The organism is Tenacibaculum retecalamus (assembly GCF_027941755.1).
GTDB classification, from domain to species: domain Bacteria; phylum Bacteroidota; class Bacteroidia; order Flavobacteriales; family Flavobacteriaceae; genus Polaribacter; species Polaribacter haliotis_B.
On sequence record NZ_CP115916.1, the window covers coordinates 382,672 to 439,931 of the forward strand.

A 57,260-nucleotide genomic window follows, 5' to 3' on the forward strand; every position below is an offset into this window, starting at 1 on the left:
ATTTTTACAACAGCTTATAGAGATTATGCAATTGAAAGTTACGATTTAGAGGTTGTAGATTATTTGTTAAAACCAATAACTTTTGAGCGTTTTTTTAAATCAATTGATCGTTTTTTAAGAGATAAAAAAGAGGTGACTGTATCTACTTCTGTCTCAGAAAAAAATAACCTAGAAGATTTTTTATTTGTTAAATCTGGAAACAAACATCACAAAATAAAAATAGAGGAAATAATTTTTATTGAGAGTTTAAAAGATTATATAAAAATACACACAGTAAACAACAAACGAATTGTAGCTAAATATAAAATTGGAGAAATTGAAGAAGAATTAAAAGATAAAAAATTCTTAAGAATTCACAGGTCTTATATAGTTAATACAAACAAAATATCAGCATTTACAATGAATGATATTGAAGTAGATTCGGTAGAAATACCAATAGGTGCAAGTTATAAAGAAAAGGTAATTTCTTTTTTAAATAAATGGAAGTAGGATTTGTATTTTTGATCTATGGATAAAAAAGTTTTTACTGTTGATGAGGTTAAGCGAAAAATGGAGCATTATTGTGCTTACCAAGATCGTTGCCATAAAGAGGTAGAAAATAAGTTAAGAGAGTATAGTATAATTCCTGAAGCTCGAGAAATAATTCTTTTAAGTTTACTAAAAGATAATTTTTTAAATGAAGAGCGATTTTCTAAAAGTTTTGCAAGAGGAAAATTCAGAATAAAAAAATGGGGAAAACAACGAATAGTTAGAGAGTTAAGATTCAGAAACATCTCTGAATACAATATAAAAACGGCTTTAAAAGAAATTAATAAAGAAGATTATATAGCTACTCTATATAGTTTAGTAAATAAAAAAAACAAGTTAGTAACAGAAACAAATTTATTTAAAAGAAAAAAGAAAATAGCTGATTACTTATTGTATCGAGGTTTTGAAAGTAGCTTGGTATACGAGGCGTTAAAATCTATTTAAAATTAAAAAGGCTATCTAGTGCAATTTCTTTATCAAATCTTTTTTTAGCGTAAACGGTATTTATTTTATGATTCATACTTCCAAAAAGGGCAAGTACTTTTTTTACTTGAGCGTTTATTTCTTTGGAAGTAATTGCCGGGATATAAGTCATATCAACCAACCTTAAAACTTCATTTTCAAAAACATTAGCACGTGCTTTAAATGCAGGTGTTTTTAGCGTTTTTATAGTTAAGCTATCCTTTAGTTGTTTTGTTAATGTTTTTAGTTCTAATGCGCTATTTAAAGCTTCAGTAGGTGAAACGTTTTCTAATTGCTGAATAAACTCTTCCGCAGTAAAATATGTTTTCCATTCCTTTATTTCTTTACTAGAGGTTTCGTCTAAACGTGTGTATTTCGAGTGTTTAACAATGGCATCCATTCCAGTTTTTTGAACCGGAGCATTTTTTTCAATGCCCTTTTTTTTACAAGAAGAAACAATCAATATAAAAGAAAATAAAACGAATAAAATGTATCTCATTATTAGAAAATTAAAGGGATAAAAGTACATATTTTACTTGGTTTATGAATAAGAAGAAAATTATAAGTTTGTAATCAGTTATTTATGTTGTTATTTTGTTGATAATTAAAAAAGTAGAAATATTTTTTACGAATTATGAAATTTAATAACTTTGCAATCCTATATTTTTGAATTTTTAAAAATGAACGATACTATATTAATTTTAGGTGCCTGCGGGCAAATTGGAACAGCATTAACAGAAAAGCTACGTTCTTTATACGGAAACGAGAATGTAATAGCTTCTGATATTAGAGAAGGAAACGAAGAAATGATGACTTCAGGACCTTTCGAAATTATTGATGCTACTAGTAAAGAGCGAATTTTCGAAGTAGTTGAGAAATATAAAGTAACGCAAGTATATTTAATGGCAGCAATGCTATCTGCAACAGCAGAAAAATATCCATTAAAAGGGTGGGATTTAAATATGTCTTCTTTATTAGCTGTTTTAGAAATAGCGCGAGAAAAACACATTCAAAAAGTATATTGGCCAAGCTCTATGGCTTCATTTGGACCAACGTCACCAAAAATAAATACGCCTCAACAAACAATTATGGAGCCGTCAACAGTATACGGAATAAGTAAGGTTGCTGGTGAACATTGGTGTAATTACTATCATGAAAAATATGGAGTAGATGTGCGTAGTATTCGTTACCCTGGTATTATTAGCTGGGAAACATTACCTGGAGGAGGAACTACAGATTATGCAGTTGATATTTATTTTGATGCTTTAAAAAAAGGAACTTATGAGTGTTTTTTATCAGAAAACACCCGTTTGCCAATGATGTATATGGATGATGCTATAAATGCAACTATTCAGATTATGCAAGCTGATACAGAAAAAATAAAAACAAGAACTTCTTATAATTTAGCGGCTATTAGTTTTACACCGAAAGAAATTACAGCAGAAATTAAAAAATATATTCCTGAGTTTGAAATTAGTTATAAGCCAGATTTTAGACAAGCTATTGCTGATAGTTGGCCTCAAATTATTGACGATTCTCACGCAAGAAAAGATTGGGAATGGAATCATAAATTCGATTTAGCATCTATGACAAAAGATATTGTTACGAATTTACAAGCATTAGAAAAACAGAAATTAGAAGAAGTGTAAGTTTTTTAATTTAACTACGTCTATAAAAGCTCTTTTTAAGTACTGTAACTTAAGTTGCTTTGTATTTTAAAGAGAAGAAATACATTTGTATCATAAGAGATTAGTAAGATGAAAAAAATTATAGAAAATAGTTTAGAAAAAGCCATTTCATATTCGGAATATAGGGTTTTAGTAAAAAGCCTATTAGATGAAGGTAAATCAACAGGACCAAACCAGTCTGACGATTTATTAAATTATAGTTTGTTAAACGATAAACGAATGAAACGTTTAGATAAAACTATAAAAATTTCAGAAGAAACGATAGCAAAATTAAAAGACATAAAAGAGCCACAAACTTGGTTGGTTTTAACAGAAGGTTGGTGCGGCGATGCGGCTCAAAACTTACCTGTTATCAATAAAATAGCTGAAGAAAATTCAAACATTCAATTAAAAGTTGTTTTAAGAGATGAAAATCTTGAGCTAATGGATGAGTTTTTAACCAACGGCGGTAGGTCTATTCCTAAATTAATAGCTTTAAGTAAAAATAATCAGGTGATTGATACTTGGGAGCCAAGACCAACTATTGCAACTAAAATGGTAGCTGATTATAAAGCAGAACATGGTAGTTTAGATGCCAATTTTAAAAAAGACTTACAGATTTGGTATAATAAAAACAAAGGTGAAGATGTTCAAGAAAATCTTGTTTCATTTTTAAAATAAGAATCATTTTTATAAATAATAAATCTCCTTTTTGATTCTCAAGAAGGAGGTTTTGTTTTCTGTATATTTGCGGTTTAGAAAGAATAATTATGTTAGTAGAATTTAGTACTTTATCAGAAGATGCAAAAGTTTGGATTTATCCATGTAACAGAAAATTTTATCCGCAGGAAATAGATGGATTAAATGAACAGTTAAAAACTTTTACTGAAAATTGGAAAGCAGATGATGAAGGTTTTAAAGCTTCATTTGATGTAAAATATAATCGTTTTATTATTTTTTCTGCGGAAGAAAATGCGGAGTTGTCTAATGCTGATATTGATACACAAGTTGGTTTTATTTTACAATTACAACAACAATACGATGTTGAATTGTTAGATAGAATGAATGTGTGTTTTAAGCAAGGTGAATATACACAGTATAAAGAGTTGAAAGACTTTAAAAAGTTGATTAAAAATAAAGCCGTGACAGAAAAAACGATTGTTTTTGATAACTTAATTCAAACAAAACAAGAATTAGAAAATCACTGGGAAGTATCAATTTTAGAAAGTTGGTATAATCGTTTTTTAAAGAAGAAGAAGTCATAATATACTTTTATCTATCTTAATTAATTAAAAAAAGACTGGAATATCAATATTTATTAAATTGATATTCCAGTCTTTTTTTTATGATGTTAATTTGGTGTGAAATCTATTCTGTTTCTAAAGATTTTATAAAAGCATCTACGCTTACTGCATTATCAACATGAAAATCACCAATTTTAGTTCGTCTTAATTTTGATAAATGAGCACCAGAATTTAAAGCAATTCCAAAATCATAAGCCAAAGAACGAATGTATGTTCCTTTACTACAAATAACTCTAAAATCAAGATTGTTACCTGTAATGTTTGTTATTTCAAATAAAGGAATGGTAACTTCTCTTGTTTTTATTTCGGTAGTTTCACCTTTTCTAGCTAGTTCATATAAACGCACACCTTCTTTTTTTATGGCTGAAAAAATAGGTGGTTTTTGCTGAATGACTCCCGTAAATTGTTTGGTCGTTTCATGAATAAATTCTTCAGTAATATGTTCTGTAGAAAAAGTTTCGTTTACCGCTGTTTCTAAATCGTAACTAGGTGTTGTTCCTCCTAAAGTAATAGTACCTGTGTATTCTTTTATTTGACCTTGATACGTATCAATTATTTTAGTTTTTTTACCTGTACAAAGTATCAATAAACCTGTTGCCAATGGATCTAAAGTTCCAGCATGCCCAACTTTTATTTTTTTGATATTGAAACGTTGTCTTATTTCCCAACGCAGTTTATTAACCACCTGAAAAGAAGTCCATTCTAAAGGTTTATCAATCAATAAAACTTGTCCGTTTTTGTAATCTTCTTCCGTTTTCATATTAATTTAATAAAGAGTATCCGATAGCAATTAATCCTACAATTGCGCAGTAAATTGAAAAGTATGATAATTTGCTTTTTTTAACGAGTGCAATCATCCAATTACAAGCAACTAAACCTGCTAAAAAAGCAGCTATAAATCCTGCTGATATTGGAGCAATTTCGGAAGATTGAAAATTAATATCTCCGCTAAGCAGGTCTTTTGCTATTTTACCAAAGATAAGTGGCACTACCATTAAAAACGAAAATCGAGCAGCTTCATTACGATCAATGCCGAGTAAAACAGACGTAGAAATAGTTGCCCCTGAACGAGAAATACCAGGTAACATTGCAATTGCTTGCGAAATACCTATAAGTAATGAGTTATTAAAAGAAACTTCCTTGTTGGTGTTTTTAGCCTTATCAGCAAATAATAATAACACAGCTGTAACTAATAACATAATACCTACAAATAGTATTTTTCCGCCAAAAAAAGACTCTAATTGTTCTTCAAATAATAATCCGATAATTACTGCCGGAATCATAGAAATAATAATTTTTAAAGAAAATTTCATTTCTTCATTCCATTTAAATTGGAACAATCCTTTAAAAATTTCAGCAACTTCTTTCTTAAAAACAACCAAAGTACTTAAAGCGGTTGCAAAATGCAATACAACAGTAAAAGTTAAGCTTTCTTCGGGTACTGAGGTGTCGCCTAAAATAGCTTTTGCTAGTTCTAAATGACCACTTGATGATACTGGTAAAAATTCGGTAAGCCCTTGAATAATTCCAAGAATAATAGCTTCTAATAAATCCATGCTTATTTTTTTAGGGTTGGCGAAAATAGCATAAATTTCAATACCTAAACCAATAAGAACTAAAGTTGGTGCTAAACGAATTCTGCGCCAGCTATAAATTTCTTTGTTAAATACATTAGGATCGTCGCTACCGCCACCTGCCATCAAAATAAAACCTAAAGAGATAACAGCTAAACCAATTAGCATAATAATATAATTTCGTTTGCCGAATAAAAATTCTTGTTTCGGAGTGTTTTCTTTTTTCATATAATCTTAGTAATACAAGTCGTTCGTTTGTAAGTTTAAAAAACGTTGAGTAGCAAAAAAGGTGCTTATCCATGTAATAAAAAAGGCGGTGAATAAAACTCCGCCAACTACATACGCTAATGAAACGTAATCGGTTAATAACTCTAAAGAAGGAATGTATTTATTTGTATAATAAATTACAAAAGCCAAGCCAATTAAAGAGATGAAAGCGCCTAAGACACCTAGTTTAATACTTTGCCAAATAAAAGGTTTACGAATAAAACTTTTGGTAGCACCAACCATTTGCATGGTTTTAATATTAAATCTTTTAGAGTAAATAGATAATCGAATAGAACTGTTGATTAAGATTATAGCTACTAAACCAAAGAAACCACTTAAAACTAATAACCAGAAGCTTATTTTTTGAATGTTTTTTGTTAGTAATTGAACTAAAGGTTTGTCGTAATTTACTTCTGCAACAAATTTGTTTTTATCAAAAGACTTTTTAATTGCATCCATTTTTTCAGGAGTAACAAAAGCTGCTTTTAAGTAAATGTCAATTCCGTTTTTAAGCGGATTGTCTCCTAAAAATTTTAAAAAATCTTCACCTAAATCTTTTTTGTAAGTTTTAGCAGCTTCACTTTTTGTTATATATATAACTTTATTGGTGTAGCTTTCTTTTTGAATGGTTTCCTTAAATTTTTTTAATTGTTTGTCGGTTACATCATCTTTTAAAAATAGTGTCATCACTACTTTTTCTTTAAAGTGATTGGCTACTTTAGTAGATTTTAGTAAAATTAAACCTAAAACACCCATCATAAAAAGCACCAATGCAATACTTACGACTACAGAAACATAGGATGATTGTAAACGGCGTTTTTGAAAAGAATCAAAAGAGGTTGTCATTGTTTAATATGCGTTTTAGACTTTGCAAGATACAAATATTTAAGAAATTTTAAATGAATGTGTTATTCGATTTCTTGACATAACTCAATTAAAACTCCGTTTGTTGTTTTAGGGTGTAAAAAAGCAACGAGTTTATTGTCTGCTCCTTTTTTAGGGGTTTCATTTAATACCGTAAAACCTTCTTTTTGTAATCGTTTTATTTCTGCTTTAATATCGTTAACAGCAAAGGCAATATGATGAACGCCTTCTCCTTTTTTTTCTATAAATTTAGCAATGGGACTTTCGGGTTTTGTGGCCTCTAATAACTCTATTTTATTTACTCCTGATTTAAAAAAAGAAGTTTTTACGCCCTCACTTGCTACTTCTTCAGTTTTATAATGAGGTTTCCCAAAAAGTGAAGCAAATAATTCATTTGATTTTTCTAAATCTTTTACGGCAATACCAATGTGTTCTATATTATTCATTTTGTAAAAATAATAAAATCTATTAGGAATTAACGTAGTAAATACAAGAGTGTATGCTATGATAAAAATCAGTAAAACCATTGCGGTCTTTAAAGTGTTTTTCCTGTTTTTATAGATGGCTTTATTTGTTAGTTGTTTGTTTTGGTGTGCTTTAGTATCCGTTTTTGTAAATATTGTTTGTCTTATTAAATAATAAGAAGCTATCTTTAAGCATGTTAAAAAATAAAATTACGATGAAAAAAACTGTTTTATTAAAGCTATTAGTTGTTGTTTATGCGATAGCTTTTATACTTTTTATGACTTCTTGTGAGAAACATGAGTGCAAGCGTAGCCACGAAAAAAGTGAGCATAAAGTGATTGAAGGTACTTTTAATTATGCTGATAAAGGAAGGCCAACAAACATGATTAAATACAATGAAATTGTAAATATGTTAGAAGCTTATGATTCTACTAGAAAATTTGTGTTAGAAAAATCTTTAGGTTTTGAAGATACAAGAGTAAATACGTATCCGATAGAGGAATTAAAAAACTATTTAGGATATATTGAAAACTTATGTGTGCAAAAAAACATACCATTAACAGGTATTAATATTATTTCGGCAGCATATCCTAATAAGAAATCAAATTCCAAAGAAGCTGGATATCAAACTTTAATATTTATGCCAACGACCACCATTGATGGAGAAAATTTTGTGACATTTGATCCGTTAAAATCTGTAAAAGGGAATCCAATAACCTTTAAGTCAATACTCGCTAAAAAAGGATATAAATGGTTATATGATAATAGTAAGGTTTCGAAAAATAAAAATGGAATGTTTTTGAAAAATTTATCAGGAGATGATGATAGTTCTGGTTCAAATAAATTAGGATCAATTCCCCCAATGTAATACTAGTAAAATGAAGCTTTTAAACATCGCATATATTTTAACGTTTATCTCTCCTGTTTTATATCTTATAAAATACAGGAAATCGTTTCGTTATGAAAAAATAAGATATTTCTTGTGCTACGTATGCTTAATAGCTTTAATAGAGTTTTTTATTTTGTTCTATAGAAATTTTATTAATGAACCAGGAACATTTACCAATTTCATTTATAATGTTTTAGTCTTTTTTGAATACAATCTTATCTTTTTATTTTATAAAGACATTTCTAAAGAAAAACTAACACAGGCGTATATTAAATGTGCTTTAATTATTTTTAATATAATTTATTGTGTTTTAGGATTTTATTATGGGCAAGAAGTCATGTCAAAATATATCGTTTCTATACTTGTTATTGGGACTATATTAGTTAGTATAAATTTTGTTTTATATTTAAGAGAATTTTTATTGTCTGATAAAATATTAAATTATCAAAAAGATATTACTTTTTGGATTACGGTTGGGTTTCTGTTGTACTATTTAGGTACACTGCCATTAACAGCAGTTTCTGAGTTTGTATACACAGAAAATAACATTGATGTATTTGCAATACAAATAGTACTTACAATTATTATGCATAGTTGTTTTATTTATGGAATTATAACATGTTGGAAGAAAAACATATAGCACTTATAGGAGTAACTGTTTTAACGGTACTTGGAGTCGTTTTTTTAATTATTCTTTTTACCGTTTTTCAACGTCGTAAAAACAAATTATTATTAGAAAGGGAAGAGAACAAGAAACGTTATGAAAAAGAAATTGCAGAAACTCAAATAGAGATACGTGAAGAAACTTTGCGAAATATTAGTTGGGAATTACATGATAATATCGGGCAACTTTTAACTTTAGCAAAGATACAGATGCAGCATGCGTCACCCGAAAACATGGAGGAGATTTCTCAAACAATAACGAGGAGTTTAACAGAAATAAGAGCGCTGTCTAAATCAATAAACCCAGATTTTATAAATAATATAAGATTAAAAGAAGCTTTAGTATTAGAGGTTGAACGTTTTAATAGACTAAATTATATTGAATCAACTTTAGTGATTACGGGAGAAGAAAAAATAATTAACCAAAAACATGGAATTATTATTTTTAGAATGTTACAAGAATTTTTTTCAAATACAATAAAACATTCAAAAGGAACAAAGTTAGATGTTTATGTTTCTTATAATGAATCTGTTATAGAGATTGTAGTTAAAGATAATGGCGTTGGTTTTGAAATGAATAAAAAAAACACAAAAGGTATCGGACTACAAAATATAAAAGCAAGAGCAAAGCTTATAAATGCAGTGGTTAAAATGAAGTCAAAACCACAAAAAGGAACAAGTTTAATAATAAATTACTATATTTAGAAACCAAATTTATTTTCCCCTTTCAACAAAACTAATTAAACCTACAAAATTATGAAGTATTCGGTTGTTGTTGTGGATGATCATACGTTATTGTCTCAAGCCATTGAAGGGATGGTTAATACTTTTGATAAATTTAAAGTATTATATACCTGTAAAAACGGAAAAGAAGTCTCCGATAAATTTTCTGCATCACCTAAAAATATTCCAGATATAGTACTGGTAGACGTTAATATGCCGGTAATGAACGGTATTGAAACAACTGCATGGATTGTTGAGCATCATCCACATGTGCATGTAATGGCGTTATCAGTTGAGGATGCAGATAATACCATTTTAAAAATGTTAAAAGCAGGTGCTGTTGGCTATTTATTGAAAGATACTCAAAAGGAAGTGTTAGAAAAAGCACTGATAGAAATGATGGATAATGGCTTTTATCATACAAAGAATGTTACCACATTATTATTAGATTCAGTTTCAGGAAAAAATGGAAATAACAACGTGTCTTTTAAAGGTAATGAAATGAAATTCATGAAGTTAGCTTGTTCTGAGTTAACCTATAAAGAAATAGCCGAAAAGATGTTTTTAAGCCCTAAAACTATTGATGGTTACCGTGATAGTTTGTTTACAAAACTTAATGTAAGAAATAGAGTAGGGATGGTAATGTATGCAATAAAAAATAAAATTTACACTCCGTAATTTTATCCTTAAATTTGCAGCATGGAAGAAACGAATAGGCAACGAAAAATTGCAGGAGTATTACAAGAAGATTTGGTAGATGTTTTACAACGTGCTGCACAAGATGGAATGAAAGGAGTGATTATATCGGTATCTAAAGTTTCGGTTACTGCAGATTTAGGTGTTGCGAAAGTATATTTAAGCGTATTTCCTTCTGATAAAAGAGATGAGATTGTTGACGGTGTAAAGTCGAACACACCATTGATTCGTCATGAAATGGCGAAAAGAACAAGACATCAATTAAGAAGAATGCCAGAATTATTGTTTTTTGGTGATGATAGTTTAGATTATATCGAAGATATTGATAAATCTTTAAAAGGTGATGATGTAGATCCTATTAAAAATCCAGATGTTTTACCACGTCGCCAAAAACGTTAATAAATTTTATTTAAAATAATATTTAAGATTTATTAAAATTGAAATTTTCTTTATACATAGCTAAAAGATACCTGTTTTCTAAAACAAGTACAAACGCAATAAATATTATTACATTTATTGCTGTTTTTGGCGTTGTAATAGGTGCTTTAGCATTGTTTGTAATTTTATCTGGTTTTTCAGGGTTAAGAACATTTAGTGATTCACTACTTGACGCATCTGACCCAGATATAAAAATAACCACTGTAAAAGGGAAATCTTTTGAGTATTCTAATGCTGTTCATCAGCAATTAATTCAGAATACCGAAATAAAGACCATTTCAAAAATTATAGAAGAACGTGTCTTTTTAAAGTACAAAGACAAGAGCCAGATAGCTTACATAAAAGGAGTTGATGAAAATTATGTAGGTATTATTCCTGTTGATTCTCTGTTAGCTGTAGGAACTTGGGTAGATCCTGAGTTTAAAAATACAGCAGTTATTGGTTACGGAATTTCGTATAAACTCTCGTTAAGTATTTTAAATTTTGGAGAGCCTTTGCAAATTATGGTGCCAAAGCCAGGTAAAGGGTTTGTAAATGTAAATAATGCTTTTCGATCTGTATCTACACAAATTATCGGAGCGTATTCGGGTTCAGAAGAGTTTCAAAATAAATATGTTTTTACTGAGTTATCTTTAGCGCAGGAATTATTGAATTATGATGAGAATCAAATTTCGGGAATAGAGTTAAAACTAAAAGAAAATATTGATTTAGATGATTTTCAAGAAGAATTGCAAAATAATTTAGGGGTTGCTTTTAACGTAAAAACAAGAGCGCAATTAAATGCCTTGTATTATAAGGTTATTAATACCGAAAATTTCATTTCGTATTTAATTTTCACACTAATAATTGCTATCGCTTTGTTTAATGTAATAGGGTCGATAATTATGATGATTATTGATAAGCGTCAAAACCTTAAAACTTTATACAACTTAGGTGCAAGTATTGATGAAATTAAAAAAATATTCATCCTTCAAGGTTTTTTATTAACCATTATGGGTATGATTGTAGGTGTCGTTATTGGTATTTTATTAGTGTTAGTACAACAACGTTACGAACTATTTATGATTACCGAAAGCCTAGCTTATCCAGTTGAATTTAGATGGGTGAATTTACTAGTGGTAATTCTTACCATTTCAATACTGGGATTTATAGCGTCTAAGGTAGCAAGTTCAAGAATTTCTAAAGATTTTATTGAGAAATAAACTTAACCTATTTCAGGAATAATCATATTTCCGAATTTAGCTTCTACTTCATCAAAAGCAGCAAAAACATCTTTTGCATCATCCGAAGTAACCATTTTCATACGGTATTCTTTAAAATGCGGAATCCCTTTAAAGTAATTTGTGTAGTGTCTTCTTGTTTCGAAAACTCCTAAAACAGGTCCTTTCCAATCAATAGCCATTTGTAAATGTCTACGAGCCATTTCTACTCGCTGCGCAATTGTTGGTTTTGCTAAATATTCACCTGTTTTAAAATAATGCTTTACTTCGTTAAAAAACCAGGGATAACCAATAGCGGCTCTACCAATCATACAGCCATCTAATCCGTATTTATCGCGCATTTCCATTGCTTTTTCTGGCGAAGTAACATCACCGTTTCCAAACACAGGAATGTGCATTCTTTGATTATTTTTAACTTGAGCAATTGGTGCCCAATCAGCATCACCTTTATACATTTGTGCACGTGTACGACCGTGAATAGAAATTGCAGCACAACCAACATCTTGTAGGCGTTCGGCAACTTCTATAATCTTAATAGAATCATGATCCCAGCCTAAACGTGTTTTTACGGTAACAGGTAAATTGGTGTGTTTTACCATGGCTTCAGTAAGAGAAACCATTAAATCGATGTCTTTTAAAATACCCGCGCCAGCACCTTTAGAAACTACTTTTTTAACAGGGCATCCGAAGTTAATATCAATAATATCAGGCTTCGATTTTTCTACAATCTCTACCGTTTTTAACATCGATTCTAGGTTTGCACCAAAAATCTGAATTCCAACAGGGCGTTCTTTTTCGTAAATATCTAACTTCATTACGCTTTTTGCAGCGTCGCGAATCAGTCCTTCCGAAGAAATAAATTCAGTATAAACAACATCAGCACCGTTCTCTTTACACAATGCTCTAAACGGTGGATCACTCACATCTTCCATCGGCGCTAATAATAGCGGAAAATCAGGAAGTTCTATATTACCAATTTTTACCATGGTGCAAAGTTACTTTTTATTTTTTATTGAATAAATATTTAATTGTACAACGTTTTTCAATAAAGTATCTTTGTCGGTCATAAGAGGTTAGGAATACGACGAATGAAACCCATAATGGGTATTTAGTAAAATAAGATGTCTTTTAAAATTGTTTTCTAGATTTTTTAAGGGATTGAGAAATTTTATATTGATGAAAAAAATAAGAAATTTTTGCATTATTGCACATATTGATCACGGTAAAAGTACACTTGCCGATAGATTACTAGATTATACAGGAGCAGTAACTGAGAGAGAAAAAAAATCGCAGTTATTAGATAGTATGGATTTAGAGCGTGAACGTGGTATTACCATTAAGTCGCACGCAATTCAAATGGAATATACGTTTGAAGGTGAAGATTATATTTTAAATTTAATTGATACACCTGGGCACGTAGATTTTTCTTACGAAGTATCTCGTTCAATAGCAGCTTGTGAAGGTGCTTTGTTAATTGTTGATGCAGCTCAAAGTATTCAGGCGCAAACAATTTCTAATTTATATTTAGCTTTAGATAACGACTTGGAAATTATTCCAGTTTTAAATAAAGTTGATTTACCATCTGCAAATCCTGAAGAGGTTACAGATGATATTGTTGATTTATTAGGTTGTGAACCCGAAGATGTAATTCACGCAAGTGGAAAAACAGGTTTTGGTGTAGATAATATTTTAGCTGCAATTATAGCAAAAGTTCCGCCACCGCAAGGAAACCCAGATGCGCCATTAAAAGCATTAATTTTTGATTCGGTTTATAATTCATATAGAGGAATTGAAACTTACTTTAGAGTAATTGATGGTTCTATTAAAAAGAATCAACGTATTAAATTCATGTCAACAGGTACCGAATATAAAGCAGATGAGGTTGGTACTTTAAAGTTAGAACAAGAAGTAAAACAAGAAGTAAAAACAGGAGATGTAGGGTATTTAATTACAGGAATTAAAGTTGCAAAAGAAGTAAAAGTTGGAGATACTATTACTGACTTTGAGAACCCAACAGAGACTCTTATTGATGGGTTTGAAGATGTAAAACCAATGGTTTTTGCAGGTATTTATCCAGTTGATACTGAAGATTACGAAGAATTACGTAATTCGATGGAAAAGTTGCAGTTAAATGATGCTTCTTTGGTGTTTCAGCCAGAAAGTTCGGCGGCATTAGGTTTTGGTTTTCGATGTGGATTCTTAGGGATGTTACATATGGAAATTATTCAAGAACGTTTAGAGCGTGAATTTAACATGACCGTAATTACAACGGTTCCTAACGTTTCTTATCATGCGTATACAAAGAAAAATCCGACGGAAATAGTATTGTTAAATAATCCAACAGATTTACCAGATCCGTCTAGATTAGAAAAAGTTGAAGAGCCTTTTATTAAAGCATCAATAATTACAAAATCTGACTTTGTAGGACAAGTAATGTCGCTTTGTATAGAAAAAAGAGGAGAGATCGTAAATCAAACTTACTTAACAACAGAGAGAGTTGAGTTAACGTTTGATATGCCTTTGGCAGAAATTGTTTTCGATTTCTATGATCGATTAAAAACAGTTTCTAAAGGATATGCTTCATTTGATTACTCTCCGATAGGAATGCGTACTTCTAAACTAGTTCGTGTAGATATTTTATTAAACGGCGATCCTGTTGATGCACTTTCAGCATTATTACATGCCGATAATGCTTATACAATTGGTAAGAAAATTGTAGAAAAATTAAAACAGTTAATACCAAGACAACAGTTTGATATTCCTATTCAGGCGGCAATCGGAGCTAAAATTATAGCACGTGAAACAACAAAAGCTTTACGTAAAGATGTAACAGCAAAATGTTATGGTGGAGATATTTCACGTAAACGTAAGTTATTAGAAAAGCAAAAGAAAGGTAAAAAGAGAATGCGTCAGGTTGGTAATGTAGAAATTCCACAAGAAGCATTTATGGCAGTTTTAAAACTAAATGATTAAGTCTTAAGACTAAGATATATAAATATAAAAAATGCTCTCGGTTTTCCGAGAACATTTTTTATTTAGAAAGAAATGTAAACGTATCTAGAATGCCTAATCTCTACTTCCTAAAATACGTAACGCCCAGTATAAAAGCATTGCTAAAGAACCTAATGCGGCAACTAAGTATGTTCTTGCAGCCCATTTTAAAGCATCTTTAGAGCCCGCTAATTCTTCACGAGTTACAATATGTTTATTTTCTAACCAAGCTAACGCTCTATTACTTGCGTCATATTCTACCGGAAGTGTAATAAAACTAAACAAAGTTCCCATTGCCATAAAAACAAGTCCGCCAATAGCAACCATTTGTCCAATTCCTGGCTGACCAGCACCGGCACCTAAAATAAGACCACCAATAATCATCCATTGAGAAAAACGAGAAGAAATACTAACGATAGGCACTAATTTAGATCGCATCGTTAACCATTGATATGCTTTTGCATGTTGTACAGCATGACCAACCTCGTGAGCAGCAACTGCAGCAGCAGATGCGTTACGTTGATTATAAACACCTTCACTTAAATTAACGGTTTTATTTTGTGGATTGTAATGATCTGTTAACATACCTGGTGTAGAAATTACTTTTACGTCATTAATACCATGGTCGTTTAGCATTTTTTGAGCTATTTCTGCTCCGCTCATACCATTACGTAAATGAACTTGCGAATATTTCTTAAACTTTCTTTTAAGTGTATTACTTACTATCCAGCTGAATAAAGAGATAATACCTATTAGAATATAAAATCCTATCATATTTATTTAGATTTAAATTTTTGTGTCAATTTTGTTTGATAAATTTACAACATAAATTATTCCAATATTAAATTACCTATAATAAAAGTGTCATAATGTCAAATAAGCCTAAAATTTTAATAGTATATACAGGAGGAACCATAGGTATGGTTAAAGATTATAAAACCGGAGCATTAAAGGCGTTTGATTTTAGTCAGATATCTAGTAAAATTCCTGAATTGCAACAATTACATTGTGATATTGATACGATTTCTTTTGATGAACCTATTGATTCATCAAACATGAGTGTGAACTATTATATTGATATTGCTCAAATTATTTCTGATAATTACAATAAATTTGATGGTTTTGTAGTACTTACAGGTTCTGATACGATGTCGTATACATCATCAGCAATTAGTTTTATGTTTGAAAACTTAGAGAAACCTGTAATTTTTACAGGTTCTCAATTACCAATTGGAGATTTACGAACAGATGCAAAAGAAAATTTAATTACCTCAATACAAGTAGCCTCAACTTATGAGAACGGAAAGCCAGTAATTCAGGAAGTTGGCTTGTATTTTGAGTATAAATTATACCGAGCAAATAGAACAACAAAAATAAATGCCGAGCAATTTGAAGCTTTTGCTTCGATGAATTATCCACCTTTAGTGGTAAGTGGTGTTCATTTAAATTTTAATTATCCAATGTTGTTTACGCCAAAAAGTGAAGGTAAAAAACTTGTTTTTAGAAAGAATTTAGATAATAACGTAGCTATTTTAAAATTATTCCCAGGCATAACGGCATCTGTAGTAAAAAGTTTTATAAGTATTCCTAATTTAAAAGGGGTGGTTTTAGAAACTTACGGAGCAGGAAATGCCCCTACAGAAAAATGGTTTATTGATTTATTAGAAAAAGCCGTAGCTGAAGGTACTTATATTGTGAATGTAACCCAATGTGCAGGAGGAAGTGTCATTTTAGGACATTACGAAACAAGTTCAGATTTAAAACGAATCGGAATTGTTGATGGAAAAGATATCACAACCGAAACCGCAGTTGCAAAAATGATGTATTTATTGGGAGAGAAGCTGTCAAAAGAACAATTTAAGCATTATTTTGAAACTTCATTAAGAGGAGAAATTAGTTAAAACATGTTTTTTAATTCATTTTTAACGTGTGTAACTACTTGAAATAGTAGAGGAAACAATAAAAAACCTATAAATAACACAGTTTTTTTTAATGTACCAAGATTTTTTTGTTACTTGCCACATAGAAAATTAAAAGTGTAATAAGTACAAGCAAAGAACTACTTTTTGATAAAAAAAAGAGTTTTTTATAACAAAATTTGTATTTTTAACCCGTTAACTATTAAAATTAATTATAACAAAATGAAGAAAGTAGTAAATTTCCTAACTGTTGCAGGATTTATGTTTTTAGGGGCTATTCAGTCTGCTAATGCTCAAGATGCAGAGAAAACTTTTCACCAAGAGTTAAAACAACGTTTTATTGAAGGAGATCCTCAGTTTATGGGTATCGTATTGGTCGCTTTAATTTTAGGTTTAGCAATTGCAATTGAAAGAATCATTTATTTAAACATGGCAACAACGAATACTAAGAAATTAGTAGCTAGTGTTGATGATGCCTTAAGTTCTGGTGGTGTTGAAGCTGCTAAAGAGGTTTGTAGAAATACAAAAGGACCTGTTGCTTCTATTTTTTACCAAGGTTTAGAAAGAGCTGATGAAGGTTTAGAAGCTGCTGAAAAAGCAGTAGTAGGTTATGGTGGTGTACAAATGGGATTATTAGAGAAAAATGTTTCTTGGTTATCTTTATTTATTGCATTAGCACCGATGTTAGGTTTTATGGGTACTGTAATTGGTATGATTGAAGCTTTTGATAAAATCGCAGTAGCAAATGATATTTCTCCAGCAGTAGTAGCAGGTGGTATTAAAATTGCACTTTTAACAACTGTATTTGGTCTTGTAGCAGCAATTATTTTACAGATTTTTTATAATTACATCGTTTCTAAAATCGATAGTATTGTAAACAACATGGAAGATGCTTCTATTTCTTTAATCGACTTATTAGCTAAGTATAAAAAATAATCAATCGTATGAATAATAAAGTATTAACATTACTTGTAGCTGCAATATCATTAATTGGTATCGCGTTATTTGTAAACGTTGTAATAATAGATCCTGATAATAAAGAAGCTGTTTCAGATGCTGTTTCTCCTTTAGTAAGTTATTCATATTATTTACTAATCGGAATCGTAATCGTTGCTATAGTGATTTCACTATTAAGCATGTTTAAAAACCCTGCCGCTTTAAAGAAAACGGCATTAGGTATTGCAGCTTTAGCGGTGCTTTTTGTAGTGTCTTATATGTTGTCTTCAAACGGACAAGTAATAGGTGCTGATGGCGGAGAGCTAGTTGCAGAAGGAAGTATTTCTAAATGGGTAGGAACAGGAATTAGTTTTACCATGATTTTAGGTGCTATTGCAGGAGCATTCTTTGTAGTAGATTTATTAAAAGGAATCGTTAAATCGTAATTTATTATGGCAAGAAGAGAAAATCCAGAAATTAATGCAGGTTCGATGGCAGATATTGCATTCTTGCTACTTATATTTTTCCTTGTAACAACAACAATGGATGTTGATTCAGGTATCCCTAAAAAGTTAGCTGAAAAAACAGATGTTAAGCCACCTATTGTAAAAGAAAAGAACATTTTTCAAGTTAGTATTAACAGAAACAATCAGTTATTCGTAGAGAATGAAGGAATGGAGTTAAAAGACTTAAAAGATGCAGCTATTAAATTTATAGATAACGGTGGTGGTATTGGTAATCCAATGCCAGGGAAAGATGCAGGAGCATCTTGTACCTATTGTAAAGGAGCAAAAGATCCTAGTTCGTCAGATCATCCAAACAAAGCAATTATCGCTGTTGAAAGTGATAGAGGTACTGAATTTGGCATGTATGTATCTGTTCAAAATGAACTTTTAAAAGCATATGCAGAATTACGTAATAAATTATGCCAAGAAAAATACGGTATGAGTTTTACGGAATTAGATAAAGCTTTTAAAGCAAGTGCAAGAAAAGATGATGCATTAAGAAAAAAAGTAGAAGATATTAAGAGTAGTTATCCTCAAATTATATCTGATACAGAATCAACTAATGTACAATAGTATTAAAACAATTTAAGTATGTCTAAATTTAATAAGAAGAAAAAAGAGATGCCAGCAGTGAATACTTCTTCACTACCTGATATTGTTTTTATGTTATTATTCTTCTTCATGGTAACAACAGTAATGAGAGAGAGCGATTTAGCAATCGAAGCTCCACGTTTACCTAGTGCAAGTGAAGTAAAGAAACTAGAACGTAAAAGTTTAGTGAGTACAATTTATGTTGGTAAGGCAAAAGATGCTAAATATGGTACAGGTTTTAATAGAATTCAGTTAAACGATAAGATTGCTACACCAGATGATGTACCTTCTTTTATTTTCTTAGAAAGAGGAAATGTATCAGAAGCTGAAGTTCCATTTATGACCACATCTATTAAGATGGATAAAGAATCGAGTGTTGGTACATTAGCCGATATTCGTGAGAAATTAAGAGATGTAAATGCTCTTAAATTAAGTTTATCTACTCACAAAGCAAGTGATATTAAAAAGTAATTACTTTTTAGCTAAATAAAAAAAAGAGCAATCGGAAGATTGCTCTTTTTTTATACAATTAATCTTATATTTAACGTTAGTTAAGTAATATGAAAAACATTATACCTTTTTTTTATTTTTTTTATCAATAAATAGCTATGCTCAAAAGGATTCTTTAGAGATAGGGCAGCGCTATTGGGAAGATCAATTGTATATTAATGTTTCCTATAACGGATTGAATAATCAGCCAAAAGAAGTCGGTAAAAGTGGTTTTTCATTCGGGTTTTCAGGTGGTTATATAAAAGATATTCCGCTAATTAAAAGCGGAAAAATAGCATTGGGTATTGGAGTGGGGTATGGTTTCGATTCATTTAATCATGGTTTAAAAGTCGTTGAAGGAAGTTTAAATAATTTTCAAGTAGATAATACAATTAGTTATAATAAGCTAAAGCTACATAATATTGAAATGCCTTTACAATTTCGTTGGAGATCATCAACAGTAAATACTTACTCTTTCTGGCGATTTTATACAGGTGTTAAGTTAAGTTACAACATAAGTAATAATTTCAATTACACTGATGCTGGGGTGAAAATTGATATCTCTAACTTAAATAAATATAATAAGTTTCAAACTGGTGTAATTCTTTCTGTAGGATATGGAACTTTTAATTTTCATGCATATTACGGATTAACTCCCATTTTTAAAAATGCTTATTTAAACGGAAATAAAATTAATACTAAGATTGCACGATTCGGATTAAGCTTTTATTTACTATAATAAGTAATAAGCGATAAATGGGCTTATTAAACCAATAAAAAAACCAAGATACACTTCTTTTGCAGAATGAGACTTTAAGTAAAGTCTAGAGCTTGCTAGGAGTCCAGAAAGTAATATAAACACAATAATAATTGGCAAAATAAAAGTATTGTGTATTTGCTGAAAGAGTAAAAAATATCCTGTTGCTGCTCCAATAGACAATAAATGTAAGCTTGTTTTTATTTTTGTGATAAAAAGAATGTAAATGCAACCCAATCCAAATACAACTCCAAAGAAGAGGTAACTTAAATCTCTAATAATGGTTGTTTCTAGAAAAAACTTACCTAAAAAAAATAGTAAAGTCATCATAAAAAATATCGGAATTTTACGTTCTTTAATTCCGTGTACTTGATATGATTTTATATAGCCGATAGCTTTTAAAAGGATTAATAAAAGTATAGGTATAACATAAGTAACAACAAATACAACACCTAATATTGTGTATTGTTGATGTCGACTTAAATTAATAGGCGTTATGATGAAATACAGAATAATACCAATTGTAGGTATTACAATTGGATGTAAAATAGTAGATATGAATTTATGCCAACGCATTATATTTCTTTTCGTAATCGTGCAACAGATATATCCAACTGTTCACGATATTTAGCAACTGTTCGCCTAGCAATTGGGTATCCTTTTTCTTTTAAAAGTTTAGCCAATTTTTCATCAGTAAGTGGTTTTCGTTTGTCTTCTTCTTGAATTACTGTTTCAAGTATTTTTTTGATTTCTCGTGTTGAGACATCTTCTCCTTGATCGTTCTTCATCGATTCAGAGAAGAATGCTTTTATTAGTTTTGTTCCGTAAGGAGTAGAAACATATTTACTGTTAGCAACCCTAGAAACCGTTGAAACATCCATGTGAATTTCGTCAGCAATATCCTTTAAAATCATAGGTTTTAACTTACGTTCATCACCAGTTAAAAAATAAGCTTCTTGACGATGCATAATAGCATTCATGGTAACTAATAATGTTTGTTGGCGTTGCTTTATAGCATCAATAAACCATTTTGCAGAATCTAATTTTTGCTTAATAAATAATACTGCATCTTTTTGGCTTTTACTTTTGGTTTTAGCATCACTATAACCTTTTAACATGTTGTTATATTCACGTGAAACATGTAATTCAGGCGCGTTACGAGAATTTAAAGTAAGTTCTAAAACACCATCAATAATTTGAATAGAAAAGTCTGGTACGATTTGTTCTGCTATCTTGTTGTTTCCAGCATAAGAACTACCAGGTTTTGGGTTTAATTTACCTATTTCGGTAATTATTTCTTTTAGTTGCTCTTCATCAATAGTAAACTTTTCTAGAAGTTTTTTGTAATGTTTTTTTACAAAGTGATCAAACGCATTTTCAAGAATATCAATAGCTAAAGCTCTAGTTTCTTTTTCTGATTTTGTTTTTAATTGAATAATCAAACATTCTTTTAAATCACGTGCGCCAACACCAACCGGATCTAATTTTTGGACTACGTTAAGTAAAATTTTTTCTACTTCATCTTCAGTCGTAAATACGTTTTGAGTGAAAGCTAAATCATCTACTAAATCGATAATTTCTCTACGAATATATCCGCTATCATCTATACTACCAACTAAAAAATCAGCAATAGCACGTTCCTCTTCATTAATTCTAAAAGTATTTAATTGGCTATTTAATGATTGATGAAAACTTGTTCCTGCTGCATAAGGAACTTGTTTGTCTTCATCATCTGCCGAATAATTGTTAGCTTGTGTTTTATAACTCGGGTATTCATCGTCACTTAAATACTCATCAATATTTATATCGTCAGTGTCAATTTTTTCACTTCCTTCATCATAATCATCAGCATTTGTTAAAGTGTCTTCGAAGTTTTCTGGTTCTTCTTTACCAGTATCTAAAGCAGGATTTTCTTCAATCTCTTGTTCTAATCTTTCTTCAAAAGCTTGTGTAGGTAATTGAATTAACTTCATCAACTGAATTTGTTGTGGAGATAATTTTTGAAGTAACTTATAATGTAAACCTTGTTTTAACATACTTACAAATATATGAAATAGGTTAAAAAGAAATCGTCATTCTGTGAGGAATGACGATTGTAGTATATAATTTTATGATTTCTTTAAAACTCTGCGTTTTGTGGCGTTCTAGGAAAAGGAATAACATCACGTATATTACTCATACCTGTTGTGAATAAAACTAAACGCTCAAAGCCTAAACCAAAACCAGAATGCACTGCTGTTCCGAATTTACGAGTGTCTAAATACCACCATAATTCTTCTTCGTCTATATTTAAATCAGCCATTTTAGATTTTAAAACATCTAAACGCTCTTCTCTTTGCGATCCACCAACCATTTCTCCGATTCCAGGAAATAAAACATCCATTGCACGTACTGTTTTACCATCGTCGTTTAAACGCATGTAAAAAGCTTTAATCGTAGCTGGGTAATCAAATAAAATTACCGGACATTTAAAGTGTTTTTCAACTAAATAACGCTCGTGTTCTGATTGTAAATCAACTCCCCATTCTGTAATAGGAAACTGAAATTTCTTCTTTTTATTTGGTTTACAGTTACGTAAAATATCAAAAGCTTCTGTATAACTTACTCTTTTAAAGTTATTTTCTGCAACAAAGTTTAATTTTTCAATTAATCCCATGTCGCTACGTTCTGCTTGTGGTTTTGATTTTTCTTCTTGAGTTAAACGATTGTCTAAAAATTCTAAATCGTCTTTGCAGTTTTCTAAAACGTAACCTAAAACCGATTTAATGAAATCTTCGGATAAATCCATATTTGCATCTAAATCATTAAATGCAACCTCAGGTTCAATCATCCAAAATTCTGCTAAATGACGTGTTGTATTAGAATTTTCAGCTCTAAAAGTATAGCCAAAAGTATACACTTTTCCTAAAGCCATTGCGTAAGTTTCAGCTTCTAACTGACCAGAAACTGTTAAGTTGGTTTCTTTACCGAAAAAATCTTTGGTATAATCTATGTCTCCCTCTTCGTTTAAAGGTGCTTTATTTGTTTCGAAATTTGATACATGAAACATTTCTCCTGCACCTTCAGCATCCGACCCTGTAATTATTGGTGTGTTAACGTAGTTAAATCCGTTTTCTTGAAAGTATTTGTGAACTCCAAAAGATAAGGCAGAACGAACTCTCATAACCGCACTAAATGTATTGGTTCTAATACGTAAATGTGCATTTTCTCTTAAAAACTCTAAACTGTGTTTTTTAGGTTGAATAGGATATTCATCTGGATTAGAATCTCCTAATATTTCTAATTTAGTAACCTTAACCTCTACACTTTGTCCTTTACCTTCACTTTCAACTAAAGTACCAGTAATACTTACCGCAGCACTTGTTGTAATTCTTTTTAAAAGTTCTTCTTCTGTGTTTTCAAAATCTACAACACATTGAATGTTATTAATGGTAGAGCCATCATTTAAAGCAATAAAACGATTGCTTCTAAAGGTTCTAACCCATCCTTTTACATGTACTTCTTGTAAAAATTTATCAGAATGTAATAATTCTTTAACGCTACTTCTTTTCATCTTCTAAAAAATTGAGAAGCAAAGATACTTTTTTGAAATAAAACAATCAATGTAGATTATAATTGATTTTCATAAGATAATTTTAAAAGTAGTGTATTTTTACAACTGTATTTATAAAGATGGATAAAATTAAAAGAAAAACTGTTTTAAATCAGTTTAAAAAAGATTTAATAGGTAAAGATTCTCATAGGGGTGTAACATTAACATATTCCTGGTTAGCAAATCAATTTGGTCATATGGCGTTAGGCTTTGTGCCTTCTTTTATCTTATATGATAATATTAAAGATATAAAAGGATACGAAAATCCTATTTACGCGTGTCTTATGGTAACTTTATTTTGGTTTTTATTTGAAACGTATAATTTTTTAGGATCATTGCTAACTAAAAAAACATCTTCAAACAAGATGTTTTTCATCCCTAAAAAAGAAAAATATATATTTAATCCAAAATGGTTAAACATAGCGTATGATACAATTACAGATGTTGCCTTTTTCGGGTTTGGTGCAGTGCTATACAGTTTATATATAAACGGATTACAAGATAAACTTACAATAATCATTGTCGTTGGTCTTTTTATTTATTTATTAAGAGCTTCAAGTTATTGGTATCTGACTAAAATGTACCAACATTATGCTAATTATCCGTTTCAATTTCGATTAAGTCAATGGAATTTTAAAATTAAAGAAGTAGAAAAAAAGGATGTTTTTAATTTTATTGAAGCAAATGATTTTGGAAATCATTTGCTAGTTTTCGGTTCACAATTCTGTGGAAAAACTAGTTTGGGAGTAGGAGTTTTAAATGAATTATCAATAAAGCATAAAATTTGTTTGTATACGAGTGCTATGAAGTTATTTAGTTTTTTCTTTATTGAAGAAAATACAAAATTAAATATCCATAGAATTTGGTCGTGGAAAGAAAGTGATTATTTGGTAATTGATGACGTGAATCCGGGTAAGCCAATAGAAGAAGAGTTAATTACACCAAAAAAGATTCTACAATTTTTAGACCCCACTAATACAGGTGAAATTAATAAAGAAAATTGCGACATTATTGCAAATAAAAATATTATTTGGATTTTAGGCAACGAAAACACCTTAAGTCAGGAGGATAAATGGACGGAAATGCTACTTGAAATAGGGGTAAATGCAGCTAAAATCAAAAAGATAAATCTAATCCATTAAATGCTAAAGAATGTGATTTGTGTGAGCAAAACTAATTAAATGGGGTAAGCTTTTTACTTTAAAACGTTTGTATAATGGTATAATTCGTTTTTCAATTGCCGATTGACTTACCTTTAATTCGTTGGCGATTTCTTTAAACGCAAGGCCTTTGGCAGCCATACTTAGTGCTTCTTTTTCTTTTCTAGAAATAGCAAAATGTTTAAATAATTCTTTGTTTAAGATTTCTTCAAAATCTGAGGTGTCTGGACCATATGCAGCATATTGCATTACATTACTATGCTTAAGCGATTTTATGATTTGAGAAACACCAATTATTTCTTCAACCTTTCCTTCTGAAGATTTAAAAATACCAACCCTAGAAAATAACGGAACAATAGCACCATTTTTATCAATTTTTTCAAGTTCTAGTGTAAAACTATATTTTTCTAGTTCTGTTGTTTTTGTTTTTAAAAACTGAAGCGCTTTATCATTAAGTTCATTAGAAAAATTAAAATGTCGGGGAGAGGTACAGCTTACTATTTTAAGCATTGTTATTTCTTCATTTTTGTACCCTAATAACTCTTCCCAACCATGAGCATATAACATTTTCTCTTCTTTAAAAGAATAGATATATATGGCCTCTCCTATGAATTTAGGTATTGTTTTTTTATAGAAGTTATATGCTTCTGAATTCTTATCTATAGGAGTATCTGATACTCTTTTTTTAGTGTATTCTCCAATACTATTTGGTGCTATATCCATAAATCTATACAACCTGTGTAAAGACGCAGTTGCTTAAACATTAAATTGATTGTATATTTGTACTGTACTTTAAGGGGATTAAAAGCAAAAAATATACTACAATAGTAAGTATATTTTGGAAATTAAAAAAAAATAGTTATGAAAAAGACTATATTAAGGTATTGTGAAAAAGAATGTAAAAAGGGTTAGCAATTGCTAACCCTTTTTTATGGTTGTAAAAATTAATTTAAAAGGATTAAAAGAACCTTATTTACTTTTATTTATATCCTCTTTTGGAGGTAGTATTTTAAATTTGGTATCTTTTAAAACTCTTTTATTTGCTATTTTCTTTTCGAAAGATAAAAGGAGAGAAGGTAATAACAATAAGTTAGATACCATTGCTAATAGTAAGGTAACTGAAACTAAGCCTCCCAAAGCAATTGTACCTCCGAAACTAGAAAGTGTAAAAACTAAGAAGCCAAAGAACAATACGATTGATGTATAAAACATACTCACTCCAGTTTCTTGTAATGCTGAATAAACAGCTGGTTTTACTTTCCAATTATTAGCTAGTAATTCTTGTCGGTATTTTGCTAAAAAGTGAATAGTATCATCCACAGAAATTCCAAAAGCAATACTAAAAACTAAAATTGTAGATGGTTTTATAGGGATACTAAAGAAACCCATTAGGCCAGCCGTAATTAATAACGGAAGCATATTGGGGATTAATGATATAAAAATCATTTTATAAGATCGGAACATCCACGCCATAAAAATTGAAATCAATAGTATTGCAAGCGATAAAGAAATTACTAAGTTCTTAATTAAATAGTTAGTTCCTTTCAAGAAAACCAATGCTTTTCCTGTCATAGAAACAGTAAACTTTTCTTCAGGAAATTGCTTCTTTATAACCGCATTTAGGCGATCTTGAATAATATCCATCTTATCGGTACCAACATCTTTCATAAAAGTTGTGATACGTGCGTAACGACCTGTACTATCAACAAAGTTTTTCAGCATGCCCGAATTGCTATCAGAATTCTTTGTGTAAGCAAAAATGTGTGCTTTTTCCTGACTGGTTGGCAATTGATAATATTTTGGGTTTCCTTTATAGTAAGCTTGTTTAGAATATTTAACTAAGTTGGTGATAGAAATAGGTTTTGATAACTCAGGAAAAGTTTCAATAGTTTCATTTAACTTTTCCATCTTTTTTAGCGTAGAAAGTTTCATCACACCCTTTTCTCTTTTGGTGTCAATCAAAATTTCTAGAGGCATAATTCCGCCAAACTCAGTTTCAAAAAACTTAATGTCTTTATAAAACTGCATTCCTTTAGGCATGTCTTCAATTAAACTACCAGAAACACGAATTTGAAACAAACCGACCATACTTAGCATGATAACGATTACTGTAGTAATATAAATAGTAATACGTCGTTGTTTTACCATTCGTTCCATCCAAAAAACAACATTTCCCATCCACTTTTTTTCTAAGTGATTTAAATGTTTTTTTTCAGGGCGAGGCATGAAACTGTATATAATCGGAACGATTAATAAAGCTAAAATAAAAATACTAATGATATTTACTGAAGCTAAAATTCCGAATTCTCTAAGTAGCTGGCTTTTTACAAAAACAAAGGTTGCAAAACCTGATGCTGTTGTAATATTTGTCATTAATGTAGCATTACCAATTTTAGAAATTACACGTTGTAATGACTTTGCTTGGTTACCGTGTTTTTTTATTTCTTGCTGATATTTATTGATAAGGAAAACAGCGTTTGGTACTCCGATTACAATAATTAATGGCGGAATTAAAGCGGATAATACAGTGATTTCATATCTAAATAAACCAATAAACCCGAAAGCCCAAACAACACCAATACCTACAACTAATAATGTGATAAATGTTGCTCTAAAAGAACGAAAAAAGAAAAAGAAAATAACAGCTGTAATACCTAAAGCTCCTAATACAAAGAGCTGCATTTCATCAATTATATTCTGAGAGTTTATGGTGCGTATGTATGGCATTCCAGACATGCGGACATCTATTTGATGCTCTTTCTCAAATTTTTCAACAGTAGGTATTAAAATTTCAGCAATAAAATCTCTTCTAGCTGGGGTGTTTACAATGTCTTTATTTATGTAAATGGCAGTTTGTAAAGTACCTTGTTCATTGTAAAGTAAGTTGTCGTAAAAAGGAAGTTTTTCGAAGAGTTGTTTTTTTATTTTATTTACCTCTTCGTTGGTAGTAGGTGCTTTATCAAATAGTGGTTCGAGAACAAATTTTCGTTGTTTTCTATCAGCTTTCAATTGCTTAACATCTGCAATAGATAGTGTGAAATCTACTTGTTTTACACTATCTAAAGTTTTTACAAGATTATTCCAAGCATTAAACTTAGCAGGTGTAAAAATAGTTGAATCTTTAACTCCTAAAATAACTAAGTTACCTTCTTCTCCAAAAATATCTAAAAACTGATCGTATTGTATGTTTGCTTCGTGATCTTTAGGAAGTAAATTTGCCTCAGTATATGAGAAGCGCATGTACTTCATTTGAGAAACTAAAAGTGCTGTGATAATAGCAACAGCAATTAAAACCAAGTATCGGTTTCGTAATATAAATCCAGCGATTTTAGTCCAAAAAGTCATTCAAATATTTTTTGCAAAGTTATGGTAAATGAACCAATTAAACGAAAAAAAAGAGTGTCATAAAGACACTCTTTTTAAAGTTTGTTAGAAATAATTAAACTGTCATTATCTCTTTTTCTTTTACAGATACTTTAGCATCAATATCTTTAATAAAAACATCTGTTATTTTTTGAACTTCAGCTTCTGCATCTTTTTTTGAATCATCAGAAATATCAGTTTTTTTAATGTCGTTGTTTGCATCTTTACGTGCATTACGAACTCCTACTTTTGCATGTTCAGATTCTGCTTTAGCTTGTTTAGCTAATTCTTTACGACGCTCTTCAGTTAACGCAGGTACATTAATAATAATATTATCACCATTATTCATTGGGTTAAAACCTAAGTTTGCAAGCATAATAGCTTTTTCTATTTCTTGTAACATGTTTTTTTCCCAAGGCTGAACTGTAATGGTTCTTGCATCTGCAGTACTTACATTAGCTACTTGTCCTAAAGGTGTTGCAGAGCCATAATAATCTACTTGTACATTTGCAAGCATTGCAGGCGAAGCTTTACCAGCTCTAATAGTACGTAATTCTTTTTCTAAGTGCGCTATAGCGTTGTTCATTGCCTCTTTGGCCGAATCTAAAATAAAATCTATCTCTTCGTTCATTTTGTTCGTTTTATTGCCTTCTTAAAAAAAAGAAGAAGGTTCTTTGAGTTTATTCGTTATTAACTATCGTTCCAATTTTTTCTCCGGTAACTAATTTTAATAAATTACCTTTTTTATTCATATCAAAAACAATAATTGGTAATTTATTTTCTTCACTTAAAGTAAATGCGGTCATGTCCATTACTTTTAAGTCTTTTTTAATAACATCTTTAAATGTTATTTTGTCATATTTTACAGCGTTTTCATCCTTTTCTGGATCTGCGTTGTAAATACCATCAACACGTGTACCTTTTAATATTGCATCTGCATTTACTTCAATTGCTCTTAATACAGCTGCGGTATCAGTTGTAAAATAAGGATTTCCTGTTCCTCCACCAAAAATAACCACGCGTCCTTTTTCTAAATGACGATTTGCACGACGTTTAATATAAGGTTCTGCTATTTCTTTAATTTCAATAGCTGTTTGTAAGCGCGTATGAATTCCTTCGTCTTCTAAGGCACTTTGTAAAGCTAAACCATTAATACAGGTTGCTAACATTCCCATATGGTCACCTTGTACGCGATCCATACCTTGACTAGCACCAGCCACTCCTCTAAAAATATTTCCACCACCAATAACGATAGCAATTTCAACATTTTTTTCTAGTACTTGTTTAATTTCTTGTGCGTATTCTTTAAGTCTCTTTGGGTCGATACCGTATTGACGGTCTCCCATTAATGATTCGCCACTTAATTTTAAAAGGATTCTCTTGTATTGCATAGTTTTGTTGAAAGTTATGCAAAACTACGTTTTTTTTTTGAGTTTAAATTTTGATAAAATAAAAAAAACCATCCAAAAAATTGGATGGTTTTAATTATAAAGATATTGGTAAGAATTATCCTAAAGTGATTCTTACGAAGTTTTTAACTTCTACGTCACCAAAAGAAGAAACATATTCTGCAACAGTTTTCTTTTCGTCTTTAATAAACTTTTGATCTAATAAACATTGTTCTTGATCTAAAGTTGTATTATCAGAAATAAATCTTTCCATTTTTCCTGGTAAAATTTTATCCCAAATTTTCTCTGGTTTACCTTCTGATTTTAATTGTTCTTTAGCTTCTTCTTCAGCTTTAGCTAAAGCAGCATCAGTTAATTGTAATCTAGATACATATTGAGGAACGTTCTTTAAAGTTTTACCTAAACGAACTAATTCTTCATTGTCTTTTACGATAGCAGCAATTCTTGCTTCAGTTTCAGATTCTACATAAGCAGGATCAAAACCTTTGTAAGATAAAGAAGTTGCTCCCATAGAAGCAGCTTGCATAGCTAAGTCTTTTGATAACTCAGCAGCTTTATCTATAGATTCAGATAAACCAACCATAGCAGCAATTTTACCGATATGAGTATAAGCTCCTACATAAGGTGCTTCAAGTCTTTCGAAAGAAGTAATATCGATTTTTTCACCGATAACTCCTGTTTGCTCGATTAACTTCTCAGCAACAGTTACTCCACCAAAATCAGCAGCTAAAAATTCTTCTTTACTTTTAGTATTAAAAGCAATAGCAACAAATTGAGAAGCTAAATCTTTAAATGAATCATTTTTAGATACGAAATCTGTTTCACATGCTAATACAATAGCAACACCGTAAGTATTGTCATCACTAATTTTAGTGATTGCAACACCTTCAGTAGACTCTCTATCTGCTCTTTTAGCAGCTATTTTTTGTCCTTTTTTACGTAAAACATCAATTGCTTTATCAAAGTTCCCTTCAGCTTCTACTAATGCATTTTTACAATCCATCATACCAGCTCCGGTAGTTTCTCTTAATTTTTTTACGTCTGCAGCGCTAATTTTTACTGACATTTCTGTAGTTATTTTTAGTTGTAAATATATTGTTGTAAAAAATTTAAAGGTTTCAATTTAATGAAACCTTTAAATTGAAATTATTTAGTTTCTTCCTTAGCAGGTGCTGCTTCGGTAGCTACTTTTTCTTCTTTAGCTTCTGTTTTAGCAGGCGCTTTTTCTACTTTTGTCTTTTCTTTGTCAGCTTTTCTTTCAGTTAAGCCTTCATTGATAGCATCAGTAATATAAGATAATACTTTATCAATAGATTTTGAAGCATCATCGTTTGCAGGAATTACAAAATCAACTGGTCTTGGATCAGAGTTTGTATCAACTAATGCAAAGATTGGAATGTTTAATTTTTGTGCTTCAGCAACAGCAATGTGCTCTTTTTTTACATCAATTACAAAAACAGCTGCAGGTAAACGAGTCATATCAGAAATAGAACCTAAATTCTTCTCTAATTTAGCTCTCTGACGATTGATTTGTAATTTTTCTCTTTTTGATAATGCATCAAAAGAACCATCTTGCTTCATTCTATCAATAGTAGCCATTTTCTTAACAGCTTTACGAATAGTTACGAAGTTTGTTAACATACCACCTGGCCAACGCTCAGTAATAAAAGGCATGTTAATGTTTGTTGCTCTTTCAGCTACGATATCTTTCGCTTGCTTTTTAGTTGCAACGAATAAGATCTTACGACCAGAGCTTGCTATTTTTTGTAAAGCTAATGCAGCTTCATCAATTTTAGCAGATGTTTTATACAAATCGATGATGTGAACACCATTACGCTCAGTATAAATATAAGGAGCCATGTTAGGGTTCCATTTTCTAGTTAAGTGACCGAAGTGCACTCCACTTTCTAATAATTCTTGAATATTTGCCATTTTAATAAAATGTGTTTACGTTCTGTTTTCACAATATTTCAGTAGTTATATTAAGTCTGAAATATTTAGATACTAAACTGTTAAAAATTAATTTATAACAGTCTCTTTTTGAAAATACAAAACCAAAGCTTTTTGCAAAGCAGTGATAAATATTAACGCTTAGAGAACTGAAATTTCTTACGTGCTTTCTTCTGACCGAATTTCTTACGTTCAACCATTCTAGGGTCACGAGTTAATAAACCTTCTGGCTTTAACACAGCTCTGTGCTCTTCGTTAATAGCTACTAATGCTCTAGTAATTGCTAAACGAATTGCTTCTGCTTGACCTGTAATACCACCACCATATACATTTACTTTAATGTCATAAGATTCTAAGTTCTCAGTTAACATTAAAGGTTGTTGGATCTTGTATTGTAAAGTTCCTGTTGTAAAGTAGTTTTTGTACTCTTTTTTATTTACAGTAATGTTTCCTTTACCTTCTGAAAGATAAATACGAGCAACAGCTGTTTTTCTTCTACCTATTTTGTGTACAGTTTCCATTATTTAAGATCGTTAAGGTTAATAGCTTTTGGGTTTTGAGCAGTTTGTTGGTGCTCAGTACCTGCATAAGCATACAAGTTTTTGTATAATGCACTACCTAATTTGTTTTTAGGTAACATTCCTTTTACTGCTTTTTCGATTAATCTTGTAGGATCTTTTTCGAACATTTCTGTAGCAGTTAATGATCTTTGTCCACCTGGATATCCTGTGTGACGGATGTAAGACTTGTCAGTCCACTTTTTACCAGTTAAAACAATTTTTTCTGCGTTGATAACAACCACGTTGTCTCCACAATCTACGTGAGGAGTATAATTTGGCTTGTACTTACCTCTAATTAGCATTGCTATTTTAGAAGCTAGACGACCCAACGTTTGCCCGTCCGCATCAACTAAAACCCACTCTTTATTAACAGTGTTTTTGTTTGCTGATACCGTTTTGTAACTTAATGTGTTCATAATTACACGATTAGTTTTTGTTTATTAATATATTTATTTATCCTTAAAAAAGGTCTGCAAATGTACGGTTAATTATTTGATTGACAAATAGCGTGTTAGTTTAATTTTTAACTTTTAATTTTCCGTTTTTAAATAGGTCAAAAGCGGCTTGATAATAGGAGATTGTTTCGTTTAAGAATAAAGAATCTGTTTTTGTTGGTGTGATTTCATTTTTATCTTTATTCCAACGGTACGATTTATGTTTTTTGTTGGTTTCTAATAGTAATAACTTCTCTTTTTTTAATAAACCTACCTTACGATGATTTCCTATAAATGCGCGTTCATCTTCTGGCTGCATTTTATTGATGTCTGTTCCGAATAACTTCGTGTTGTAAGACCAATTTAAATACCCGAATAGGGTTGGAAATATATCTATTTGAGAACTTAATTTATCTATTTTAATTGGGGTTTGGTTTTTTAGATTGGTAATGAAAGCAGGAATATGATGATTTCTTACGTTTATTTCAGTTCTACCAGCACTAAAACCACAGTGATCAGACATAATAACAAATACTGTGTTTTTATACCAAGCTTTTGTTTTAGCTTTTGTTAAGAATTCATTTAAACTTTTGTCTAAATATTTTATGGCTCCTTCTACGTTTTTCCCTGAAGGAACATCAACAACATTATCAGGATATGTATAGGGTTTGTGATTTGAGCTTGTCATGATAAAACTAAAAAAAGGCTGCTTACTTTTTGCTTTTTCGTCAGTAACTTTTAATACTTTATTAAAAAGATCTTGATCACAAACTGCCCAAGCATTTTCAAAAGTCATTTCATCATCTTCAATACGTGTTCTATTAGTAGGTAGTTCTTCTTTTAAACGATGTGATTTTCTTCTGTCAACAATATCAAATCCGTTGTAGCTAAAATAATTTGTCATATTATCAAAATGACCATCACCTCCATAAAAGAAAGTTCTGCTATACCCTTTTTGTTTAAAAACATCACCAATAGTAGCTAAATTATCATTGTTTTCGCGTTTAACAATACTTCGGCCAGGTGTTGGAGGAATAGCTAAGCTGATAGCTTCAATACCTCTAATAGTTCTTGTTCCTGTAGCATATAAACTTGTGAAGAATACTGAATTATTAGCTAGTGAATCTAAGGTTGGAGTCCAGTTTTTTGTACTTGTAAAGCTTTGCATAAAACGAGCATTGATACTTTCTAAGCCTATGAAAATTACATTAGGTTTTAGTTCTGTGCTGTCGTTTTTTGTATATCGGTATATGTTATCTTTTGCTAGTAAGCTGTCGTTAGATGCTTTTATGTTTTCTGAAAGTAATTTGTACGTTTTTTTCTTCGGAAGTGTTGCGTAAAACTCGTTATAGTCCAGTTCATTACTCTCATAAGCAGCGAAAAATGAATACATGCCAGATTTAGCGAGTTCGTTTTCATTGATGCTTGTAAATACTTCTGCATTATTATTTGTAATGTAGTTATGGCAAAAACCTAAACTAATTAATATGATTAATGTAGGAATAAGCTTCGATTTAAAAGTGTCGGAATTATTAAAAGTGTTTTTGTAAGCGTTTCTCTTTGATGCGAAACGAATACTAAAAACCAATACTAAAACAATAATCCCAATCAATAAGGGTAAAGGGAACGATTGATGAATATTTTCAATAACCTCATAGGTGTATAAAAGGTAATCAACGGCAATAAAATTATAACGTCTTTGGTATTCGTCCCAAAAAGGAATTTCAGCTAAAAAAGAAAAAATAAAAACAAATAAGAAAAGTCCGTAAGAGAATTTGGTAATGATTTTGTCGAGTAAACTCCCGTGAAATTTTGAAGGAATAATTAGTAGGTATATTGCATAGATACTAATTAAATAAAGTAGATTATTGATGTCGAAAAATAAACCAACAATAAATATTTTTATTAGTTTTATTAACGAAAAATCGATGTGTTTAAAAGCTAAAATGTATAAAACAAATCGAACTATAAATGCAAAAAATAAAATAGTTAAACTAAATGTTTTTAATAGTTGAAATCTCTTCGGTAAAATAATATTTAGCATGGTAAATTTGGTTCTAGAACACAAAGAACGTTACTTTTTTTGAATAAAAAAAGACTACCCGTTAGAGTAGTCTTTTTAATATTATGAGAGTTTGTGATTACTCAGCTTTTTGCTCTAACAATTCAAAAAATTGATTTAAACGAGGAAGAATAATGATTTTTGTTCTTCTGTTTTTTGCTTTATTTTCAGGAGTGTCGTTTGTGGTTAAAGGTACATAACTACCTCTACCTGCTGCGATTAATCTGCTAGGTGCTACGCTGTATTTGTTTTGTAATTCACGAACAATAGAAGTTGCACGTAAAACACTTAAACCCCAATTATCTTTGATGCTAGATCCTTTTGATACTGGTGTGTTATCTGTGTGCCCTTCAATCATTACATCCATTTCTGGCTGACCGTTTACAACTGTAGCTACTTTTTCTAAAACTTTTGAAGCTTTCTCTGAAATAGTATAGCTTCCGCTTTTGAATAATAATTTATCAGAAATAGAGATGAAAACCACTGTTTTCTCAACATTAACTTGAATATCTTCATCATCAATACCCTGTTGTAATTCCTTCTTTAAGTGAAAAGCAACAACTAAGTTTAATGAATCTTTTTTAGAGGCAGCAGCTCTAATTCTATTAATGTATTTATCTTTTTTACTTAATTGAGTTAATGTTTCTTTAATATTATCATTAGCTCCTTTTGTTAAAACAGTCAAGTTTTCTACTTGTTGAAGTGTGTTTTGTTTATCCGCTTTTAAATCACCTACAGATGATTTTAATGTAGAAACTTTGTCTTCGCAGCTTTCTTTTTCAACCAAACACTTTGTTAAGTTCGCTTTTACAGCTACCAACTCTTCTTTTGTTTGTTCATGTTTTGCTTTTATAGCTTCTAATTCTTTGGTAGAAGCACAAGATGTTATTAAAAATGCGGTTGTAAGAAATAAAAATATTTTTTTCATTTTTATATTGTTTTTAGTGTGAGGGTTATTTGTGTAATAGTAAGACAAATTTATAAAAATGAAGTTACAAAAAAGAGAATTAACAATCTTTTATGAAGTAATAATCGATTATTTTTGTCAACAAATTTAAAAAGATGATTAAAAAAATATTTTCCGCCGCTGCAGTAATAATCGTTTTATTAACAGCTTGTAAACAAGAAAATAAGGTTAGTGAAGTTAAGTTAGAAGGTTTCGTTTTCGGAACAACTTATCATATTACTTATTTAGACGGTGTTGATTATCAAAAATCGATTGACAGCTTATTTTATTTGGTGAATAAATCATTATCAACATATGTGCCTACTTCTGATATTTCTAAAATTAACAAAGGAGATACAACTATTGTTGTTGATGCTATGTTTATAGATGTTTTTGATAAAGCGAAAAGAATATATAAAGAGACGGATGGTTATTTTGACCCAACAATAGGCAAATTAATCAATGCCTATGGTTTTGGTTCGGGTAATGAAATTAAAAATTTATCATCCGAAGAAATCAATAATCTGATGATTGGTGTTGGTTTTGATAAGGTAATGCTTAAAAATAGTAAAGTATATCGTGATTCAAATCATATTGAATTTAATGTGAATGCTTTTGCTAAAGGATATGGTGTTGATGTTATTGGTTGGTTTTTAGAAAGTAAAAAAGTGACTAATTATTTGATAGAAATAGGAGGTGAGATAAGAGCAAGAGGAAAAAAGAATTCAAAATTATGGAAAGTTGCTATTGAGAAACCAAATGTTGATGGTACACGATCACTTCAAAAAGTAATTGAATTAGATGGGGAGTCTATGGCTACTTCAGGAAATTATAGGAAGTATAAAATGAATGAAAAGGGAGAGAGAATTGTGCATACGGTAAATCCAAAAACTGGATTAGCTTTTGAAAGTAATCTTTTAAGTGTGTCTGTGCGTTTAAAAGGAGACTGTGCTGATGTTGATGCTTATGCAACTGCCTTTTTAGCTATGGGGTTAGATAAAACAAAAGAATTTTTAGTAAAGCATCCTGAGCTAAAAGTAGTTCTATTGTACAATGATAAAGATAATAATTTACAAGAATTTGTAAACTAATTTTTAAAACACACCGGTAAAATTTCGCCTTTCATTAAAGCAAATCGTTCTAGTTTTTCTGGAGCGATTTTTTTTGTGAAGTCAACTTCATCAACTTTAAAGCCTATAGAACGAAGTTTATTGAAGTAATCACGTCCGTACACGCGTACATGATCGTATTGACCGAATATTTGGGCACGTTCTTTACGATCGGTAATAGTGTCATCTTCAAAAGTAATTTCTCTATTTAAGTCTTGCGGAATTTGAAATATTCCAAAACCACCAGTATTTAAAACGCGATAGAGTTCTTGCATTGCTTTGGTATCATCAGGAATATGTTCTAGAACATGATTGCAAAAAACAACATCAAACTCATTGTCTTTAAAAGGTAAATCACAAATATCAGCCTTTACATCAGCAATTGGAGATTCTAAATCTGAAGTAATATACTCTAAGTTTTTTTGTTTCCTAAAAATGTCTAGAAAGCATTGCTCGGGAGCAATATGTAAAACTTTTAATTTTTTATCCGAAGAAAAAAAATCGGTTTCATTTTGTAAGTATAACCAAAGTAAACGATGCCTTTCTAATGATAGTGTAGAAGGAGAAAGTGCATTTTCTCGTTGTACACCGTAGCCATAAGGTAAAAATTTACGGAATGATTTACTATCAATAGGATCGGTAAAATTATTGCCTTTTAACCACCATGCAATTATTGGACGAGCCAAATAACTAGCTTTAATTAAAAAGAGCCTAGGAATCGTGTTTAATATGGATTTGAAAATCTTCAATTATTTATTTAAAATGTCTTTAAATTTTTTACTTGTAAATAGTTTTATGATAAATAAAATAAAAGAAATTATTAAAAGTAAAGTTCCTATTGCAAGTAATTCAGGAGCAAGCATCCAATGAAGTACTTTAAACACAATTGCTAGAATTATAAAAATTATTCCGACAATAAAAACAGTAATAATTTGCTTTGATTTCATAATTTAAGCTCTAAACTCGTCTTCCTCATTAGTTTCAATACCTAAAGCTTCGTGTACGTATTTAAAAGTTGAAAGTAACTCAGGTTTACCATTAACAATCGCAACATCGTGTTCAAAGTGAGCCGAAGGTTTATTATCTAAAGTAGTAATTGTCCAACCGTCGTTATGTTGTAATATTTTATGAGTTCCCATATTTGTCATAGGTTCGATAGCTACAACCATACCTTCAATAAATTTTTTACCACGACCTCTACGTCCATAATTTGGCATTTCAGGATCTTCATGCATAACACGTCCTAAACCATGACCAACCAATTCACGAACAACTCCATAACCATGTTTTTCAGTGAAATTTTGAATAGCAAAACCAACATCACCAACGCGGTTACCAACCTTTAATTCACGAATACCAACGTATAAACTTTCTCTAGTAACATCTAAAAGTTTTTTTGTTTCTGTAGCAATTTCACCTACAGCAAAAGTGTAAGCATGGTCTCCATAAAAATCATTTTTAATAGCACCACAGTCAATAGAAATGATATCACCTTCTTGTAAAGGAGTATTGTTAGGAATTCCATGAACAATTTGTGAGTTTGGACTCATGCAAAGTGTATTTGGAAAATCATATAATCCTAAAAAACCAGGAATAGCTCCTTGCTCACGAATAAAATCTTCTGCAAGTTTATCAAGGTGTAAAGTAGTGACTCCAGGTTTTACTTCTTTGGCAAGCATACCTAATGTTCTTGATACTACTAATGCACTTTCGCGCATAATTTCTATTTCTTCTCTAGTTTTAGCTTTAATCATCTTAAAAATATTGAGGCGCAAATTTACGGTTATTTTTGATACGGATGTGTGTATGGTTTACCAGAAATTATTTTAAAAATATCCTCTTCAATTGTACTACCATCAACAGGGTGTTCTACAAAGCGACCAATCTCTTTTCCGTTTTTATAAAATATAAAAGTAGGAACACGAATTATATCGTATCCTTTTTCTAAACCGTTCGCAGTTTTTTTGCGATTTACAGTTACTAACTCTAAGTTTTTGTAGTCGAATTCAGCTTGATCTAGCGTTTTGTAAAAGTTAGGAATTTCACGCTGGCTATCACCACACCAAGTTCCCATAAAACCTTTAATAGTTATATTTTTTAAATGAGGCTTTAATCTGTCTGTAGCACTTTTGTCTATTTCATAGTAGCTGTAAAAGTCATTAAACCATTCTGAAGCGTATGGTTCTTGTTGAAAATCTTTTTTTGTAGCAATACCAATTAAGTCTCCGTCTTTATCCTTTTTTACAGGGCTTTTTGGTACAGCTGCACAAGAGACGATTAATAAAATAATCAGTGTGTATATTGTTTTTTTTATCATAATGTTTTAAATAAGTGAATGTTGTGTCATTTCTTTAGGTTGCGCTACATTCATTAGTCGTAAAATAGTTGGAGCAATATCACCTAAAGCACCATTTTTTATCGATTTTAATTCTTTGTCAATTAAAATCATTGGTACTGGGTTTGTGGTATGTGCTGTGTGAGGAGTTCCATCAGGATTCATCATTGTTTCACAGTTACCATGATCGGCAATTAAAATAGTTGTGTAATCATTTTCTAAAGCAGTTGTAATAACACTTTCTACACAATTATCTACAGTTTCACAGGCTTTTACAGCTGCCTCAAAAACACCAGTATGACCAACCATGTCTCCATTAGCAAAGTTTAAGCATACAAAATCTACCGTTCCTTTCTTTAATTCAGGAACAATAGCATCGCGAATTTCATAAGCACTCATTTCAGGTTTTAAATCGTACGTGGCTACTTTTGGTGATGGGCATAATAAACGCTTTTCACCTTTAAACTCCTGTTCTCTTCCGCCAGAAAAGAAAAATGTTACATGTGGGTATTTTTCGGTTTCAGCAATCCTAATTTGTTTTTTATTTGCAGCTTCTAAAACTTCACCTAAGGTATTTTTAATATTATCGCTATTGTAAATTACATGAACGTTTTTAAATGTTTCATCGTAATTTGTCATGGTAACAAAATGTAACGGTAGTTTTTTAGTATTAAGGTCAGGAAAATCTTTTTGATTTAGTATTTCTGTTAATTCGCGACCTCTGTCAGTTCTAAAATTAAAAAAGATAACTACATCACCCTCTTTAATAGTTGTTTTGGGTTGTTTGTTTTCGTTTACCATAATAATAGGTTTCACGAATTCATCAGTAATTTTTTCAGTATAGTTTTCTTGAATACTTTCGGTGGCGTTTGTAGAGAAATCACCTTTTCCGTTTACTAAAGCATCATATGCTAGTTTAACTCTTTCCCAGCGATTGTCACGATCCATTGCATAATAACGACCTGTAATTGTTGCCAATTCACCAGTGGTTTTTTGCATGTGCTGCTCAATATCATTAATAAAATATTTTCCTGATTTTGGATCACAATCACGACCATCAGTAAAAGCATGAAGAAATACGTTCTTTAAGTTGTGTTCGTTTGCCGTTGTTAATAATCCTTTTAAATGATCTATATGAGAATGAATTCCTCCGTTAGAAACCAATCCTAAAAAATGAACATTTTTATCATTCTTTTTAGCGTATTCAAAAGCGTTTAATAATTCAGTCTCTTGCGCTAAAGTACCATCTTTAACAGCTTTGTTAATTTTAGCAAGATTTTGATATACAATTCTACCTGCACCTAAATTCATGTGTCCAACTTCCGAATTTCCCATTTGTCCTTCAGGTAAACCAACGTGTTCACCGTCTGTACGTAATTCAGCATGTGGAAATTTATCGTATAGCGAATTTATAAAAGGAGTTTTTGCATTATATATGGCAGATACTTTGGGGTCTTGGGTAATTCCCCAACCATCTAATATCATTAAAATTACTTTCTTGTTCATTTGTTGTGTGTTGAAAAACAAAAGTAAGAAAGATTTTTAGCTCTTTTTTAAAAAATAACGAAACCGATTGTTTGTTATAAATTAGGTGAAGCTGTTTCCCGCTTTCCGCACTCGCTTTTTTTAAGAAAAATAAAAAAGAGCTCAAACAGATGCTTCAATCAGGGCTAGACTTATTTACAGTTTTATAGATGTTATACAAGATAGTTCGTATCCTGTTTGTTGCGTTTTAAAAAATAACAAAACCAACTAGAAAGTATAAGAATAGAAAGGCGATAATTAAGAACACGATATTTTTAATTAAGGAGCTTCTTTTTTCTTTTCTTACTCGAAATTTAATCTCTTCTAATTCACTTTCAGTAACATTTTTAGTAAAATGTAAGGAGTCGTTGTCATCTTTTTGATAGCTCTCTAGTTTCTCAAAAGTACTTTTTCGATTTCTTTTATTATTTTTTATGCTGGTAACCATACTAGAAACTGCACCTCCAAAACTCATAGCTAAATATTTTGAATATTATATTTATAAGTAGCTTTTTTATTAGAAATGTTACAGAATTATTTTCTAATATGTCATTGTGAGATACGAAGCAATCTGTAAATATCAAATAGCTACAAACGTCATTACGAACAAAGTGAAGTAATGACGTTTGTAGTTATTTTCTGTACTTACGAATGGCCTCTTTTATTTTTTCAATTCTATTTTCAGGGTCTGGGTGTGTGCTTTGAAATTCAGGAGTTCTATTAGAGCCAGCTGCTTGTTTTAAAATTTCCATTACACCAATTAAGCTTTCAGGATTGTAACCAGCATCTATCATTAATTTAACACCTAAATCATCACTTTCTAGTTCGTCACCTCTACCATATTTCATATTAATTACATTGGCAATAGATGCCATTCCTTGAGCTGTACTAGGGTCAAAACCAACAGAAGCACCAGAAAGTAAACCTTGAGTTAAATCTTGTTTAGCCATACGAGCAGCAGAATGACGACCGATAACATGACCAATTTCATGTCCCAACACACCTGCTAATTGATCCTCATTTTTTAGTTTAGAAAACAAAGCAAAAGTGATAAATACTTGCCCGCCTGGTAAGGCAAAAGCGTTAATGGCTCTCTCATCTTTTAATAAATGGAAATCAAAAGGATAACCAGATTCTCTGGCAATGCTATTATCTACTAGTTTTTTGCCAATATTATCTACTAAATCTTGATATTTTTGGCTAGGGTATAATCCCCCATGTTGTTGAGCCATTTGTGGAGCACTACTTAAACCAATTGCAATTTCTTGCTTTGGTGAAATAGAAATATGTTGTTTTTTACCAGTGTAGGGGTTTACTTCTGCGCTAGAACAATACTTTACTAAAGCGAATAATGCAATTGCTGCACCAATTAAAAACCTAATTTTTAAATTTCCGCGATTTCTCATGTCTTTGAATTGTTTGTTTTCGTGATAAAGGTAAAAGTACAAAATATATAATTTAACGAATATGGATTTTTTGTGAACTATAAAAAACTTAAATTTACCCAGCAAAACAAACAACTATATGGAGTCTCATTTTGAATTAAATGAAATCACGAAAAAATTACCTAAGCATTTACACAAATTTGTAGTAAAACAACCTTATAACGAGTATACAGCACAAAACCAGGCGGTTTGGCGTTATGTAATGCGTATGAATGTTGATTATTTAGGTAAAGTAGCACACGCTTCTTACTTAAAAGGATTAGAACAAACAGGTGTTTCTGTTGAGAATATTCCATATATGGCAGGTATGAATCGTATTTTAAAAGATATTGGTTGGGCTGCGGTTTCGGTAGATGGTTTTATTCCCCCAAATGCATTTATGGAGTTTCAAGCCTATAATGTTTTGGTGATTGCTTCAGATATGCGTACTATAAATCATATAGAATATACACCTGCACCAGATATTATTCATGAAGCTGCTGGTCATGCGCCAATTATAGCAAACCCTGAGTATTCTGAATATTTACGTCGATTTGGAGAAATAGGGTCTAAAGCAATTTCATCATCGAAAGATTATGAAATGTATGAGGCAATTAGATTATTATCTATTTTAAAAGAGAATCCAAATTCAACAGAAAAAGAAATTAATGAAGCTCAAGAAAAAGTAGAGTGGCTGCAAGATAATATGGGCGAATTGTCAGAAATGGCACAAATAAGAAACTTACACTGGTGGACAGTTGAGTATGGTTTAATAGGTGAACTGGATGATCCGAAGATATACGGAGCAGGCTTATTGTCATCAATAGGAGAAAGTATGTGGTGTATGAAAGAAGAGGTTAAAAAAGTAGCCTATTCTGTTGATGCTGCAAATATGAGTTTTGATATAACAAAACCACAACCACAATTATTTGTAACGCCTAATTTTGCACATTTAAGCATGGTTTTAAATGAATTTGCAAATACAATGGCGCTTAGAACAGGTGGTTTAAAAGGGGTTCAAAAATTAATTGATTCTAACAATTTAGGAACCATAGAACTAAGCACAGGAATTCAAGTGTCAGGAATATTTACAAATGTAATTGAAGATGCAAAAGGGAAAGTGGCGTATATGCAAACTACAGGTCCAACAGCTTTAGCAAATAGAGATAAAGAATTGATAGGGCATGGAATTACATACCACGCCGAAGGTTTTGGATGTCCAGTAGGGAAATTAAAAGGGATCAATTTACATATTGAAGACATGAGTCCGCGTGATTTAAAAGCATACGGAATTTATGAAGGCGAAGATTTAATGCTAGAGTTTGAAAGTGGTGTAGTTGTAAAAGGAAAAGTAATTACAGGTACTCGTGATTTAAGAGGTAAAATTCTAATAGTTTCCTTAAAAAATTGCACAGTTACTTATAAAGAGCAAGTCTTATTTCAACCAGCATGGGGAATTTACGATATGGCAATTGGTAAAGAAGTAGTTTCGGCATATTCAGGATCTGCGGATGTAGCTTCTTTCGAGAACTTAGGGAAAGTATCAGAAACAAAAACACATAAAATAGCATATACTTCTTCGCAAAAAGAATTATATAGGTTATATGATGAAGTGAGAAAAATGAGAAATGCTGCTGAGGTTTCAGAAAAAGAAATATCAGTAGTTTTTACAAAACTAAAAAACGATTTTAAAGAGGATTGGTTGTTGTCTTTAGAATTGTATGAATTGGCTTTTAAGCAAAATTTTAAAGTGAAAACAGAACTTAAAGAATATTTAACAAGTTTAAAAAGCAACAAGAGTTACAGAACTTTAATTGAAAACGGATTACATTTGTTGTCTTAATAATAGCAAACGGATGGGATTATTTAATTTATTTAGAAAGAAAAACATGGCAAACGAAATACAAGAATATTTAGATAAAGATGCAGTAGTTTTAGATGTACGTACTTTAGCTGAGTGGAACGAAGGGCATTCTGAAGGAGCAAAACATATTGTTTTAACTGTAATACCCGTAAATGTAGAGGAGATTAAATCTTGGAATAAACCAGTAATTGCAGTTTGTAAAAGTGGCGGAAGAAGCGGACAAGCAATGCAGTTTTTAGCAAATCAAGGAATTGATGTGATTAACGGTGAGCCTTGGCAAAATGTAGATCAGTATTTGGTTAAATAACTAAAAAACATATTGAATTTCCGTTTTAAGTAAAAATTATAATTTCAACGTCATTCCGAATTTATTTCGGAATCTCATTATAATACATAGCGATTTTTGATGAGAGGCTGAAACGAGCTCAGGTTTACGATTACATTTTAGTACGGATAATCATAAAAATTTCATAAAAGGAAATGCTTTTTCAAGTGTTTCCTTTTTTTGTTGAAGGTTTTTTAAAAATTTTAAATGCGCTTCAGAAGTAGGATTGAAAGAACGATGTGTTAATCCTTTTTGAATAGTTGCTACATCTTTCATGGTTTGTTGAGTCTCTTCAGAAAGCCAAACTTCAGAAAAACGTTCCCAAATATAATCAATAGCTGTTTTATTCGGGTGAATCATATCTTCTGCATAAAAACGATAATCTCGTAATTCATCCATCATAATTTCATATGAAGGAAAATAATGCGTGTTATTTTGAGGTTCAATAATTTGATGAATCGCCGAAAGTAAATGCGCCTTACTACGTTGATTTTCTATAAAACCATCTTTTAAATGACGAACTGGCGAAACGGTAAAAATGATAGAAACCTTGTTGTTTGTTGTTTTAATTAAGGCGATAATCGCTTCTAAGCTTTCTGTAATTTCTTCGACAGATAAAATTTCTTTTAAAAATTTTTTTTGCGGAATTTTATGACAATTGGCAACAATAGTATCCGTTTCAATATGGCGATATACCCAAGAAGTCCCCAATGTTATTACAATATGAGTCGAGTTTTTTAAATAGTTAAGTGTTGCTGTATTGGCAGTATTTAAATTGTTTGTTATTTCGTTTTTATCCGTAGAACTTAACGAAGAATGTGCTTCAAAATTATGCCAGCGTTCGTTATGAAAAAAAATGTCTTCATCACTATATTTTTTCTGATTGATAGCATTTGTAATTAGTGTTTCAATCGCTTTAGGTTGAAATAAAATACCAAACGGATTTACTGCGGATTGAAATTTGTAATACGCTAATTTATTTCCAATATTTTCTGAAAAACAAGAACCCAATAACAATAGTTTCGAGTTGTAGTTAATTTGATGTAATTGTTGTTTTTTTAAAGGAATTTGAGTGTGAAGAATCATTGATGCAAGATAAAATTCAGTTCAAAAATAAAGATAAAATCGTTAGCAATAATTAGTAAATTTTTTTTGAGATAAAAAAGATATCTTTGTTTAATTAAAAGAGATATAAATTGAACAACATTAAAAATTCTTTTACAATTAAAGATCTTGAAAATGTTTCAGGGGTAAAAGCGCATACTATTCGTATTTGGGAGAAACGGTATGGGTTATTATCGCCAGAAAGAACAGATACTAATATTCGATATTATTCATCAGATAATTTACAGAAATTGTTAAATGTTGTTTTGTTAAATACAAATAACCATAAAATTTCTAAAATAGCTGAAATGTCTAATGAAACGATTATTGTTAAAGCAAGAGAGTTGGCATTTAAAGTGGCTGTTGATGATGAGGCGATTAATTCGTTTAAGCTCTCTATGTTTCAGTTTGATAAAGTTTTGTTTAATAATACTTATAATAAATTGTTAAATAAAAAAACATTTAGAGAGATTTTTAAAGATGTTTTTATTCCTTTTTTAGGACATATAGGTTTATTGTGGCAAACAGATACATTGTTGCCAGCGCACGAGCATTTCATATCTAATTTAATAGCTCAGAAAATTCAAATTAGCACAGAGAGATTAGAGTATTCTGTAATTAATTCAGAAACTACTTATGTTTTATTTTTGCCAGAAAATGAGGTACATGAGCTTGGGTTGATGTATTTAAACTATGAACTTGTTTTAAGGGGGAATTCAACAATCTATCTAGGGCAAAGCTTGCCATTAAGTAATCTTGATTATTTTTTTGAAAGTGATACTAAAATTTGCTTTATAACATCATTAACTGTTCAGCCTTATGATGATAAGATTGTAAGTTATTTTCAGGAAATTAATGATATTATTAAGGGGACAGAACATCAATTAATCGCTGTTGGTAGTAAAACTTTAAAAGTAAAAGAAATTGATTTTGAAGCTGATATTTCTCTATATCCATCAGTAGTATCATTGTTAAAAACATTGTAGTTTTTTTGGTTAATTTTATTTTGTTTACTCTTTTTTTGTTTTTGTTAAACAAAAAATGTAAATTTGATTGACTCAATAGATTTCTTATCTTAATAGAAAATTAATTGAGCAACTAATATTAATTAATAAGGTATCGCATTGAAAAAAAAATATTAATAATAGGTTCAGGTTTTTCTTCTCTTGCGGCAGCGTGTTATTTAGCGAAAGCAGGTAATGAAGTTGTTGTTTTAGAGAAAAATGAAACCGTAGGGGGTAGAGCTAGGCAATTAATAAAAGATGGATTTACTTTTGATATTGGATCTACTTGGTATTGGATGCCAGATGTTTTTGAGAAATTTTTTGCTGATTTTGGAAAAAAACCTTCAGATTATTATGAGTTAGAAAAGTTAACTCCAGCATACCAGGTGTATTTCGATGTTAAAGACTCAATTACAATACCTGGAAGTTTAGAGGAGATATATGAAGTTTTTGAAAGGGAGGAAAAAGGGAGTGCAGCACACTTAAAAACTTTTTTAAAATCAGCAGCATATAATTATGATGTTTCTATAAACGATTTGGTTTATAAACCAGGGGTTTCTCCATTAGAATTAGTAACACCTGTTACTATTGGAAAAATAACACAGTTTTTCTCTACTATAAGAACACAAGTTAGAAAAAAAATAAAAAGTAAGAAATTAATTCAAATTTTAGAGTTTCCTGTTTTATTTTTAGGAGCTAAACCAAGTAATACTCCTGCATTTTACAATTTTATGAACTATGCTGATTTTGGTTTAGGTACATGGCATCCAAAGGGTGGAATGTATAAAGTAATTGAAGCAATGATAACGCTAGCTACTGATTTAGGAGTTGATTTTAAGGTGAACTCAAATGTAGAGGAGGTTGTTGTAAATGAAGTTGGTGAAGCAACAGGAATGGTTGTAAATAAAGAATTTGTTTCTTCAGATATTGTTTTAAGTGGTGCGGATTATCATCATACAGAAACACTATTGCCAAAGAAATATAGGCAGTATTCTGAAAAGTATTGGGATAAAAAAGTATTCGCACCATCATCACTATTATTTTATGTAGGTTTTGATAAAAAATTAGAAAATGTTTGTCATCATACATTATTTTTCGATACTGATTTTGATGTACATGCAAAAACTATTTATGATACCCCTAGTTGGCCTAAAGAACCGTTATTTTATGCAAGCTTCCCCTCTATAACAGATGGTTCTTTTTCGCCAGCGGGTAAAGAAGCTGCAACTTTCTTAATACCATTAGCTCCAGGTATAAATGATACTCCAGAGATTAGGGAAGAATATTTTAATATTATTTTAAACCGACTAGAGAAGTTAACAGGGCAATCTGTTAAAGAACATATCTTATTTAAAGAAAGTTTTTGTGTTAATGATTTTAAGAAAGATTATAACTCATATAAAGGTAATGCGTATGGGTTGGCCAATATTTTAACACAAACTGCCTTTTTAAGACCAAAGATAAAAAGTAAAAAAGTGAAAAAATTATTTTTTACAGGGCAATTAACAGTTCCATATCCAGGGGTTCCACCAGCTTTAATATCTGGTAAAATTGCTTCTGATTTAATTATGAAAAACCACCATTAATATGAAAAAACAACTGTTCGATGAAGTTTCTTACGCTAGTAGTAAGCTTGTAACTAAAAAATATAGTACATCTTTTTCGTTGGCTACAAGAATGCTGGCGCCAAGTATTAGAGGGGCAATTTATAATATTTATGGCTTTGTTCGATTTGCAGATGAAATTGTAGACTCTTTTCACGATTATGATAAAGAAAGTCTTCTAATTGGTTTTGAAAAAGAATATTTTTCAGCAAAAAAGACAGGTATTAGTTTAAACCCTATTATAAATTCATTCATACACACTGTTTTGAAATATGATATTTCAGACGAGATGGTAAAAGCTTTTTTAAAAAGCATGAAAGCTGATTTGTATAAAACTACTTATGAAACAGAAGCGGAGTATAAAGAGTATATTTATGGTTCGGCAGATGTTGTTGGGTTGATGTGTTTAAAGGTTTTTGTTAATGGAAATCAAGAAAAATATGACGAGCTTAAAAATGCAGCGCAACGGTTAGGTTCTGCGTTTCAAAAAGTAAATTTTTTACGCGATTTGAAAGATGATTTTGAAGATTTAAATAGATCGTATTTCCCTAATGTGAATTTTAAAAATTTTGATAAACAATCAAAATTAGCAATTATTAAAGATATTGAGTCAGATTTTGAGTATGCTTTTCAGAATGGAGTTTTAAAATTACCAGTTGAGGCTAAGTTTGGTGTATATATGGCTTACCGATATTATAATAGATTGTTAAAAAAATTAAAAGCCGTACATCATACCGAAATTATGGAAAAAAGAGTGCGTATTTCAAATTCAATGAAGCTAAATTTACTAGCCAGAAGTTATGTAAAGTATAAACTAAATTTAATTTAATGAATTTAAATTTTTTATTACTGTTATGTTTTTTTTTAGTTAATTATCAAGATGTCACCCCAGATTATGTTGTTAAATATCACAGTGTCTTATCTAAAAAAGATGAGTTGAGGTATATTGAAACATATCAAGAAAATAAAAACATAAATATACAAGCATATGTAATTTCACTACAAATGAAACAAGCAAAGTTTAAAACTTTTCCTTGGAGTAAATTAAGTATTTTTAACAAAGAAAAGAAGAGGTTAGATGAGTTGATTAAAACTCATTCTAACAATATTCATTTAAGATATGTTAGATTAGTTATACAAGAAAAAACTCCTAAAATTTTAGGATACAATAAAAAAATACAAGAAGATAAATCATTCTTAAAAATAATGCTTAAAAAGAAAGATAGCTCTGATTATTTAGATAAGTTTATCATTAAAAATACTTCACTATGATTTTGTTTTACTACATGTTAATTACATTAGCTGTGTTTATAATAATGGAAGGAGTTACTTGGTGTACCCATAAATACATAATGCATGGCTTCGGCTGGTTTTTACACGAAGATCATCATCAGCCAGGATATCCACATGTTTTTGAAAAAAATGACGCCTTTTTTGTAGTATTTGCGACGCCCAGTATTATGCTTTTTTATTTTGGAATTAGACCGGAACTAAATTACATGTTCTTCATAGGGTTGGGTATCTTATTATATGGATTAGCCTATTTTTTAGTACATGATGTTTTAATTCATAGACGATTTAAATGGTTTAAAAACACCAATAATCAATACTTAAAAGGATTAAGAAAAGCACACAAAATTCACCATAAACATTTAGGTAAACCAGATGGTGAATGTTTCGGAATGTTATTAGTACCTTTTAAATATTTTAAGAAAAAGCAATGAGTCATTATCTGTACCTCATATTAACTTTAGGTAGTTTAAGTATTCCGTTATTGTATAGTATAATTGAAAAAAAATTCCATTTTATTCAATACTTTAAACAAGCCTTTATAAGTATATTATTGGTTGCAATTCCTTTTTTAATTTGGGACGGATTGTTTACAAAATACGGAGTTTGGGGATTTAATTCAAATTATCATTTATCAATAGAAATTTTTAAAATGCCTATTGAAGAATGGTTGTTTTTCTTTTGTATTCCCTACGCTTGTTTGTTTACTCATGAAGTATTAAAATATTTAGTACCCAAATTCAAATTATCTAAAGGGGCGGCAATAATTATCAGTTTTTTATTGATTCTTACAGCATTAGTTTTATTGATTTTTAATTTTGGAAAACTATATACAACGATAAATTTTATACTCTTTTTAGTATTGCTTTTTTATGCGTTAAAATATCATCTAAAAACATTACAAGAATACTTACCTAGTTTTTTAGTCATCTTAATTCCTTTTTTAATCGTAAACGGAATATTAACCGGAAGTTTTATTGATGAACCAGTTGTTTGGTATAATAATGATGAAAACATGGGGTTTAGATTGTTTACAATTCCGTTTGAAGACGTTTTTTATGCATTTACTATGTTGTTTTCAGCACAATTGATATTCAATTATTTAAAAATCAAAAAGTTTGAAAAAAAATAAATACATACGGTTTTTACTATTCTTAGTAGTTAATTTTTTAGCACTGGGTATAGGAACCTTGTTAATGGAAGATGGCTCTCAAAAAGAGTGGTATCTTTCTTTAAATAAAGCACCATGGACACCACCTGGTTGGGTTTTTGGAGCAGCTTGGACAACAATAATGTTATTGTTTTCATTTTATATGACCAAATTAAGTTTCGAGTATAAATTTTTAGACAAAAAATTACTTTCGCTATTTATAGCTCAGTGGATTTTAAATGTAAGTTGGAATTACTTTTTTTTCAACCAACAATTAACAATTGTCGGATTAGTTTCTATTACATTATTATGGTTTCTAATTGGTTATTTCACCTTTGATCATTTAAAGAAAATAAGAGTTTATACATTACTAATACTTCCGTATTTAATATGGATGACGATCGCAACAAGTTTAAACGCATACATCGTATTTTATAATTAAAATTATGGCAAAAAAAAGAATATTACCCAAGATAAAATAGTAGAACTGTATATGAATTCAGTTTTAATATCTGGAAAACCTTCTTCTATTTATTCATTTGCAGAAGATAATAATTTTAAAGAGTCAGAGTTTTACAAGCATTATTCAAGCTTTGAAAGTTTAGAAAAATCAATTTTCGCAATCTTTGCAAAAGAAACAATTCATTTATTACATAAAACGGAAGCTTATAAAGAGTACTCATCAAAAGATAAGCTATTAAGTTTCTATTTTACTTTTTTCGAATTGTTAACAGCAAACAGATCTTACGTTTTGTTTCAGTTTAAAGATGTGAAATCAAACTTTTCAAAATTATCAGTTTTAAAAAAATTAAGAACTGAGTTTATACATTTTGTAAGTGGTATTAGTTTAGAAAAAATAGATTTTAAGAATGATAAAGTAAACGAAATTCAAGATAAAACAATCTCAGAAGGTTATTGGATCCAGTTATTAATGGTGCTGAAATTTTGGATTGATGATGAGTCATCAAACTTTGAAAAAACAGATGTTTTTATAGAAAAATCTATCAAAGCTAGTTTTGATATTCAGCAAATTGCACCTGTAAAAAGTGTAATTGATTTAGCTAAGTTTTTGTGGAAAGAAAAAGGAGCATCTGTATGAAAAGACTAGACAAAATACCAACATCTAAAATAGAAAGAGCAACCAAACTTGTAACAACAGGGCTTAAGGTTGGTGTGAATTATGCTAAATATTACGGTAATAAAATAAAAAAAACAGAAGAGCAAGCAAGAGAGCAGTTAAATGAAGATAATGCAACTGATATTTACGACGGTTTAAAAGAACTGAAAGGATCGGCATTAAAAGTAGCGCAAATGCTAAGCATGGAAAAAAGCTTGTTGCCAAACGCTTATGTAGAAAAGTTTTCATTATCGCAATTTTCAGTTCCGCCTCTTTCTGATCCTTTAGTTGTAAAAACATTTCAAAAATATTTTAAGAAAACACCTGAAGAGGTTTTTGATACGTTTACAGTAGCATCTGTAAATGCGGCAAGTATCGGTCAAGTGCATAGGGCTACAGTAAACAACAAAACATTGGCAGTTAAAATTCAATACCCAGGTGTTGCGAATAGTATCTCTACCGATTTAGCAATGGTAAAACCAATTGCAATGAAAATGTTTAATATAAAGGGTGAAGGTTCTGATGAGTATTTTAAAGAGGTTGAAAATAAATTATTAGAAGAAACTAATTATATACTAGAATTAGCTCAAAGTAATGAGATAGCAAATGCATGTAATAAGATACCAAACTTAAAATTTCCGAAGTATTACGAAGAATTCTCTTCTGATCGAATTTTAACGATGGATTGGATGGATGGTGTTCATCTTTCTGAGTTTACCCAAAAAGGATTGAATCAAGAAACTTCAAATAAGTTAGGACAAGCATTATGGGATTTTTACATGTACCAATTACATGTCTTAAAAAAAGTACATGCCGACCCGCATCCTGGTAATTTTTTGGTTTCACCAGAAAACGATTTAATTGTTATTGATTTCGGATGTATGAAAGAGGTTCCTCAAAGTTTTTATGTACCATATTTCGAATTAGCAGTGCGAGATAATATCGATAATCCAGCTTTTTTTGAAAGTAAGTTATATGAATTAGAAATTTTAAGAAAGGATGATACTGAGGAAGAAATAATCTTTTTTAAAGAATTGTTTTATGAGATGTTATCTTTATTTACACAGCCGTTTCAACAAGAAGAATTTGATTTTTCTGATGAAAATTTCTTCGGTAAAATAGCAGCGTTAGGCGAGAAATATTCTAAAAGTACAGAGTTGAAAAAAATGAATGGAAATAGAGGTTCAAAGCATTTTATTTACATTAACAGAACCTTTTTTGGATTGTATAATTTAATGCACGATTTAAAAGCTACAAATATTAAAATTAATAATTATAAAAATATATAATGCATTTATCTAGAGAGGCAATAGATGAGATGGAGCATCTATATAAAATAAACTTAATGAACAGTATTTCGGGTTATAAATCAGCAAACCTTATTGCTACAGAATCTGAGGATGGAGTAACAAACTTGGCTATTTTTAGCTCAGTCGTTCATTATGGTTCTAGTCCTGCAATTTTAGGATTTGTACTACGTCCTACCACAGTAGCACGTAATACCTATGACAATATAAAGAAAACAAGTTTTTACACTGTAAATGCAGTTTGTGAAGGTATAATTGAAGATGCGCACCATACTTCTGCAAAATATGAATCGGGGATATCAGAATTTAATAAAACTGATTTAACACCAGAGTACAAAAATAGCTTTCACGCTCCTTACGTAACAGAATCACCTTTGCAAATAGGAATGAAATTTCTAGAAGAATATCATATAAAAGCAAACGGAACTATTTTGGTTTTAGGAGAAGTAACCGACTTGTATTTTAAAGATTCAATGCTTTCAGAAGATGGTTTTTTAAATCTATCAAAAGAGAAAATTGCAGCAGTAAATGGTTTAGATACCTATATGGTTGCAGAGAAATATAAACGATTATCATATCAAAGACCAAAATAAATGAAAATTCTAATCACAGGAACCACAGGTTATATAGCTAAAAGATTGGTGTTAAAATTGCAAGAAGCAGGACATCAATTGGTGTGTTGTGTACGTGATTTAAATCGAGTTCCTGATGAAATAGAATATAAAAAAAACATTGAGTTTATAAAAGTAGATTTTTTAAACACGGAGGATGTTGTTTTTCCTTCAGATATAGATGTTGCCTATTATTTAATTCATTCAATGGCAACTGATGCTATTAATTTTGAAGATTTAGAACAACGTTGCGCTAAAAATTTTAAAAACTTAGTTGAAAAAACGAATTGTAAGCAAGTTGTATATTTAAGTGGTATTGTTAATGATAGTTCTTTGTCTAAACACTTAGCTTCTCGTTTTCAAGTTGAACAGAACTTGCAATCAAAAAAATACGCACTTACAACATTTAGAGCTGGTATTATTGTAGGTAGTGGTAGTGCATCTTTTGAAATTATTAGAGATATTGTAGAGAAATTACCATTAATGGTTACTCCAAAATGGTTAAATACTAAATCACAACCTATTGCTATTAGAGATGTGTTAGCCTTTTTAGAACGAGCAGTTGGAAACAAAGAATTATATAATAAGTCTTTTGATATTTGTGGAACAGAAATACTTACTTACAAGCAAATGCTTTTGCAATTTGCAGAAGTAAGAGGCTTTAAAAGATACATTTTTACATTACCGTTGTTAACTCCAAAATTATCATCGTATTGGTTGTATTTCGTTACATCAACATCATTTAATCTGGCACAAGCATTAGTGGATAGTATGAAGGTTGAAGTAATTGCTAAAGCTAGTAATATTAATCAGCTTTTAGATGTACAGCCTATTTGTTATAAAGATGCGGTAAAGTTAGCATTTCAAAGAATAGAACAAAACGCTGTTGTATCAAGTTGGAAAGATGCAATTAGTAGCGGTACTTTTAAAGACCAATTGTCTGATCATATTCAAATACCGCAGTATGGTTGTTTTAAAGACATTCGTTCTGTAAAAATCACAGATGAAGACTTTACAATAAATAAAATTTGGTCTATAGGAGGTAAAAACGGATGGTATAGTTTTAATGGTTTATGGAAAATAAGAGGCTACGTAGATAAAATATTTGGAGGAGTAGGTTTGCGTAGAGGAAGAACACATGATACAAATTTAGAAGCAGGTGACCCATTAGATTTTTGGCGTGTATTATTAGCTGATAAGAAAGAAAAACGATTGTTGTTATTTGCCGAAATGAAGTTACCAGGTGAGGCTTGGTTAGAATTTAAGATTGTAAAAGATAAACTATACCAAAGAGCCGTGTTTAGACCTAAAGGTGTCTTAGGGCGTTTGTATTGGTATTCAGTTTTACCTTTTCATGCCTTTGTTTTTAAAGGAATGATAAATGCTTTAATCAATAAATAAAAGCGAGCTTATTAATTTTTCAATATTATGACTTATAGAGATTTAGATAGAATAATAGAAATGGCTTGGGAAGATCGAACCACTTTTGATGCTATAAAGTTTCAATTTGGACTAAAAGAACAACAAGTAATTGAATTAATGCGCAAAGAATTAAAGCTCTCTAGTTTTAAATTATGGAGAGCAAGAGTCCAAGGCAGAAGTACGAAGCACCAAGCAAAACGAGAATTCGAAAAAGGAAGATTTAAGTGTACAAGGCAACAAAGTATAAGTAATAATAAAATTTCTAAACGATAAAAAATTTAAGAGACTACTAATAAAAACACATAGCAAATGAAATGGTTGGTAATACTTAGTGTTTTTTTATGTATGAATGATGAAATTATAATTTTTGATAAAAATAGTAGTAACCAAAGTTGGTACATAACTAATGATGACGTTATGGGAGGAATATCTAACTCTTTAATGAAGCTTGATGAAGAAAAAAAGATGATTTTTTCTGGTAATGTTTCTTTAGATAATAACGGTGGGTTTGCAATGACTCGATTACCTCTAAATATTAATTTTAATACAGATAAAACTAAAGTTGTTCTCAAGCTAAAAGGAGACGGTAAAAAATATCAGTTTAGAATTAAAGCTAAAAATAATCAACGCTTTTGGTACATCCAATCTTTTCAAACATCAAAAAGTACAGAAGAAATAGAGTTGCCATTAAATAAATTTTATGCTTCTTTTAGAGGTTATAAATTAAATGTTGATAATTTCTCGGCAACTACAATAACCGAAATAGCAATTCTGATAGGGAATAAAAAGAATGAAAAATTTAAACTAGAAATAGAAAGAATAACACTTAAATAAATGAAAACATTAAAAATAACTTTACTTATGGCATTATTTAGTTTTTTAGGAAACGCACAAACTGTAGCATCTAAAGAATCTTTATATGATATAAAGATTGAAGGAATTGATGGGAAACAATTAGATCTTAACCAATACAAAGGAAAAAAAATACTATTCGTTAATGTAGCTTCTAAATGTGGATTTACAAAGCAATATGATGGTTTACAAGAATTGTATGCTAAGCATAAAGATAAATTAGTAGTTATAGGTTTGCCATGTAACCAATTTGGTGGTCAAGAACCAGGTAAAGAGTCAGAGATACAATCATTTTGTCGTTTAAATTACGGCGTAGATTTTCCTCTGACAGAAAAACTAGATGTTAAAGGAGATAAGCAACATTCATTATACCAATGGTTAACACAAAAAAGTAAGAACGGTAAAATGAATTCTTCAGTAAAATGGAACTTTCAAAAGTATTTAGTAGATGAAGAAGGAAGGTTTATTGATGTTTTTTATTCAATAACAAAACCTATGAGTTCTAAAATAACCAAGCTTTTATAAATGATTAATTTTAAGAAGCATTCAGGGATTTATACTTTAGAAGCAGAACAAGAATTAAAAATTCCGTTAGAAAAGGCTTGGGATTATTTTTCGTCACCAGAAAATTTAGCGAAGATTACACCTCCTAAAATGGGGTTTAATATTACATCTAAAGTTGATGAAAAAGCATATCAAGGTCAAATTATAACTTATAAAGTATCTCCAGTAGCTTTTATTAAAACAAATTGGGTAACAGAAATAACACAGGTTAAGGAGCAAGAGTTTTTTATTGACGAACAACGTTTCGGATCATATTCAATGTGGCATCATGAGCATTGGTTCGAAAAATTAGCAAACGGAAATACCTTAATGAAAGATAAAATATCATATAAAATTCCGTTTGGTTTTTTAGGAGATATAGCGCAAGTAGTATTTATAAAAAAGCAGCTAAAAACAATTTTTGAATATAGGTTTGTAACTTTAGAAAAGATGTTTAATGGTAAATAAAGTTGTTGTATTCTGGTTTCGTAGAGATTTACGATTGGAAGATAATGTAGGATTGTATAATGCTTTAAAATCTAAAAGTAAAGTATTGCCTGTATTTATTTTTGATGAAGAAATATTAGAGAGCTTACCGAAAGACGATGCAAGAGTCTCTTTTATTTATCAAACACTATCAGTGTTAGATGAAACGTTAAAAACTGAAGGATCTTCACTGTTAGTTAAGAAAGGAAATCCTATTGAGGTATGGAAAGAGTTGTTGTTAACGTTTAATATTACAGCGGTTTATGCAAATAAAGATTACGAACCCTACGCTATTAAAAGGGATACTAAAGTTAAAGAATTTTTAAAGTCCAATAGTATTGATTTTTACAGTTATAAAGATCAAGTTGTATTTGAAGAGGATGAAGTTGTAAAAAATGATGGACTACCTTATACTATTTATACACCTTATAAAAATAAGTGGTTACAAAATTTTAATGCTGAGGTAGATTTAAAAGAGTTTGCAATTACATTTTCTGATTTTCATAAACTTACAACTGTTTTGCCTTCTTTAGAATCAATAGGGTTTAATGAAAGTCCTATAAAGGTAAAACCATATAATTTATCAAGTTTACAGAATTACGATGAGGTTCGTGATTTCCCTTTTATAGATAAAACATCGTATTTGTCACCTTACTTTCGGTTTGGCTTAGTAAGTGCTCGGAAAATGGTTCAATTTGCTTTAAAAACGAATGCTATTTTCTTAAATGAATTAATTTGGCGAGAATTCTTTATGCAAATACTAT

66 protein-coding genes and 1 pseudogene (2 of these 67 only partly in view) are annotated in these 57,260 nt (G+C 30.3%); 38 read left to right on the forward strand and 29 right to left on the reverse strand.

Features of this window, described 5'->3' with window-relative positions:
• On the forward strand, positions 1-489 hold the 3' portion of the coding sequence (locus PG912_RS01855; protein WP_275688254.1) for a LytR/AlgR family response regulator transcription factor. The gene continues 228 nt to the left of window position 1, outside the view; 489 of the gene's 717 nt are visible here — the last part of the coding sequence; the start codon falls outside the window, past its left edge; the stop codon is at positions 487-489.
• 18 nt (positions 490-507) lie between these two features.
• Positions 508-972, forward strand: coding sequence for a regulatory protein RecX (locus PG912_RS01860; protein WP_275688255.1), 465 nt, complete (start codon positions 508-510; stop codon positions 970-972).
• On the opposite strand, the gene PG912_RS01865 is transcribed toward PG912_RS01860, so the two are convergent.
• On the reverse strand, positions 965-1,489 hold the full coding sequence (locus tag PG912_RS01865) for a hypothetical protein (RefSeq protein WP_275688256.1): 525 nt from the start codon (positions 1,487-1,489) through the stop codon (positions 965-967). The genes PG912_RS01860 and PG912_RS01865 overlap by 8 nt on opposite strands.
• Positions 1,490-1,670: 181 nt before the next feature.
• On the opposite strand from PG912_RS01865, the gene PG912_RS01870 reads away from it, so the two are divergent.
• From PG912_RS01870 to PG912_RS01880, 3 genes are all read left to right on the forward strand, one after another.
• Entirely contained in the window at positions 1,671-2,639 is a 969-nt protein-coding gene (locus PG912_RS01870) for an NAD-dependent epimerase/dehydratase family protein (protein WP_275688257.1), read from the forward strand.
• Between the two features lie 108 nt (positions 2,640-2,747).
• Positions 2,748-3,338: a thioredoxin family protein gene (locus PG912_RS01875; RefSeq protein WP_275688258.1), complete on the forward strand. Its 591-nt coding sequence runs from the start codon at positions 2,748-2,750 to the stop codon at positions 3,336-3,338.
• 89 nt (positions 3,339-3,427) lie between these two features.
• A complete protein-coding gene (locus PG912_RS01880) occupies positions 3,428-3,922 on the forward strand; it encodes an ABC transporter ATPase (RefSeq protein WP_260586441.1) in 495 nt (164 codons plus the stop codon).
• Between the two features lie 103 nt (positions 3,923-4,025).
• Here the strand turns inward: PG912_RS01880 and truB are convergent, their stop codons facing one another.
• The 5 genes and pseudogenes from truB to mce all read right to left on the reverse strand — a co-directional run bounded on the left by truB (position 4,026) and on the right by mce (position 7,112).
• Entirely contained in the window at positions 4,026-4,721 is a 696-nt protein-coding gene (truB, locus tag PG912_RS01885; protein ID WP_275688259.1) for a tRNA pseudouridine(55) synthase TruB, read from the reverse strand.
• A gap of 1 nt (position 4,722) precedes the next feature.
• A complete protein-coding gene (locus PG912_RS01890; RefSeq protein WP_275688997.1) occupies positions 4,723-5,517 on the reverse strand; it encodes an undecaprenyl-diphosphate phosphatase in 795 nt (264 codons plus the stop codon).
• Positions 5,518-5,541: 24 nt separating this feature from the next.
• Positions 5,542-5,763, reverse strand: a pseudogene (locus tag PG912_RS01895) (DUF3098 domain-containing protein); the annotation flags it as partial.
• 6 nt (positions 5,764-5,769) lie between these two features.
• Positions 5,770-6,648, reverse strand: coding sequence for a cell division protein FtsX (locus PG912_RS01900; RefSeq protein ID WP_275688260.1), 879 nt, complete (start codon positions 6,646-6,648; stop codon positions 5,770-5,772).
• Between the two features lie 62 nt (positions 6,649-6,710).
• Positions 6,711-7,112, reverse strand: coding sequence for a methylmalonyl-CoA epimerase (mce, locus tag PG912_RS01905; protein ID WP_260586436.1), 402 nt, complete (start codon positions 7,110-7,112; stop codon positions 6,711-6,713).
• A gap of 233 nt (positions 7,113-7,345) precedes the next feature.
• On the opposite strand from mce, the gene PG912_RS01910 reads away from it, so the two are divergent.
• The 6 genes from PG912_RS01910 (at position 7,346) to PG912_RS01935 (ending at position 11,742) form a co-directional block, all read left to right on the forward strand.
• Positions 7,346-7,999 carry a hypothetical protein gene (locus PG912_RS01910; protein ID WP_275688261.1) on the forward strand — a complete coding sequence of 218 codons (654 nt, stop codon included), beginning with the start codon at positions 7,346-7,348 and terminating at the stop codon, positions 7,997-7,999.
• Positions 8,000-8,153: 154 nt separating this feature from the next.
• Positions 8,154-8,660 carry a hypothetical protein gene (locus PG912_RS01915; RefSeq protein ID WP_275688262.1) on the forward strand — a complete coding sequence of 169 codons (507 nt, stop codon included), beginning with the start codon at positions 8,154-8,156 and terminating at the stop codon, positions 8,658-8,660.
• On the forward strand, positions 8,639-9,388 hold the full coding sequence (locus tag PG912_RS01920; protein WP_275688263.1) for a sensor histidine kinase: 750 nt from the start codon (positions 8,639-8,641) through the stop codon (positions 9,386-9,388). Before PG912_RS01915 ends, PG912_RS01920 begins: the two co-directional genes overlap by 22 nt.
• 48 nt (positions 9,389-9,436) lie before the next feature.
• Entirely contained in the window at positions 9,437-10,084 is a 648-nt protein-coding gene (locus PG912_RS01925; RefSeq protein WP_275688998.1) for a response regulator transcription factor, read from the forward strand.
• A gap of 21 nt (positions 10,085-10,105) precedes the next feature.
• Positions 10,106-10,501, forward strand: a complete 396-nt coding sequence (gene rbfA, locus PG912_RS01930) for a 30S ribosome-binding factor RbfA (protein ID WP_218771535.1) — start codon at positions 10,106-10,108, stop codon at positions 10,499-10,501.
• A gap of 38 nt (positions 10,502-10,539) precedes the next feature.
• Positions 10,540-11,742, forward strand: coding sequence for an ABC transporter permease (locus PG912_RS01935; protein ID WP_275688264.1), 1,203 nt, complete (start codon positions 10,540-10,542; stop codon positions 11,740-11,742).
• A 2-nt stretch (positions 11,743-11,744) separates the two neighbouring features.
• On the opposite strand, the gene dusB is transcribed toward PG912_RS01935, so the two are convergent.
• Complete coding sequence (gene dusB, locus PG912_RS01940; RefSeq protein ID WP_260586431.1) at positions 11,745-12,746, reverse strand: tRNA dihydrouridine synthase DusB; 1,002 nt, start codon at positions 12,744-12,746, stop codon at positions 11,745-11,747.
• A gap of 190 nt (positions 12,747-12,936) precedes the next feature.
• Here dusB and lepA point away from each other — a divergent pair, with 190 nt between their 5' ends.
• Positions 12,937-14,733 carry a translation elongation factor 4 gene (gene lepA / locus PG912_RS01945; protein WP_275688265.1) on the forward strand — a complete coding sequence of 599 codons (1,797 nt, stop codon included), beginning with the start codon at positions 12,937-12,939 and terminating at the stop codon, positions 14,731-14,733.
• Between the two features lie 93 nt (positions 14,734-14,826).
• On the opposite strand, the gene PG912_RS01950 is transcribed toward lepA, so the two are convergent.
• Positions 14,827-15,525 carry a zinc metallopeptidase gene (locus tag PG912_RS01950; RefSeq protein ID WP_275688266.1) on the reverse strand — a complete coding sequence of 233 codons (699 nt, stop codon included), beginning with the start codon at positions 15,523-15,525 and terminating at the stop codon, positions 14,827-14,829.
• A 95-nt stretch (positions 15,526-15,620) separates the two neighbouring features.
• Here PG912_RS01950 and PG912_RS01955 point away from each other — a divergent pair, with 95 nt between their 5' ends.
• From PG912_RS01955 to PG912_RS01980, 6 genes are all read left to right on the forward strand, one after another.
• On the forward strand, positions 15,621-16,652 hold the full coding sequence (locus tag PG912_RS01955; RefSeq protein ID WP_260586428.1) for an asparaginase: 1,032 nt from the start codon (positions 15,621-15,623) through the stop codon (positions 16,650-16,652).
• A 240-nt stretch (positions 16,653-16,892) separates the two neighbouring features.
• Positions 16,893-17,606 (forward strand): MotA/TolQ/ExbB proton channel family protein, encoded by a 714-nt coding sequence (locus tag PG912_RS01960; protein ID WP_260586427.1) that lies wholly within the window; start codon positions 16,893-16,895, stop codon positions 17,604-17,606.
• A gap of 8 nt (positions 17,607-17,614) precedes the next feature.
• Positions 17,615-18,052 (forward strand): hypothetical protein, encoded by a 438-nt coding sequence (locus tag PG912_RS01965; RefSeq protein WP_260586426.1) that lies wholly within the window; start codon positions 17,615-17,617, stop codon positions 18,050-18,052.
• A gap of 6 nt (positions 18,053-18,058) precedes the next feature.
• Positions 18,059-18,685 (forward strand): ExbD/TolR family protein, encoded by a 627-nt coding sequence (locus PG912_RS01970; RefSeq protein WP_275688267.1) that lies wholly within the window; start codon positions 18,059-18,061, stop codon positions 18,683-18,685.
• Between the two features lie 18 nt (positions 18,686-18,703).
• The gene (locus tag PG912_RS01975) at positions 18,704-19,174 is read left to right on the forward strand and encodes an ExbD/TolR family protein (protein ID WP_260586424.1); all 471 of its coding nucleotides are present in this window, start codon (positions 18,704-18,706) and stop codon (positions 19,172-19,174) included.
• Between the two features lie 127 nt (positions 19,175-19,301).
• Positions 19,302-19,931: a porin family protein gene (locus PG912_RS01980; protein ID WP_275688999.1), complete on the forward strand. Its 630-nt coding sequence runs from the start codon at positions 19,302-19,304 to the stop codon at positions 19,929-19,931.
• On the opposite strand, the gene PG912_RS01985 is transcribed toward PG912_RS01980, so the two are convergent.
• The 3 genes from PG912_RS01985 to asnS all read right to left on the reverse strand — a co-directional run bounded on the left by PG912_RS01985 (position 19,926) and on the right by asnS (position 23,502).
• A complete protein-coding gene (locus PG912_RS01985) occupies positions 19,926-20,525 on the reverse strand; it encodes a hypothetical protein (protein ID WP_275688268.1) in 600 nt (199 codons plus the stop codon). The genes PG912_RS01980 and PG912_RS01985 overlap by 6 nt on opposite strands.
• The gene (gene rpoN, locus PG912_RS01990) at positions 20,525-21,985 is read right to left on the reverse strand and encodes an RNA polymerase factor sigma-54 (RefSeq protein ID WP_260586421.1); all 1,461 of its coding nucleotides are present in this window, start codon (positions 21,983-21,985) and stop codon (positions 20,525-20,527) included. Before rpoN ends, PG912_RS01985 begins: the two co-directional genes overlap by 1 nt.
• 83 nt (positions 21,986-22,068) lie before the next feature.
• A complete protein-coding gene (asnS, locus tag PG912_RS01995) occupies positions 22,069-23,502 on the reverse strand; it encodes an asparagine--tRNA ligase (RefSeq protein WP_275688269.1) in 1,434 nt (477 codons plus the stop codon).
• A gap of 119 nt (positions 23,503-23,621) precedes the next feature.
• On the opposite strand from asnS, the gene PG912_RS02000 reads away from it, so the two are divergent.
• Positions 23,622-24,683 (forward strand): hypothetical protein, encoded by a 1,062-nt coding sequence (locus PG912_RS02000; RefSeq protein WP_275688270.1) that lies wholly within the window; start codon positions 23,622-23,624, stop codon positions 24,681-24,683.
• 3 nt (positions 24,684-24,686) lie between these two features.
• Here PG912_RS02000 and PG912_RS02005 read toward each other — a convergent pair whose 3' ends face one another.
• The 10 genes from PG912_RS02005 to PG912_RS02050 all read right to left on the reverse strand — a co-directional run bounded on the left by PG912_RS02005 (position 24,687) and on the right by PG912_RS02050 (position 35,407).
• On the reverse strand, positions 24,687-25,424 hold the full coding sequence (locus PG912_RS02005) for a helix-turn-helix transcriptional regulator (protein WP_260586418.1): 738 nt from the start codon (positions 25,422-25,424) through the stop codon (positions 24,687-24,689).
• Positions 25,425-25,670: 246 nt separating this feature from the next.
• Positions 25,671-28,046: an efflux RND transporter permease subunit gene (locus PG912_RS02010; protein WP_260586417.1), complete on the reverse strand. Its 2,376-nt coding sequence runs from the start codon at positions 28,044-28,046 to the stop codon at positions 25,671-25,673.
• Between the two features lie 94 nt (positions 28,047-28,140).
• Complete coding sequence (frr, locus tag PG912_RS02015) at positions 28,141-28,695, reverse strand: ribosome recycling factor (RefSeq protein ID WP_260586416.1); 555 nt, start codon at positions 28,693-28,695, stop codon at positions 28,141-28,143.
• 49 nt (positions 28,696-28,744) lie between these two features.
• On the reverse strand, positions 28,745-29,455 hold the full coding sequence (gene pyrH, locus PG912_RS02020; RefSeq protein ID WP_275688271.1) for a UMP kinase: 711 nt from the start codon (positions 29,453-29,455) through the stop codon (positions 28,745-28,747).
• 115 nt (positions 29,456-29,570) lie between these two features.
• A complete protein-coding gene (gene tsf / locus PG912_RS02025; RefSeq protein ID WP_218771518.1) occupies positions 29,571-30,539 on the reverse strand; it encodes a translation elongation factor Ts in 969 nt (322 codons plus the stop codon).
• Positions 30,540-30,619: 80 nt separating this feature from the next.
• Positions 30,620-31,405 (reverse strand): 30S ribosomal protein S2, encoded by a 786-nt coding sequence (gene rpsB / locus PG912_RS02030; RefSeq protein WP_218771517.1) that lies wholly within the window; start codon positions 31,403-31,405, stop codon positions 30,620-30,622.
• Positions 31,406-31,557: 152 nt separating this feature from the next.
• Positions 31,558-31,944: a 30S ribosomal protein S9 gene (gene rpsI, locus PG912_RS02035; protein ID WP_028888420.1), complete on the reverse strand. Its 387-nt coding sequence runs from the start codon at positions 31,942-31,944 to the stop codon at positions 31,558-31,560.
• A complete protein-coding gene (gene rplM / locus PG912_RS02040; protein ID WP_028888421.1) occupies positions 31,944-32,399 on the reverse strand; it encodes a 50S ribosomal protein L13 in 456 nt (151 codons plus the stop codon). Before rplM ends, rpsI begins: the two co-directional genes overlap by 1 nt.
• A gap of 100 nt (positions 32,400-32,499) precedes the next feature.
• Positions 32,500-34,461 (reverse strand): LTA synthase family protein, encoded by a 1,962-nt coding sequence (locus PG912_RS02045; RefSeq protein ID WP_275688272.1) that lies wholly within the window; start codon positions 34,459-34,461, stop codon positions 32,500-32,502.
• A 97-nt stretch (positions 34,462-34,558) separates the two neighbouring features.
• Complete coding sequence (locus PG912_RS02050; protein ID WP_218771515.1) at positions 34,559-35,407, reverse strand: OmpA/MotB family protein; 849 nt, start codon at positions 35,405-35,407, stop codon at positions 34,559-34,561.
• A gap of 134 nt (positions 35,408-35,541) precedes the next feature.
• Here PG912_RS02050 and PG912_RS02055 point away from each other — a divergent pair, with 134 nt between their 5' ends.
• The gene (locus PG912_RS02055; protein WP_275688273.1) at positions 35,542-36,516 is read left to right on the forward strand and encodes an FAD:protein FMN transferase; all 975 of its coding nucleotides are present in this window, start codon (positions 35,542-35,544) and stop codon (positions 36,514-36,516) included.
• Here PG912_RS02055 and PG912_RS02060 read toward each other — a convergent pair.
• From PG912_RS02060 to PG912_RS02090, 7 genes are all read right to left on the reverse strand, one after another.
• The gene (locus tag PG912_RS02060; protein ID WP_275688274.1) at positions 36,513-37,283 is read right to left on the reverse strand and encodes a class I SAM-dependent methyltransferase; all 771 of its coding nucleotides are present in this window, start codon (positions 37,281-37,283) and stop codon (positions 36,513-36,515) included. The genes PG912_RS02055 and PG912_RS02060 overlap by 4 nt on opposite strands.
• Positions 37,284-37,481, reverse strand: coding sequence for a gliding motility protein GldL (locus PG912_RS02065; protein ID WP_237274366.1), 198 nt, complete (start codon positions 37,479-37,481; stop codon positions 37,284-37,286).
• 3 nt (positions 37,482-37,484) lie between these two features.
• Positions 37,485-38,288 (reverse strand): type I methionyl aminopeptidase, encoded by an 804-nt coding sequence (gene map, locus PG912_RS02070; protein WP_064966655.1) that lies wholly within the window; start codon positions 38,286-38,288, stop codon positions 37,485-37,487.
• Positions 38,289-38,317: 29 nt separating this feature from the next.
• A complete protein-coding gene (locus tag PG912_RS02075) occupies positions 38,318-38,851 on the reverse strand; it encodes a thioredoxin family protein (RefSeq protein WP_275688275.1) in 534 nt (177 codons plus the stop codon).
• 6 nt (positions 38,852-38,857) lie between these two features.
• A complete protein-coding gene (gpmI, locus tag PG912_RS02080; RefSeq protein WP_275688276.1) occupies positions 38,858-40,375 on the reverse strand; it encodes a 2,3-bisphosphoglycerate-independent phosphoglycerate mutase in 1,518 nt (505 codons plus the stop codon).
• Between the two features lie 226 nt (positions 40,376-40,601).
• On the reverse strand, positions 40,602-40,868 hold the full coding sequence (locus PG912_RS02085) for a hypothetical protein (protein WP_028890327.1): 267 nt from the start codon (positions 40,866-40,868) through the stop codon (positions 40,602-40,604).
• Positions 40,869-41,025: 157 nt separating this feature from the next.
• A complete protein-coding gene (locus PG912_RS02090; protein ID WP_275688277.1) occupies positions 41,026-41,799 on the reverse strand; it encodes a M48 family metalloprotease in 774 nt (257 codons plus the stop codon).
• 118 nt (positions 41,800-41,917) lie between these two features.
• Here PG912_RS02090 and PG912_RS02095 point away from each other — a divergent pair, with 118 nt between their 5' ends.
• Entirely contained in the window at positions 41,918-43,660 is a 1,743-nt protein-coding gene (locus PG912_RS02095; RefSeq protein ID WP_275688278.1) for an aromatic amino acid hydroxylase, read from the forward strand.
• Between the two features lie 46 nt (positions 43,661-43,706).
• On the forward strand, positions 43,707-43,988 hold the full coding sequence (locus PG912_RS02100; RefSeq protein ID WP_275688279.1) for a rhodanese-like domain-containing protein: 282 nt from the start codon (positions 43,707-43,709) through the stop codon (positions 43,986-43,988).
• Positions 43,989-44,138: 150 nt separating this feature from the next.
• Here the strand turns inward: PG912_RS02100 and PG912_RS02105 are convergent, their stop codons facing one another.
• The gene (locus tag PG912_RS02105) at positions 44,139-45,092 is read right to left on the reverse strand and encodes a GSCFA domain-containing protein (RefSeq protein WP_275688280.1); all 954 of its coding nucleotides are present in this window, start codon (positions 45,090-45,092) and stop codon (positions 44,139-44,141) included.
• 110 nt (positions 45,093-45,202) lie between these two features.
• Here PG912_RS02105 and PG912_RS02110 point away from each other — a divergent pair, with 110 nt between their 5' ends.
• The 16 genes from PG912_RS02110 to PG912_RS02185 form a co-directional block, all read left to right on the forward strand.
• Positions 45,203-46,096, forward strand: coding sequence for a MerR family transcriptional regulator (locus PG912_RS02110; RefSeq protein ID WP_275688281.1), 894 nt, complete (start codon positions 45,203-45,205; stop codon positions 46,094-46,096).
• Between the two features lie 137 nt (positions 46,097-46,233).
• On the forward strand, positions 46,234-47,700 hold the full coding sequence (locus PG912_RS02115; protein ID WP_275689000.1) for a phytoene desaturase family protein: 1,467 nt from the start codon (positions 46,234-46,236) through the stop codon (positions 47,698-47,700).
• A gap of 1 nt (position 47,701) precedes the next feature.
• Positions 47,702-48,547, forward strand: coding sequence for a phytoene/squalene synthase family protein (locus tag PG912_RS02120; RefSeq protein WP_275688282.1), 846 nt, complete (start codon positions 47,702-47,704; stop codon positions 48,545-48,547).
• On the forward strand, positions 48,547-48,990 hold the full coding sequence (locus PG912_RS02125) for a hypothetical protein (protein ID WP_275688283.1): 444 nt from the start codon (positions 48,547-48,549) through the stop codon (positions 48,988-48,990). Before PG912_RS02120 ends, PG912_RS02125 begins: the two co-directional genes overlap by 1 nt.
• Positions 48,991-49,034: 44 nt before the next feature.
• Positions 49,035-49,442, forward strand: coding sequence for a sterol desaturase family protein (locus PG912_RS02130; protein WP_408648403.1), 408 nt, complete (start codon positions 49,035-49,037; stop codon positions 49,440-49,442).
• On the forward strand, positions 49,439-50,140 hold the full coding sequence (locus tag PG912_RS02135; protein ID WP_275688285.1) for a lycopene cyclase domain-containing protein: 702 nt from the start codon (positions 49,439-49,441) through the stop codon (positions 50,138-50,140). The genes PG912_RS02130 and PG912_RS02135 overlap by 4 nt, the downstream gene beginning before the upstream one ends.
• The gene (locus PG912_RS02140; RefSeq protein ID WP_275688286.1) at positions 50,127-50,600 is read left to right on the forward strand and encodes a TspO/MBR family protein; all 474 of its coding nucleotides are present in this window, start codon (positions 50,127-50,129) and stop codon (positions 50,598-50,600) included. Before PG912_RS02135 ends, PG912_RS02140 begins: the two co-directional genes overlap by 14 nt.
• A gap of 51 nt (positions 50,601-50,651) precedes the next feature.
• A complete protein-coding gene (locus tag PG912_RS02145; protein ID WP_275688287.1) occupies positions 50,652-51,257 on the forward strand; it encodes a TetR family transcriptional regulator C-terminal domain-containing protein in 606 nt (201 codons plus the stop codon).
• A complete protein-coding gene (locus PG912_RS02150) occupies positions 51,254-52,564 on the forward strand; it encodes an ABC1 kinase family protein (protein WP_275688288.1) in 1,311 nt (436 codons plus the stop codon). The genes PG912_RS02145 and PG912_RS02150 overlap by 4 nt, the downstream gene beginning before the upstream one ends.
• Positions 52,564-53,175 carry a flavin reductase family protein gene (locus tag PG912_RS02155; protein WP_275688289.1) on the forward strand — a complete coding sequence of 204 codons (612 nt, stop codon included), beginning with the start codon at positions 52,564-52,566 and terminating at the stop codon, positions 53,173-53,175. The genes PG912_RS02150 and PG912_RS02155 overlap by 1 nt, the downstream gene beginning before the upstream one ends.
• Positions 53,176-54,594, forward strand: a complete 1,419-nt coding sequence (locus PG912_RS02160) for an SDR family oxidoreductase (RefSeq protein ID WP_275688290.1) — start codon at positions 53,176-53,178, stop codon at positions 54,592-54,594.
• 27 nt (positions 54,595-54,621) lie between these two features.
• Entirely contained in the window at positions 54,622-54,888 is a 267-nt protein-coding gene (locus tag PG912_RS02165) for a TIGR03643 family protein (protein ID WP_028890311.1), read from the forward strand.
• A gap of 36 nt (positions 54,889-54,924) precedes the next feature.
• Positions 54,925-55,449 (forward strand): CIA30 family protein, encoded by a 525-nt coding sequence (locus PG912_RS02170; protein WP_275688291.1) that lies wholly within the window; start codon positions 54,925-54,927, stop codon positions 55,447-55,449.
• Positions 55,450-55,476: 27 nt separating this feature from the next.
• Entirely contained in the window at positions 55,477-55,992 is a 516-nt protein-coding gene (locus tag PG912_RS02175; RefSeq protein ID WP_231891938.1) for a glutathione peroxidase, read from the forward strand.
• The gene (locus PG912_RS02180; RefSeq protein ID WP_275688292.1) at positions 55,993-56,478 is read left to right on the forward strand and encodes an SRPBCC family protein; all 486 of its coding nucleotides are present in this window, start codon (positions 55,993-55,995) and stop codon (positions 56,476-56,478) included.
• Positions 56,468-57,260, forward strand: partial view of a cryptochrome/photolyase family protein gene (locus tag PG912_RS02185; RefSeq protein ID WP_275688293.1) — the 5' portion only. The gene runs 494 nt beyond the window's last position; only the first 793 of its 1,287 coding nucleotides appear in the window; it begins with the start codon at positions 56,468-56,470; its stop codon lies beyond the right edge, outside the window. The genes PG912_RS02180 and PG912_RS02185 overlap by 11 nt, the downstream gene beginning before the upstream one ends.

Excerpts from the sequence above, each read along its gene's own strand:
- PG912_RS01860 (WP_275688255.1), top strand. The coding sequence starts at position 508 with ATGGATAAAAAAGTTTTTACTGTTGATGAGGTTAAGCGAAAAATGGAG.
- PG912_RS01865 (WP_275688256.1), bottom strand. The coding sequence starts at position 1,489 with ATGAGATACATTTTATTCGTTTTATTTTCTTTTATATTGATTGTTTCT.
- PG912_RS01870 (WP_275688257.1), top strand. The coding sequence starts at position 1,671 with ATGAACGATACTATATTAATTTTAGGTGCCTGCGGGCAAATTGGAACA.
- PG912_RS01875 (WP_275688258.1), top strand. The coding sequence starts at position 2,748 with ATGAAAAAAATTATAGAAAATAGTTTAGAAAAAGCCATTTCATATTCG.
- PG912_RS01880 (WP_260586441.1), top strand. The coding sequence starts at position 3,428 with ATGTTAGTAGAATTTAGTACTTTATCAGAAGATGCAAAAGTTTGGATT.
- truB (WP_275688259.1), bottom strand. The coding sequence starts at position 4,721 with ATGAAAACGGAAGAAGATTACAAAAACGGACAAGTTTTATTGATTGAT.
- PG912_RS01890 (WP_275688997.1), bottom strand. The coding sequence starts at position 5,517 with ATGGATTTATTAGAAGCTATTATTCTTGGAATTATTCAAGGGCTTACC.
- PG912_RS01900 (WP_275688260.1), bottom strand. The coding sequence starts at position 6,648 with ATGACAACCTCTTTTGATTCTTTTCAAAAACGCCGTTTACAATCATCC.
- mce (WP_260586436.1), bottom strand. The coding sequence starts at position 7,112 with ATGAATAATATAGAACACATTGGTATTGCCGTAAAAGATTTAGAAAAA.
- PG912_RS01910 (WP_275688261.1), top strand. The coding sequence starts at position 7,346 with ATGAAAAAAACTGTTTTATTAAAGCTATTAGTTGTTGTTTATGCGATA.
- PG912_RS01920 (WP_275688263.1), top strand. The coding sequence starts at position 8,639 with ATGTTGGAAGAAAAACATATAGCACTTATAGGAGTAACTGTTTTAACG.
- rbfA (WP_218771535.1), top strand. The coding sequence starts at position 10,106 with ATGGAAGAAACGAATAGGCAACGAAAAATTGCAGGAGTATTACAAGAA.
- dusB (WP_260586431.1), bottom strand. The coding sequence starts at position 12,746 with ATGGTAAAAATTGGTAATATAGAACTTCCTGATTTTCCGCTATTATTA.
- lepA (WP_275688265.1), top strand. The coding sequence starts at position 12,937 with ATGAAAAAAATAAGAAATTTTTGCATTATTGCACATATTGATCACGGT.
- PG912_RS01950 (WP_275688266.1), bottom strand. The coding sequence starts at position 15,525 with ATGATAGGATTTTATATTCTAATAGGTATTATCTCTTTATTCAGCTGG.
- PG912_RS01955 (WP_260586428.1), top strand. The coding sequence starts at position 15,621 with ATGTCAAATAAGCCTAAAATTTTAATAGTATATACAGGAGGAACCATA.
- PG912_RS01960 (WP_260586427.1), top strand. The coding sequence starts at position 16,893 with ATGAAGAAAGTAGTAAATTTCCTAACTGTTGCAGGATTTATGTTTTTA.
- PG912_RS01965 (WP_260586426.1), top strand. The coding sequence starts at position 17,615 with ATGAATAATAAAGTATTAACATTACTTGTAGCTGCAATATCATTAATT.
- PG912_RS01970 (WP_275688267.1), top strand. The coding sequence starts at position 18,059 with ATGGCAAGAAGAGAAAATCCAGAAATTAATGCAGGTTCGATGGCAGAT.
- PG912_RS01975 (WP_260586424.1), top strand. The coding sequence starts at position 18,704 with ATGTCTAAATTTAATAAGAAGAAAAAAGAGATGCCAGCAGTGAATACT.
- PG912_RS01985 (WP_275688268.1), bottom strand. The coding sequence starts at position 20,525 with ATGCGTTGGCATAAATTCATATCTACTATTTTACATCCAATTGTAATA.
- rpoN (WP_260586421.1), bottom strand. The coding sequence starts at position 21,985 with ATGTTAAAACAAGGTTTACATTATAAGTTACTTCAAAAATTATCTCCA.
- asnS (WP_275688269.1), bottom strand. The coding sequence starts at position 23,502 with ATGAAAAGAAGTAGCGTTAAAGAATTATTACATTCTGATAAATTTTTA.
- PG912_RS02000 (WP_275688270.1), top strand. The coding sequence starts at position 23,622 with ATGGATAAAATTAAAAGAAAAACTGTTTTAAATCAGTTTAAAAAAGAT.
- PG912_RS02005 (WP_260586418.1), bottom strand. The coding sequence starts at position 25,424 with ATGGATATAGCACCAAATAGTATTGGAGAATACACTAAAAAAAGAGTA.
- PG912_RS02010 (WP_260586417.1), bottom strand. The coding sequence starts at position 28,046 with ATGACTTTTTGGACTAAAATCGCTGGATTTATATTACGAAACCGATAC.
- frr (WP_260586416.1), bottom strand. The coding sequence starts at position 28,695 with ATGAACGAAGAGATAGATTTTATTTTAGATTCGGCCAAAGAGGCAATG.
- pyrH (WP_275688271.1), bottom strand. The coding sequence starts at position 29,455 with ATGCAATACAAGAGAATCCTTTTAAAATTAAGTGGCGAATCATTAATG.
- tsf (WP_218771518.1), bottom strand. The coding sequence starts at position 30,539 with ATGTCAGTAAAAATTAGCGCTGCAGACGTAAAAAAATTAAGAGAAACT.
- rpsB (WP_218771517.1), bottom strand. The coding sequence starts at position 31,405 with ATGGCAAATATTCAAGAATTATTAGAAAGTGGAGTGCACTTCGGTCAC.
- rpsI (WP_028888420.1), bottom strand. The coding sequence starts at position 31,944 with ATGGAAACTGTACACAAAATAGGTAGAAGAAAAACAGCTGTTGCTCGT.
- rplM (WP_028888421.1), bottom strand. The coding sequence starts at position 32,399 with ATGAACACATTAAGTTACAAAACGGTATCAGCAAACAAAAACACTGTT.
- PG912_RS02045 (WP_275688272.1), bottom strand. The coding sequence starts at position 34,461 with ATGCTAAATATTATTTTACCGAAGAGATTTCAACTATTAAAAACATTT.
- PG912_RS02050 (WP_218771515.1), bottom strand. The coding sequence starts at position 35,407 with ATGAAAAAAATATTTTTATTTCTTACAACCGCATTTTTAATAACATCT.
- PG912_RS02055 (WP_275688273.1), top strand. The coding sequence starts at position 35,542 with ATGATTAAAAAAATATTTTCCGCCGCTGCAGTAATAATCGTTTTATTA.
- PG912_RS02065 (WP_237274366.1), bottom strand. The coding sequence starts at position 37,481 with ATGAAATCAAAGCAAATTATTACTGTTTTTATTGTCGGAATAATTTTT.
- map (WP_064966655.1), bottom strand. The coding sequence starts at position 38,288 with ATGATTAAAGCTAAAACTAGAGAAGAAATAGAAATTATGCGCGAAAGT.
- PG912_RS02075 (WP_275688275.1), bottom strand. The coding sequence starts at position 38,851 with ATGATAAAAAAAACAATATACACACTGATTATTTTATTAATCGTCTCT.
- gpmI (WP_275688276.1), bottom strand. The coding sequence starts at position 40,375 with ATGAACAAGAAAGTAATTTTAATGATATTAGATGGTTGGGGAATTACC.
- PG912_RS02085 (WP_028890327.1), bottom strand. The coding sequence starts at position 40,868 with ATGAGTTTTGGAGGTGCAGTTTCTAGTATGGTTACCAGCATAAAAAAT.
- PG912_RS02090 (WP_275688277.1), bottom strand. The coding sequence starts at position 41,799 with ATGAGAAATCGCGGAAATTTAAAAATTAGGTTTTTAATTGGTGCAGCA.
- PG912_RS02095 (WP_275688278.1), top strand. The coding sequence starts at position 41,918 with ATGGAGTCTCATTTTGAATTAAATGAAATCACGAAAAAATTACCTAAG.
- PG912_RS02100 (WP_275688279.1), top strand. The coding sequence starts at position 43,707 with ATGGCAAACGAAATACAAGAATATTTAGATAAAGATGCAGTAGTTTTA.
- PG912_RS02105 (WP_275688280.1), bottom strand. The coding sequence starts at position 45,092 with ATGATTCTTCACACTCAAATTCCTTTAAAAAAACAACAATTACATCAA.
- PG912_RS02120 (WP_275688282.1), top strand. The coding sequence starts at position 47,702 with ATGAAAAAACAACTGTTCGATGAAGTTTCTTACGCTAGTAGTAAGCTT.
- PG912_RS02125 (WP_275688283.1), top strand. The coding sequence starts at position 48,547 with ATGAATTTAAATTTTTTATTACTGTTATGTTTTTTTTTAGTTAATTAT.
- PG912_RS02130 (WP_408648403.1), top strand. The coding sequence starts at position 49,035 with ATGGAAGGAGTTACTTGGTGTACCCATAAATACATAATGCATGGCTTC.
- PG912_RS02135 (WP_275688285.1), top strand. The coding sequence starts at position 49,439 with ATGAGTCATTATCTGTACCTCATATTAACTTTAGGTAGTTTAAGTATT.
- PG912_RS02145 (WP_275688287.1), top strand. The coding sequence starts at position 50,652 with ATGAATTCAGTTTTAATATCTGGAAAACCTTCTTCTATTTATTCATTT.
- PG912_RS02150 (WP_275688288.1), top strand. The coding sequence starts at position 51,254 with ATGAAAAGACTAGACAAAATACCAACATCTAAAATAGAAAGAGCAACC.
- PG912_RS02155 (WP_275688289.1), top strand. The coding sequence starts at position 52,564 with ATGCATTTATCTAGAGAGGCAATAGATGAGATGGAGCATCTATATAAA.
- PG912_RS02160 (WP_275688290.1), top strand. The coding sequence starts at position 53,176 with ATGAAAATTCTAATCACAGGAACCACAGGTTATATAGCTAAAAGATTG.
- PG912_RS02165 (WP_028890311.1), top strand. The coding sequence starts at position 54,622 with ATGACTTATAGAGATTTAGATAGAATAATAGAAATGGCTTGGGAAGAT.
- PG912_RS02170 (WP_275688291.1), top strand. The coding sequence starts at position 54,925 with ATGAAATGGTTGGTAATACTTAGTGTTTTTTTATGTATGAATGATGAA.
- PG912_RS02175 (WP_231891938.1), top strand. The coding sequence starts at position 55,477 with ATGGCATTATTTAGTTTTTTAGGAAACGCACAAACTGTAGCATCTAAA.
- PG912_RS02180 (WP_275688292.1), top strand. The coding sequence starts at position 55,993 with ATGATTAATTTTAAGAAGCATTCAGGGATTTATACTTTAGAAGCAGAA.